The organism is Allobosea sp. Tri-44 (assembly GCF_004123845.1).
Lineage (GTDB): Bacteria > Pseudomonadota > Alphaproteobacteria > Rhizobiales > Beijerinckiaceae > Allobosea.
Genome location: NZ_NBDP01000007.1, coordinates 453,962 through 508,101 on the forward strand (window position 1 = coordinate 453,962; position 54,140 = coordinate 508,101).

General features: G+C 66.4%; 58 protein-coding genes and 1 tRNA gene (2 of these 59 running past the window's edge). 25 read left to right on the forward strand and 34 right to left on the reverse strand.

Features of this window, described 5'->3' with window-relative positions:
- On the reverse strand, positions 1–378 hold the 5' portion of the coding sequence (locus B6S44_RS08625) for a MurR/RpiR family transcriptional regulator (protein WP_129156468.1). Its footprint begins 495 nt before the window's first position; the window shows 378 of its 873 coding nt (coding positions 1–378); it begins with the start codon at positions 376–378; the stop codon falls past the left edge of the window.
- 97 nt (positions 379–475) lie between these two features.
- On the opposite strand from B6S44_RS08625, the gene B6S44_RS08630 reads away from it, so the two are divergent.
- From B6S44_RS08630 to B6S44_RS29620, 7 genes are all read left to right on the forward strand, one after another.
- On the forward strand, positions 476–2,086 hold the full coding sequence (locus tag B6S44_RS08630) for an ABC transporter substrate-binding protein (protein WP_129156469.1): 1,611 nt from the start codon (positions 476–478) through the stop codon (positions 2,084–2,086).
- 30 nt (positions 2,087–2,116) lie between these two features.
- Entirely contained in the window at positions 2,117–3,094 is a 978-nt protein-coding gene (locus tag B6S44_RS08635) for an ABC transporter permease (RefSeq protein WP_129156470.1), read from the forward strand.
- Positions 3,091–3,999: an ABC transporter permease gene (locus tag B6S44_RS08640; protein WP_129156471.1), complete on the forward strand. Its 909-nt coding sequence runs from the start codon at positions 3,091–3,093 to the stop codon at positions 3,997–3,999. The genes B6S44_RS08635 and B6S44_RS08640 overlap by 4 nt, the downstream gene beginning before the upstream one ends.
- Complete coding sequence (locus tag B6S44_RS08645) at positions 3,996–4,979, forward strand: ABC transporter ATP-binding protein (protein ID WP_129156472.1); 984 nt, start codon at positions 3,996–3,998, stop codon at positions 4,977–4,979. The genes B6S44_RS08640 and B6S44_RS08645 overlap by 4 nt, the downstream gene beginning before the upstream one ends.
- Entirely contained in the window at positions 4,976–5,983 is a 1,008-nt protein-coding gene (locus B6S44_RS08650) for an ABC transporter ATP-binding protein (RefSeq protein ID WP_129156473.1), read from the forward strand. Before B6S44_RS08645 ends, B6S44_RS08650 begins: the two co-directional genes overlap by 4 nt.
- Positions 5,980–6,852, forward strand: a complete 873-nt coding sequence (locus B6S44_RS08655) for an alpha/beta hydrolase family protein (RefSeq protein ID WP_129156474.1) — start codon at positions 5,980–5,982, stop codon at positions 6,850–6,852. The genes B6S44_RS08650 and B6S44_RS08655 overlap by 4 nt, the downstream gene beginning before the upstream one ends.
- Positions 6,853–7,034: 182 nt before the next feature.
- Positions 7,035–7,799 carry an invasion associated locus B family protein gene (locus tag B6S44_RS29620; protein WP_206735100.1) on the forward strand — a complete coding sequence of 255 codons (765 nt, stop codon included), beginning with the start codon at positions 7,035–7,037 and terminating at the stop codon, positions 7,797–7,799.
- 433 nt (positions 7,800–8,232) lie between these two features.
- Here B6S44_RS29620 and B6S44_RS08665 read toward each other — a convergent pair whose 3' ends face one another.
- The 3 genes from B6S44_RS08665 to B6S44_RS08675 all read right to left on the reverse strand — a co-directional run bounded on the left by B6S44_RS08665 (position 8,233) and on the right by B6S44_RS08675 (position 10,667).
- On the reverse strand, positions 8,233–9,162 hold the full coding sequence (locus B6S44_RS08665; protein WP_129156475.1) for a dihydrodipicolinate synthase family protein: 930 nt from the start codon (positions 9,160–9,162) through the stop codon (positions 8,233–8,235).
- A 23-nt stretch (positions 9,163–9,185) separates the two neighbouring features.
- A complete protein-coding gene (locus B6S44_RS08670; protein ID WP_129156476.1) occupies positions 9,186–9,872 on the reverse strand; it encodes a fumarylacetoacetate hydrolase family protein in 687 nt (228 codons plus the stop codon).
- A 324-nt stretch (positions 9,873–10,196) separates the two neighbouring features.
- On the reverse strand, positions 10,197–10,667 hold the full coding sequence (locus tag B6S44_RS08675) for an Lrp/AsnC family transcriptional regulator (protein WP_164547550.1): 471 nt from the start codon (positions 10,665–10,667) through the stop codon (positions 10,197–10,199).
- A gap of 204 nt (positions 10,668–10,871) precedes the next feature.
- Here B6S44_RS08675 and B6S44_RS08680 point away from each other — a divergent pair, with 204 nt between their 5' ends.
- Genes B6S44_RS08680 through B6S44_RS08690 form a run of 3 tightly spaced genes read left to right on the forward strand, consistent with a single transcriptional unit; the run spans position 10,872 to position 13,376 of the window.
- Complete coding sequence (locus tag B6S44_RS08680) at positions 10,872–11,858, forward strand: ABC transporter substrate-binding protein (protein WP_129156621.1); 987 nt, start codon at positions 10,872–10,874, stop codon at positions 11,856–11,858.
- Positions 11,859–11,871: 13 nt separating this feature from the next.
- Positions 11,872–12,624 (forward strand): ABC transporter permease, encoded by a 753-nt coding sequence (locus B6S44_RS08685; protein ID WP_129156477.1) that lies wholly within the window; start codon positions 11,872–11,874, stop codon positions 12,622–12,624.
- Positions 12,600–13,376 (forward strand): ABC transporter ATP-binding protein, encoded by a 777-nt coding sequence (locus tag B6S44_RS08690; protein ID WP_129156478.1) that lies wholly within the window; start codon positions 12,600–12,602, stop codon positions 13,374–13,376. The genes B6S44_RS08685 and B6S44_RS08690 overlap by 25 nt, the downstream gene beginning before the upstream one ends.
- Positions 13,377–13,409: 33 nt before the next feature.
- Here B6S44_RS08690 and B6S44_RS08695 read toward each other — a convergent pair whose 3' ends face one another.
- Positions 13,410–14,396 (reverse strand): alpha/beta hydrolase family protein, encoded by a 987-nt coding sequence (locus tag B6S44_RS08695; protein WP_248309500.1) that lies wholly within the window; start codon positions 14,394–14,396, stop codon positions 13,410–13,412.
- A gap of 25 nt (positions 14,397–14,421) precedes the next feature.
- Positions 14,422–14,586, reverse strand: a complete 165-nt coding sequence (locus tag B6S44_RS29285; protein ID WP_164985762.1) for a hypothetical protein — start codon at positions 14,584–14,586, stop codon at positions 14,422–14,424.
- Positions 14,587–14,799: 213 nt separating this feature from the next.
- Between B6S44_RS29285 and B6S44_RS08700 the strand changes: the two genes are divergently transcribed.
- Both B6S44_RS08700 and B6S44_RS08705 read left to right on the forward strand, forming a co-directional pair.
- On the forward strand, positions 14,800–15,993 hold the full coding sequence (locus tag B6S44_RS08700; protein WP_129156480.1) for an O-succinylhomoserine sulfhydrylase: 1,194 nt from the start codon (positions 14,800–14,802) through the stop codon (positions 15,991–15,993).
- A gap of 54 nt (positions 15,994–16,047) precedes the next feature.
- Positions 16,048–16,413, forward strand: a complete 366-nt coding sequence (locus tag B6S44_RS08705; protein WP_129156481.1) for a hypothetical protein — start codon at positions 16,048–16,050, stop codon at positions 16,411–16,413.
- A 9-nt stretch (positions 16,414–16,422) separates the two neighbouring features.
- On the opposite strand, the gene B6S44_RS08710 is transcribed toward B6S44_RS08705, so the two are convergent.
- The 7 genes from B6S44_RS08710 to fabA all read right to left on the reverse strand — a co-directional run bounded on the left by B6S44_RS08710 (position 16,423) and on the right by fabA (position 20,590).
- Complete coding sequence (locus B6S44_RS08710; RefSeq protein WP_126113984.1) at positions 16,423–16,668, reverse strand: DUF2188 domain-containing protein; 246 nt, start codon at positions 16,666–16,668, stop codon at positions 16,423–16,425.
- Positions 16,669–16,772: 104 nt separating this feature from the next.
- Entirely contained in the window at positions 16,773–17,606 is an 834-nt protein-coding gene (gene fabI, locus B6S44_RS08715) for an enoyl-ACP reductase FabI (RefSeq protein ID WP_129156482.1), read from the reverse strand.
- Positions 17,607–17,624: 18 nt separating this feature from the next.
- Positions 17,625–18,032 (reverse strand): type II toxin-antitoxin system VapC family toxin, encoded by a 408-nt coding sequence (locus tag B6S44_RS08720; RefSeq protein ID WP_129156483.1) that lies wholly within the window; start codon positions 18,030–18,032, stop codon positions 17,625–17,627.
- Positions 18,029–18,286: a type II toxin-antitoxin system VapB family antitoxin gene (locus B6S44_RS08725; protein WP_129156484.1), complete on the reverse strand. Its 258-nt coding sequence runs from the start codon at positions 18,284–18,286 to the stop codon at positions 18,029–18,031. Before B6S44_RS08725 ends, B6S44_RS08720 begins: the two co-directional genes overlap by 4 nt.
- 53 nt (positions 18,287–18,339) lie before the next feature.
- Positions 18,340–18,612 carry a DUF3303 domain-containing protein gene (locus tag B6S44_RS08730; RefSeq protein ID WP_129156485.1) on the reverse strand — a complete coding sequence of 91 codons (273 nt, stop codon included), beginning with the start codon at positions 18,610–18,612 and terminating at the stop codon, positions 18,340–18,342.
- A 7-nt stretch (positions 18,613–18,619) separates the two neighbouring features.
- Positions 18,620–19,846: a beta-ketoacyl-ACP synthase I gene (gene fabB, locus B6S44_RS08735; protein WP_129156486.1), complete on the reverse strand. Its 1,227-nt coding sequence runs from the start codon at positions 19,844–19,846 to the stop codon at positions 18,620–18,622.
- Between the two features lie 231 nt (positions 19,847–20,077).
- Positions 20,078–20,590 carry a 3-hydroxyacyl-[acyl-carrier-protein] dehydratase FabA gene (gene fabA, locus B6S44_RS08740; RefSeq protein WP_110490985.1) on the reverse strand — a complete coding sequence of 171 codons (513 nt, stop codon included), beginning with the start codon at positions 20,588–20,590 and terminating at the stop codon, positions 20,078–20,080.
- Between the two features lie 257 nt (positions 20,591–20,847).
- On the opposite strand from fabA, the gene irr reads away from it, so the two are divergent.
- Positions 20,848–21,309 carry a Fur family transcriptional regulator Irr gene (gene irr / locus B6S44_RS08745; RefSeq protein WP_129156487.1) on the forward strand — a complete coding sequence of 154 codons (462 nt, stop codon included), beginning with the start codon at positions 20,848–20,850 and terminating at the stop codon, positions 21,307–21,309.
- A gap of 50 nt (positions 21,310–21,359) precedes the next feature.
- Here irr and B6S44_RS08750 read toward each other — a convergent pair whose 3' ends face one another.
- The gene (locus tag B6S44_RS08750; RefSeq protein ID WP_465246095.1) at positions 21,360–21,896 is read right to left on the reverse strand and encodes an SH3 domain-containing protein; all 537 of its coding nucleotides are present in this window, start codon (positions 21,894–21,896) and stop codon (positions 21,360–21,362) included.
- 240 nt (positions 21,897–22,136) lie between these two features.
- Here B6S44_RS08750 and B6S44_RS08755 point away from each other — a divergent pair, with 240 nt between their 5' ends.
- Positions 22,137–23,132, forward strand: coding sequence for a 2-hydroxyacid dehydrogenase (locus tag B6S44_RS08755; RefSeq protein WP_129156488.1), 996 nt, complete (start codon positions 22,137–22,139; stop codon positions 23,130–23,132).
- A 7-nt stretch (positions 23,133–23,139) separates the two neighbouring features.
- Here B6S44_RS08755 and B6S44_RS08760 read toward each other — a convergent pair whose 3' ends face one another.
- Entirely contained in the window at positions 23,140–23,526 is a 387-nt protein-coding gene (locus tag B6S44_RS08760; protein ID WP_129156489.1) for a winged helix-turn-helix transcriptional regulator, read from the reverse strand.
- 102 nt (positions 23,527–23,628) lie between these two features.
- On the opposite strand from B6S44_RS08760, the gene B6S44_RS08765 reads away from it, so the two are divergent.
- Positions 23,629–24,618: a quinone oxidoreductase family protein gene (locus tag B6S44_RS08765; RefSeq protein ID WP_129156490.1), complete on the forward strand. Its 990-nt coding sequence runs from the start codon at positions 23,629–23,631 to the stop codon at positions 24,616–24,618.
- Between the two features lie 6 nt (positions 24,619–24,624).
- Here the strand turns inward: B6S44_RS08765 and B6S44_RS08770 are convergent, their stop codons facing one another.
- Positions 24,625–25,629: a complex I NDUFA9 subunit family protein gene (locus B6S44_RS08770; RefSeq protein WP_129156491.1), complete on the reverse strand. Its 1,005-nt coding sequence runs from the start codon at positions 25,627–25,629 to the stop codon at positions 24,625–24,627.
- A gap of 182 nt (positions 25,630–25,811) precedes the next feature.
- Here B6S44_RS08770 and B6S44_RS08775 point away from each other — a divergent pair.
- The 3 genes from B6S44_RS08775 to B6S44_RS30190 all read left to right on the forward strand — a co-directional run bounded on the left by B6S44_RS08775 (position 25,812) and on the right by B6S44_RS30190 (position 28,440).
- A tRNA-Leu gene (locus B6S44_RS08775) sits at positions 25,812–25,898 on the forward strand.
- Between the two features lie 485 nt (positions 25,899–26,383).
- Complete coding sequence (locus B6S44_RS08780) at positions 26,384–28,108, forward strand: calcium-binding protein (protein ID WP_129156492.1); 1,725 nt, start codon at positions 26,384–26,386, stop codon at positions 28,106–28,108.
- Positions 28,109–28,149: 41 nt separating this feature from the next.
- Positions 28,150–28,440, forward strand: a complete 291-nt coding sequence (locus B6S44_RS30190) for an SDR family oxidoreductase (RefSeq protein WP_129156493.1) — start codon at positions 28,150–28,152, stop codon at positions 28,438–28,440.
- Here the strand turns inward: B6S44_RS30190 and B6S44_RS08790 are convergent.
- From B6S44_RS08790 to B6S44_RS08815, 6 genes are read right to left on the reverse strand one after another with little or no spacing between them, the layout of a single operon-like run.
- Positions 28,431–29,162: an amino acid ABC transporter ATP-binding protein gene (locus B6S44_RS08790; RefSeq protein ID WP_129156494.1), complete on the reverse strand. Its 732-nt coding sequence runs from the start codon at positions 29,160–29,162 to the stop codon at positions 28,431–28,433. The genes B6S44_RS30190 and B6S44_RS08790 overlap by 10 nt on opposite strands.
- A 7-nt stretch (positions 29,163–29,169) precedes the next feature.
- Complete coding sequence (locus B6S44_RS08795) at positions 29,170–29,880, reverse strand: amino acid ABC transporter permease (protein ID WP_129156495.1); 711 nt, start codon at positions 29,878–29,880, stop codon at positions 29,170–29,172.
- A complete protein-coding gene (locus tag B6S44_RS08800; protein WP_129156496.1) occupies positions 29,880–30,578 on the reverse strand; it encodes an amino acid ABC transporter permease in 699 nt (232 codons plus the stop codon). Before B6S44_RS08800 ends, B6S44_RS08795 begins: the two co-directional genes overlap by 1 nt.
- A gap of 31 nt (positions 30,579–30,609) precedes the next feature.
- On the reverse strand, positions 30,610–31,422 hold the full coding sequence (locus B6S44_RS08805; RefSeq protein WP_129156497.1) for an ABC transporter substrate-binding protein: 813 nt from the start codon (positions 31,420–31,422) through the stop codon (positions 30,610–30,612).
- A 13-nt stretch (positions 31,423–31,435) separates the two neighbouring features.
- Positions 31,436–32,656: an aspartate transaminase gene (locus B6S44_RS08810; RefSeq protein WP_129156498.1), complete on the reverse strand. Its 1,221-nt coding sequence runs from the start codon at positions 32,654–32,656 to the stop codon at positions 31,436–31,438.
- Positions 32,653–33,312, reverse strand: coding sequence for an RraA family protein (locus B6S44_RS08815; RefSeq protein WP_129156499.1), 660 nt, complete (start codon positions 33,310–33,312; stop codon positions 32,653–32,655). The genes B6S44_RS08810 and B6S44_RS08815 overlap by 4 nt, the downstream gene beginning before the upstream one ends.
- Before the next feature lie 134 nt (positions 33,313–33,446).
- Here B6S44_RS08815 and B6S44_RS08820 point away from each other — a divergent pair, with 134 nt between their 5' ends.
- Positions 33,447–34,358 carry a LysR family transcriptional regulator gene (locus B6S44_RS08820; protein WP_129156500.1) on the forward strand — a complete coding sequence of 304 codons (912 nt, stop codon included), beginning with the start codon at positions 33,447–33,449 and terminating at the stop codon, positions 34,356–34,358.
- Positions 34,359–34,449: 91 nt separating this feature from the next.
- Here B6S44_RS08820 and B6S44_RS08825 read toward each other — a convergent pair whose 3' ends face one another.
- The 5 genes from B6S44_RS08825 to B6S44_RS08845 all read right to left on the reverse strand — a co-directional run bounded on the left by B6S44_RS08825 (position 34,450) and on the right by B6S44_RS08845 (position 39,765).
- Entirely contained in the window at positions 34,450–34,929 is a 480-nt protein-coding gene (locus tag B6S44_RS08825; protein WP_129156501.1) for a YHS domain-containing (seleno)protein, read from the reverse strand.
- A 20-nt stretch (positions 34,930–34,949) separates the two neighbouring features.
- Positions 34,950–35,435, reverse strand: a complete 486-nt coding sequence (locus B6S44_RS08830) for a hypothetical protein (RefSeq protein ID WP_129156502.1) — start codon at positions 35,433–35,435, stop codon at positions 34,950–34,952.
- Positions 35,436–35,460: 25 nt separating this feature from the next.
- Positions 35,461–36,846: a tetratricopeptide repeat protein gene (locus tag B6S44_RS08835; protein ID WP_129156503.1), complete on the reverse strand. Its 1,386-nt coding sequence runs from the start codon at positions 36,844–36,846 to the stop codon at positions 35,461–35,463.
- 70 nt (positions 36,847–36,916) lie between these two features.
- A complete protein-coding gene (locus tag B6S44_RS08840) occupies positions 36,917–38,116 on the reverse strand; it encodes an OpgC family protein (protein WP_129156504.1) in 1,200 nt (399 codons plus the stop codon).
- A complete protein-coding gene (locus tag B6S44_RS08845) occupies positions 38,116–39,765 on the reverse strand; it encodes a thiamine pyrophosphate-binding protein (protein WP_248309501.1) in 1,650 nt (549 codons plus the stop codon). The genes B6S44_RS08840 and B6S44_RS08845 overlap by 1 nt, the downstream gene beginning before the upstream one ends.
- 178 nt (positions 39,766–39,943) lie before the next feature.
- On the opposite strand from B6S44_RS08845, the gene B6S44_RS08850 reads away from it, so the two are divergent.
- On the forward strand, positions 39,944–40,513 hold the full coding sequence (locus B6S44_RS08850) for a sigma-70 family RNA polymerase sigma factor (protein WP_206735102.1): 570 nt from the start codon (positions 39,944–39,946) through the stop codon (positions 40,511–40,513).
- Between the two features lie 82 nt (positions 40,514–40,595).
- The gene (locus B6S44_RS08855; RefSeq protein WP_129156505.1) at positions 40,596–41,237 is read left to right on the forward strand and encodes an NrsF family protein; all 642 of its coding nucleotides are present in this window, start codon (positions 40,596–40,598) and stop codon (positions 41,235–41,237) included.
- A 35-nt stretch (positions 41,238–41,272) separates the two neighbouring features.
- On the opposite strand, the gene B6S44_RS08860 is transcribed toward B6S44_RS08855, so the two are convergent.
- Positions 41,273–42,583, reverse strand: a complete 1,311-nt coding sequence (locus B6S44_RS08860; protein ID WP_129156506.1) for an aspartate aminotransferase family protein — start codon at positions 42,581–42,583, stop codon at positions 41,273–41,275.
- A gap of 120 nt (positions 42,584–42,703) precedes the next feature.
- Between B6S44_RS08860 and B6S44_RS08865 the strand changes: the two genes are divergently transcribed.
- The 3 genes from B6S44_RS08865 to hpaH all read left to right on the forward strand — a co-directional run bounded on the left by B6S44_RS08865 (position 42,704) and on the right by hpaH (position 45,374).
- Complete coding sequence (locus B6S44_RS08865) at positions 42,704–43,546, forward strand: LysR substrate-binding domain-containing protein (RefSeq protein WP_129156507.1); 843 nt, start codon at positions 42,704–42,706, stop codon at positions 43,544–43,546.
- 157 nt (positions 43,547–43,703) lie between these two features.
- Positions 43,704–44,567 (forward strand): fumarylacetoacetate hydrolase family protein, encoded by an 864-nt coding sequence (locus B6S44_RS08870; protein ID WP_248309515.1) that lies wholly within the window; start codon positions 43,704–43,706, stop codon positions 44,565–44,567.
- A gap of 3 nt (positions 44,568–44,570) precedes the next feature.
- The gene (gene hpaH / locus B6S44_RS08875; protein ID WP_129156509.1) at positions 44,571–45,374 is read left to right on the forward strand and encodes a 2-oxo-hept-4-ene-1,7-dioate hydratase; all 804 of its coding nucleotides are present in this window, start codon (positions 44,571–44,573) and stop codon (positions 45,372–45,374) included.
- A gap of 43 nt (positions 45,375–45,417) precedes the next feature.
- On the opposite strand, the gene B6S44_RS08880 is transcribed toward hpaH, so the two are convergent.
- The 4 genes from B6S44_RS08880 to B6S44_RS08895 form a co-directional block, all read right to left on the reverse strand.
- A complete protein-coding gene (locus B6S44_RS08880) occupies positions 45,418–46,203 on the reverse strand; it encodes an ATP-binding cassette domain-containing protein (protein ID WP_129156510.1) in 786 nt (261 codons plus the stop codon).
- Complete coding sequence (fhuB, locus tag B6S44_RS08885; protein ID WP_248309502.1) at positions 46,196–48,193, reverse strand: Fe(3+)-hydroxamate ABC transporter permease FhuB; 1,998 nt, start codon at positions 48,191–48,193, stop codon at positions 46,196–46,198. The genes B6S44_RS08880 and fhuB overlap by 8 nt, the downstream gene beginning before the upstream one ends.
- Positions 48,186–49,064 carry an ABC transporter substrate-binding protein gene (locus B6S44_RS08890; RefSeq protein ID WP_129156511.1) on the reverse strand — a complete coding sequence of 293 codons (879 nt, stop codon included), beginning with the start codon at positions 49,062–49,064 and terminating at the stop codon, positions 48,186–48,188. Before B6S44_RS08890 ends, fhuB begins: the two co-directional genes overlap by 8 nt.
- Positions 49,065–49,142: 78 nt before the next feature.
- Complete coding sequence (locus B6S44_RS08895) at positions 49,143–51,341, reverse strand: TonB-dependent siderophore receptor (RefSeq protein WP_129156512.1); 2,199 nt, start codon at positions 51,339–51,341, stop codon at positions 49,143–49,145.
- Between the two features lie 244 nt (positions 51,342–51,585).
- Here B6S44_RS08895 and B6S44_RS08900 point away from each other — a divergent pair, with 244 nt between their 5' ends.
- The gene (locus B6S44_RS08900) at positions 51,586–52,473 is read left to right on the forward strand and encodes a helix-turn-helix domain-containing protein (RefSeq protein ID WP_129156513.1); all 888 of its coding nucleotides are present in this window, start codon (positions 51,586–51,588) and stop codon (positions 52,471–52,473) included.
- 86 nt (positions 52,474–52,559) lie between these two features.
- On the opposite strand, the gene B6S44_RS08905 is transcribed toward B6S44_RS08900, so the two are convergent.
- Together B6S44_RS08905 and B6S44_RS08910 are read right to left on the reverse strand one after the other, a co-directional pair.
- The gene (locus B6S44_RS08905; RefSeq protein ID WP_129156514.1) at positions 52,560–53,717 is read right to left on the reverse strand and encodes a DSD1 family PLP-dependent enzyme; all 1,158 of its coding nucleotides are present in this window, start codon (positions 53,715–53,717) and stop codon (positions 52,560–52,562) included.
- On the reverse strand, positions 53,714–54,140 hold the end of the coding sequence (locus tag B6S44_RS08910) for a hydantoinase B/oxoprolinase family protein (RefSeq protein ID WP_206735103.1). 1,316 nt of this gene lie beyond the right edge of the window; only the last 427 of its 1,743 coding nucleotides appear in the window; the start codon falls outside the window, past its right edge; the stop codon is at positions 53,714–53,716. Before B6S44_RS08910 ends, B6S44_RS08905 begins: the two co-directional genes overlap by 4 nt.

The following is a 54,140-nucleotide window of genomic DNA, read 5'->3' on the forward strand; positions in this document are numbered from 1 at the left end:
CTCCTCCAGCGTCGCGATCGCCTCGTCGAGATTGGCGGCCTCGCCCTTCAGCGTCGTCGTCATGGTGGCGAAGACCGAGCCGGCCGTGGCGCGCGCGCCGGCGAGGCCCTCGACCGGTCCCATCGCGACCTTCAGCGCCGTTGACAGCGCGGCGCGGAAATCGCCGTAGTTGCGGTAGCCCAGCGCCCGGACGAAGCGGGTCACGGTCGCGGTCGAGGTCCCGCTCTTTTCGGCCAACCCCTCGATCGTGACGGTCGCGGAATCGAGCGGGCTCTGCAGCACGAAGTCCGCCACCTTGCGATGCCCCTCGCTCAGCGACGGGTAGACCTGGGCGATGCGATTGGCGAGGTCCGTCGTCGGCTTCAGGGCGCGTGACATGGCTCTCCCACAGATTGACGTCGGATCATTTTCATGTTTGCTAACGCGTGAAAATAAAGCTGTCAAAACGACCAGCTACGGGAACGGAGACGGACCGATGCGTCAGCGTGCGCTCATCACCATTCTGCTCGGCGCCAGCATGCTCAGTGCGCCGGCCATGGCCCAGAGCCTGCGCATCGCGCTCGCCTCCGAGCCGACCGCCGTCGACCCGCATTATCACGACCTCACCCCCAACAACGCGCTCGCCCAGCACATCTTCGACAATCTCGTGCGGCAGGACGAGACGCAGGTGCTGCAGCCGGGTCTCGCCACCTCCTGGGAGAATGACGGCAAGAACCGCTGGACCTTCAAGCTGCGCCAGGGCGTGAAATTCACCAATGGCCAGCCCTTCGGCGCGCAGGACGTGGTCTTCACCTTCTGCCGCACGCTGAAGAACGAGACCAAGGTCTCCGACTCCTTTGCCGACATCACCGGCAATTTCGCCAAGGTCGAGACGCCCGACGCCAGCACGCTGATCATCGAGACCAAGGAGCCGGAGCCGCTGCTGCCGACCCTGCTCTCGGGCCTGCCGATCCTCTCCGCCTCGATCGTGCAGCACGACGCCATCAGCTACGATATCGCCAAGAACTGCGGCGTCACCGGGCCCTGGCCGGCGGTCAACAACTTCAATGACGGCTCGATGGCGATCGGCACCGGGCCGTACAAGCTGAAGTCCTATGTGCGGGGCTCGTCGATCGAGCTCGAACGCAACCCCGACCATTGGGGCGGTCAGCAGCCCTGGGCCAGCGTGCGCTTTCTGCCGGTGACCAATGCTGGCCCGCGCCTCGCCGGCCTGCTCGCCGGCGATTACGACGTGATCGAGAACCCGGCCGCACGCGATCTTGGCCGCATCAAGGGCGACAAGCGCTTCGGCCATGTCATCACGCCCTCGACCCGGGTGATCTACTTCCAGCTCGATGTCGCCCGTGACCAGAGTCCCTTCGTCAAGGCACCGGACGGCAAGAACCCGCTGAAGGACGTGCGCGTGCGCAAGGCGATGTCGCTCGCCATCGACCGCGAGGCGATCGTCAAGCGCATCATGGATGGCGCCGCCGAGCCGGCTTACCAATACCTGCCGACCGGCATGTCCGGCACCCTGGCGAATCCAGCCAAGCTCGCCTACGACCCGGCTGCGGCCAAGACGCTGCTGGCCGAGGCCGGCTATCCCAACGGCTTCCAGCTCACTTTGTCCTCGACCAATGACCGCTACATCAACGACAGCCAGATCACCCAGGCCGTCGCCCAGTACCTGACCCAGGTCGGCATCAAGACCGAGGTCGACGCGATGACGCGGGCGATCTACTTCCCGCGCCGCGCCAAGAAGGAATTCAGCGTCGCGCTCGGCGGCTGGGGCTCCGCCACCGGCGAGGCCGCCTCCTTCCTGCGCCAATGGCCGCCGACCCCGAACGAGACCAAGACGCTCGGCGGCTCGAACTATGGCGGCTACAAGAATGACGAGTTCGACAAGGTCATCCGCGCCGCGGTGACGACGCTCGACGACAAGAAGCGCGCCGAACTGCTGCAGCAGGCGATGACGCTGGTCCTCGCCGACGGCGCCTTCATCCCGCTCCATTTCGAAAGCGGCATCTGGGCCTTCAAGTCCGAGCTCGCGGTCGCCGGCCGCGCCGACCAGTTCATGCTCGCCATGTCGGTGAAGCCAGCGAAGTAAGCCGGCGATCACCTCTTCGAGGTTCGGCGCATGACCGCCTATGTCCTGCAGCGGCTGATCCAGAGCGTGCTCGTGCTGCTCGCGGTCTCGGTCGTGGTCTTCTTCGCCGTCTACGGCATCGGCGATCCCGTAGAGCTGCTGGTCTCGCCCTCGGTCAGTGAGGCCGAGCGCCAGGCGCTGATCCGGCGGCTCGGGCTCGACCTGCCGGTCTGGCAGCAATACCTCACCTTCATGGGCAATGCCCTGAAGGGCGATCTCGGCCGCTCCTTCGTGCATGGCGTCCCGGCGCTGCAGCTCATCCTGGCGCGGCTGCCGGCGACCTTCGAGCTGGTGCTGCTGGCGATGACGCTGGCGCTCACCGTCGGCATCCCGCTCGGGCTGATGGTCGGCCTCAATCCGGATAGCCGGCGCGCCCGCATCGTCATGGCCGGAACCGTGCTCGGCTTCTCGCTGCCGAGTTTCTGGAAAGGCATGATGCTGATCCTGCTCTTCGCCGTGCTGCTCGGCTGGCTGCCGACCGCAGGGCGTGGTGAAACGGTCTCGATCCTGGGTCTCCAGACCAGCCTGCTGACGCTGGACGGGCTGCATCACATCGCCCTGCCCGCGCTCAACCTCGCGATCCCGAACCTTGCGCTGATCGTGCGCCTGGTCGCCGCCGGCACCGCCGAGACGATGACGCAGGACTACGTCAAATACGCCCGCGCCAAGGGGGTGCGGCCGCGGCGCATCGTCAACCGGCATGTGCTGCGCAACATCCTGATCCCGGTCGTCACCGTGGTCGGCGTCGAGTTCGGCAGCCTCGTCGCCTTCTCGACCATCACCGAGACCGTCTTCGCCTGGCCGGGCATGGGCAAGCTCCTGATCGACTCGGTCTACCAGCTCGATCGTCCGGTGGTCGTCGCCTATGTCCTCCTGGCGACGCTGCTCTTCGTCACCGTCAACTTCCTGGTCGACGTGCTCTATGCCGCGCTCGACCCGCGGGTGAAGCTCGCCGGAGAACAGGCATGAGCCTAAATGCTGCCCGCCTCGCCGGCCCCGCGCAGGCCGACACACCCTTGCGCGAGAAGGTGCTGCGCCGCCTGCGCAACCGCCCGACGACGCGCGGCGCCGTGATCCTGCTCGGCATCATGGTGGCGCTCGCTCTGCTCGCCCCAGTGATCGCGCCGCAGAACCCGCATGATCTCGGCTCGCTCAGCGTGATGGACAACCGGCTGGCGCCGGGCGAGCAGGGCATGACGGGCTTCAGCTATTGGCTCGGCAGCGATGCGCAGGGCCGCGACATGCTCAGCGCCATCCTCTATGGACTGCGCACCAGCCTGCTCGTCGGCCTTGCCTCCACGGTCGGGGCGCTCTCGATCGGCATTCTCGCCGGGCTCGCCGCGGCGCAGTTCGGCGGCGCGGTCGATGCCGTGCTGATGCGCATCGTCGATTTCATGCTCGGCTTCCCCTCGATCCTGGTCGCGCTGGTGCTGCTCGCCTCGATCGGGCGCGGCGTCGACAAGGTCATCCTCGCCATCGTCCTGGTGCAATGGGCGCAGTACGCCCGTTTGATGCGGGCGGCGGCGCTGGTCGAACGACGCAAGGAATATATCGAGGCGGCCGTCAATTTCGGCCTGCCGACCCGCCACATCATGCTGGCGCACCTGCTGCCGAACTCGGTCGGCGCCGTGCTCGTGGTCGCCTCGATCAGCATCGCCTCGGCGATCACGCTGGAAGCGACGCTCTCCTTCCTCGGCGTCGGCGTGCCGGTGACCCAGCCCTCGCTCGGCCTGCTGATCGCCAACGGCTTCGAGTTCCTGCTCTCCGGCGAATACTGGATCGCCGTCTTCCCCGGGATCGCGCTGGTGCTCCTGATCATGTCACTCAACCTCGTCGGCGACCGCCTGCGCCGCAGCTTCAACGTGCGCGCATGAGCGAAGCCCCTCTCCTTTCCGTCCGCGGCCTCAAGACCGTATTCCATGCGCAGGACGGCGCCTGGCCGGCCGTCGACGGCGTCGATTTCAGCGTCGCCAAGGGCGAGGTGCTCGGCCTCGTCGGCGAATCCGGCTCGGGCAAGTCGGTCACCGGCTTCTCGCTGGTGCAGTTGATCGACCCGCCAGGCGAGGTCGTCGCAGGTGAAATCCTATTCGACGGCACCGATTTGCGCGCCGCTTCCGAGGAGCGCCTGCGTCAATTGCGCGGCGACCGGATCGCGATGATCTTCCAGGACCCGCTGATGACGCTGAACCCGGTGCTCACCATCGGCGAGCAGATGAGCGAGGCGATCCTCGAGCATCGCGACTGCAGCCGCGCGGAAGCGCTCGCCAAGGCGGCGAAGGCGCTGGCGCGGGTCGGCATCTCCTCACCCGAGACCCGGCTGAAGCAGTTTCCGCATGAATTCTCCGGCGGCATGCGCCAGCGCGTCGCCATCGCGACCGCGCTCCTCAACGACCCCGACCTGATCATCGCCGACGAGCCGACCACGGCGCTCGATGTCACCATCCAGGCGCAGATCCTCTACGAGGTCCAAAAACTCTCGCGCGAGACCGGTGCCGCGGTGATCTGGATCACGCATGACCTCGCCGTAGTCGCCGAGCTCGCCGACCGCGTGGCGGTGATGTATGCCGGCCGCATCGTCGAGATCGGCGAGGTCGAGACCGTGCTCGACCGGCCGCGCCACCCCTATACGCTCGGCCTGCTCAACTCCTCGGCCACCATGGTCGAAGTCGGCGAGCGCCTGCACCAGATCGACGGTATCGCGCCGCGCATCGATTCACGCCCTTCCGGCTGCCCGTTCCGGCCGCGCTGCGAGCGGGCTTTGCCAGTCTGCGCCGACAGCGATCCGCAGCCGCAGGCCTATGACGGCCGCACCTTGCGTTGCCACAGCCCCGTCCCAGACCGGGTGGCGGCATGAGCGAGACCCTGTTCGAACTGCGCGGCGTGCGCAAATACTTCCGCGGCAAGGCCAATATGGCCGAGCGCATCCTGACGGCCGTCGGCCGGCATGCGCCGCCTGCGACACTGAAGGCGGTCGATGGCGTCGATCTCAGCGTCAGGAAGGGCGAGGTGCTCGGTCTCGTCGGCGAATCCGGCTGCGGAAAGTCGACGCTGGCACGCATCGCCACCGGCATTCTGCCACCGACCGAAGGCGAGGTCTTCTACAAGGGCCGCTCGGCCGCGGCGCTGAAGAGCAAGGACCGACTCGATTATCTGCTCAAGGTGCAGATGATCTTCCAGGACCCTTACGCCTCGCTCGATCCGCGCATGCGGGTGAGCCGCATTGTCGGCGAGGCGCTTGCGGTCCACAAGCTCGTGCCGAAGGCGGAGCTCGACGGCGCGGTCGACCGGGCGCTAACCGAGGTCGGTCTCGATCTCGCCTATCGCGAGCGCTACCCGCACCAGTTCTCCGGCGGCCAGCGCCAGCGCATCGGCATCGCCCGGGCGCTGGCGGTGAAGCCCGACTTCCTGGTCTGCGACGAGCCGGTCTCGGCACTCGACGTCTCGATCCAGGCACAGGTGATCAACCTGTTCATGGATGTGCGTGCGCGGCACGGGCTGACCTATCTCTTCGTCAGCCATGATCTCGGCCTCGTCCGCCATATCAGTGATCGCGTCGCGATCATGTATCTCGGCCGCATCGTCGAGATCGGCAGCGCGACCGCGATCTTCGCCGAGCCGGCGCACCCCTATAGCGCAGCCCTGATCAAGGCGATCCCCTCGGCGGCACGACGCAAGAGCAGCTTCCAGCCGCTCAAGGGCGAACTACCCTCGCCGCTGGCGCCGCCCTCCGGCTGCCCCTTCCACCCGCGCTGCGAGCACGCCATGCCGGTCTGCCGCGAGGTCCGCCCGGAGCTCACGGAGATCGCACCCGGCCGCAGCGCTGCCTGCCACCTGCACAGCATCGCGAAAGCCGCATGACCACGCTCACACTCGATCCGCCGCAGGGGCGCAGCACCCTGCCCTTCATCGACGCCCGCCATCCCGAGCGGCCGCTGGAGGTCAATTTCTATCGGCCGGCACGGCATCGCCCGGAAGACGAAATCGTCTTCGTCCAGCACGGCATGCTGCGCAATGGCGACGATTATCGCGACTTCTGGATCGACGCCGCCGAAAAGCACAACCTGCTGATCGTCGCGCCCACTTTCGGCAACGCGCATTTTCCGCAGGCGGAAGGCTATAACAACGGCCTCCTCGTCAGCGAGGACGGCGCTGTCGCCCCGCAGGGCGACTGGCTCTATGCCGTGCCGACCCGCGTGCTGGCGGCGCTGCGCAAGGCCGGCACGACGAGGCGCGACAAGGTCCGGCTGTTCGGCCATTCGGCCGGCGGCCAGTTCGTCCACCGGCTGCTGGCGACGCAGGCTGAAACGCCGTTCGAGACCGCCTTCGCCGCCAATTCCGGCTGGTACACGCTGCCGACGCTGGAGCGGCGCTTCCCGGAAGGGCTCGGCGGCCTCGGCCTCGGCGAAGCGGAGCTGGCGCGCTGGCTCGCCTGGCCGATGGTGATCTTCGCCGGCGACCGGGACATCGTCACCAGCGATCCGAACCTGCCGGCGCAAGCAGAGGCGCTGGCACAGGGACCGATGCGTTATGCCCGCGCGCGTTTCATGCTCGACTTCGCCAAGGCGGAAGCGGCCAGGCGCGGCGTGCCCTGCAACTGGTCGCTGATCACCGTGCCCGGCATCGGCCATGACGGCGCGGCGATGTCGCGGGCTGCAGCAGCCTGGTGGTACGAGGGCCGCATCCCGTCGGTGGAGGTGTTGAGGACCGAAGCGGCCTACGTGGCCTGAAGCATCAGGCCGAGGATCGCCCTATATTTGGAATTACTATAGTATAAAACTAATGCCGAACGATGCATGCCACGCTCTTGGCAAGCACACTCCGGTGGACACTTTCTGACTTTTTGATAGAAGCTGAAGCACCGGCTTGCCCAAACTGGCCTATGCTTCAGCTTCTATCGAAATTCGATATCATGACCCAATCCAGCACGTCTCTCTCCGCCGCGCTCCTCGCCGGCGGCCTCGCCCTCGCACTGCTCGCCACGCCAGCGCTTGCGCAGCGCGAGCCGCCCGCGACCGAACAGGCCGAGGAAGCCGAACCACAAGCAGAACCGGCGCCGCGCGCACCGGCGGCCCGCCCTGCCCCTGCGACACGCCCAGCACCTGCGGCCCGCCCAGCGACAGCGAATCCGCCCGCCCGCCCAGCCAGTCCACCGACACGCCCTGCCACGGCACAAGCACCGGCTGCAGCCCCGACTGTCAGCCAGCCGACGGCCCAGGCCGCGCGCCTGCCGAACGGCGCCACGGCAGTGAACGAGGTCTATGGCGACTGGACGGTCGACTGCCGCATCAATGACGGCCAGAAACTCTGCGTGCTGACCCAGTCGCAAGGCGACAGCCGCACGAACCAGCGCGTCTTTGCGGTCGAACTGCGCGCACCGAAGGATGGCCGCGCCGAGGGCACGATCCTGATGCCGTTCTGGCTCAAGCTCGAGAACGGCGCGGTGCTCAAGCTCGACGACAGGGATCTCGGCCAGGGCCTGCGCTTCTCGACCTGCTCGCCCGCAGGCTGCCTGCTGCCGGTCTCATTCCCGACCGTCGCCACCGACGCGATGAAGGGCGGCAAGACGCTGACGGCGGCCGCGCTCAACCTGTCGAACAACGACGTGGTCTCGTTCAATATCGCGCTGAACGGTTTCGGCCCCGCGCTCGACCGGCTGGTGCAACTGGCGAACTGACGAAAAAGCCGTCGCGGCGCTATGCGCCGCGACGGCTTGCGATCTGCTAGGGCGTGGTGTGGCTATCGCCCCGAGCCATTAGAGCAGTTCATGAACGCCATGTGTGCGGCCGTGCCGACCTTGGCCGACCGCCAGGCTTTGCGACCGGGGCGAGCCGGATCGTCAATGACCCGCCCGCCATTGCTGAGCGCGCAGTTGCAGGAGCGCTGATCCCTCATGGTGCGGCACTCCGGATGGACGCCGCCTTGCGCAGACACTGGCTCCAACGAACCAAGAACAATCAGCGCGGCACCGCCGAGCAGAAGAGCAAGACGCATATCAAATCCCCCAAGCCGCAGCTCAGGGTTGCATGGCTTGGAAGCCCGCGTCCATAGCCCGCGAGAGCCGCACACCGAATGCGCGGCTTCGCGATCAGTCAACCGGCTGCTACCCCTCAGATCTTGGCGCGCGGGTCGTGCTTCGCCAGGCGGCCGAGCAGGTAATCGACCTCAGCCTTGGCAGCGGCGGTCAGGCCCGGGCCGGGCTTGCGCTGCGCATCGCTGGCGAGGATGCCGCGCTTCATCATCACATATTTGCGCACGGCGAGGCCGACGCCCTGCTGCTGCTCATAGCGCAGCAGCGGCAGATGCGCGTCGAAGATGTCGTGGGCATCGTCGCGGCGGCCGGCCTTGTTGGCCTTGACCACGTCGATCAGCAGTTCCGGGAAGGCGTAGCCGGTGTTGGCGCCGTCGGCGCCGCGCTCGATCTCGAAATCGAGGAAGAGCCCGCCATTGCCGGTCAGGATCGCGACGCGCCGCAGCGAGCCCTCGGCCTCGAACTTGCGCAGGGTCGAGATCTTCTCAAGGCCCGGCCAGTCCTCGTGCTTCAGCATCACGCAGGACGGGTTGTCCTGGATGATCTTGCGGATGACAGCGGGGGTCATCACCACCGAGAGCGTCAGCGGATAATCCTGGATGACGAAGGGGATGTCGGAGCCGATCGCCTCGACCGCCTGCGCGTAATAGCCGGTGATCTGGTCGTCGGTGCGCAGGTTCGTCGGCGGGGCAATCATCACGCCGCCGGCGCCGAGCTCCATGACCTGCCGGGCCAGCGAGCGCATCGCCGCAAAGCCCGGCGCCGAGACCCCGACGATGATCGGCTTGCCGCCCATCTTCGCAACCGCGCGCTTGACCAGGCCGAGCGATTCCTCCGGCTCGAGCTTGGGCGCCTCGCCCATGATGCCGAGCACGGTGACGCCGTCCGAGCCGATGCTGGCATAAAAGTCGAAGAGCCGGTCGGCCGAGCTCCAGTCGACGCTGCCGTCCGGGTTGAACGGGGTCGGCGCGATCGGAAAGACGCCGGAGGCTTCGGTGGTCAGACGCATGGTAGTCTCCTTAAGCCGGCCAGTCAGACGATCCTGGTGCGGACAGTGCCGACACCCGCGATCGTGCCTTCGAGCAGGTCGCCCTTGACAACGGCCGCGACGCCTTCGGGCGTGCCGGTCATGATCAGGTCACCCGGCGCCAGCGTGACGAAGCCGGAGAGATACGAGATCGTCTCCGGCACGTTCCAGATCATCTTGGCGAGATCGGAGCTCTGGCGCACCGCACCGTTGACCTTGAGCTCGATCAGGCCCTTGTCGGGATGGCCGGCCTTGGCCGCCGGAACGATCTCACCGATCGGTGCCGACGAGTCGAAGCCCTTGCCCATGTCCCAGGGCTTGCCGGCTTTCTTGGCGGCGCCCTGCAGGTCGCGGCGGGTCATGTCGAAGCCGGCGGCATAGCCGAAGACATGGGAGAGCGCTTCGGCTTCGGCGATGTCCTTGCCGCCCTTCCCGATCGCGACGACGAGCTCCATCTCATGGTGCAGATCGGCGGTCTTGGGCGGATAGGGCATTTCGGCGCTGCCGGTCAGCACGGCGTCGGACGGCTTGGTGAAGAAGAACGGCTCCTCGCGATCGGGATCGCCACCCATCTCGCGAGTGTGCTCGGCGTAATTGCGGCCGACGCAGAAGATGCGGCGCACCGGGAAGAGCCCGCCGCCGGCCACCGGAATGACGGCGACCTTCGGCGGATCGATGACATAGCTGGACATGGCTGCGCCCCGTTCGAGAAATGCGGGAGCGTTCATGCGGGAGCACGCCCGCCGGGGCAAGTGCCTGGCATGCGATGACGGGGCTGCGCAGCGGTCGCGACGCAAGCGCGGGATCCCTCTGCGGAAGGTCGATCGCCTGGCTCCCTACCTTCCCCCTTGTGGGGAAGGGTATGGGGATGGGGGTAGTGCCGCCTGGTGATTGCCGGCAGAATGGAACTGGCAGCGGGGGCAGCGCGATCCAGCCCAGCCGATCGTTCCGGCTTTGCGACCCCCACCCCTGCCCCTCCCCACAAGGGGGAGGGGTTCCCGCGCTCTATTCGTCGATCACGACGCCTTCGGCAGGTCCGGCACCTTGTAGGCCGTCGTCGCCTTGATCCGCTCCATGGCGAAGCGCGAGGTGACGTTCTTGAGCGGGATCGTCTCTATCAGCTTCTTGTAGAAGGTGTCATAGGCGGCCATGTCGGCGACAACGACGCGCAGCATGTAATCGACATCGCCGGCCATGCGGTAGAACTCGATCACCTCCGGCATCGCCGCGACGCTCTGGGCGAACTTCTCCAGCCAGGGTCCGGAATGGTCGGCCGTCTCGATCTGAACGAAGACGGTGAGCCCCAGCCCGATCTTCTCGGGCGCCACCAGCGCGACACGCTTGATGATCACACCGGTCTGCTCGAGGCGCTGAATCCGCTTCCAGCACGGGGTCTGCGACAGCCCGACCCGATCGGCGAGCTCCGCGATCGAGATGTTGGAGTCTGCCTGCAACACAGTCAGAATCTTGCGATCAATGGCGTCCATCTCTCGATCCATAATGATGGAGAAAATTCCTTTTGCCAGAATTAGGCAATGTAGAATTTTCTTCTTTTTGAAGGGCTCAGCTTGTATTTAGATAGAAAATCCTTTTATCAAACGTCAATAGGCTAGATATCACGCGCCATCTGGGGAAATACGATTATGGATCGCCGCCAGTTCCTGCTTGCCGGCTCTTCGCTCGCCGCTGCGATGCCCTTGGTCGCCGCGTCCTTCACGGGGGCCCGCGGTCAGGAGACCGTCCCCGCCCGGATCGGCTACATCCCCGTCATCGGCACCGCCCCGATCTTCGTCGCCAATGGCGAGGGCTGGCTGAAGCAGGCTGGCATCACGCCAACGTTCACGGTGTTCGAATCCGGCCCGAACATGATCCAGGCGCTCGCCTCGGGCACGATCGACCTTTACGTCGCCGGCGTCGCCCCGCTCGCCGTCGCCCGTTCGCGCGGCGTCGACATCCGCGTCGTCGCCTCAACCGCGACCGGCGAGAACGTCTTCGTCGCCGCCCCCGCTCTGGCGAAGTTCTTCACGGAGGGAACGAGCGCAGCCGCCGCCTTCAAGGCGCACAAGGCCGCGACCGGCAAGCCGGCGCGTCTCGCCACCCAGCCGGCCGGCTCCGTTCCTAATACCGTGCTGCAATACTGGCTCTGGGAGGTCGCCAAGGCTGACAAGGCCGATGTCGAGGTGGTGCCGATGGGCATCGACGCGACGCAGCAGGCGGTGCTCGCCGGCGCCGTCGAGGGCGCGATCGTGCGCGAGCCCGCCCTCACAATCGTCCAGACCCGCAATCCCGGCATCAAGCTGATCGCCGGCGGCGAGGACGTCTTCCCCGGCCAGCCCGGCACCGTCGTCGCCGTCTCCGGCGCCTTCCTGACCAAGAACAACGCCGCCGTGCAGGGGCTGGTGTCCGGCCTCGTCAAGGCCGCCGAGGTGCTGATCAAGACGCCCGCCAAGGCCGCGCCCCATGTCGGCGCCGCGCTCGGCAAGGGCATCGTCGATCCCGCTCTGATCGAGAAAGCGCTGGTCTCGCCGGCGACCAGGTTCGAGATCGACCCGCGCAAAATCATCGAGCCAGCGCGTGCCATGCAGTCCTATCAGGTCAAGCTCGGCTCGCTCGAGAAGGAACTTCCGTTCGACGGCCTGTTCGAGACGCAGTATTACGAGCGCGCCATCAAGGGCTGACGGGGCTATCCATTTGCGTTCACTGCGGGCTCCGGCCCTCGCCCTGACGGGCCTCATCGCCTTCCTCTTGCTGTGGGAGGCGATTCCCTATTTCGGCCTGGTCAACCCGGCCTTCCTGCCGGGCCCCAGCGCCCTGCCGAGCGCCTTCCTGCGCGAGGTGAAGTCCGGTGCCTGGCTCACGGCCATCATGGGCTCGCTCGGCCACTACTTCATCGGTCTCATCACCGGCGCCGGCCTCGGCATTGCGCTCGGCGTGCTGACTGGCATGTCGAGGATCGCCGAGGAGACGACCGCCTGGGTGGTGCGGCTGCTGCGGCCAATCCCCGGCCTCGCCTGGGTGCCGTTCGCGATCATCTGGTTCGGCGTCAATCCGCAGGCAGCAGTGTTCATCATTGCGATCGGTGTGTTCTGGATCGTCTTCTTCGCGGCACAGGGCGCGATCCGCGGCGTCGACCGCGACCTGATCGAGGTCGCCGACGCCTTCGGCTTCCGCTCGCCGGTCCAGCGGTTGGTCAAGATCCTGCTGCCGGCGGCGATGCCCGGCATCCTCGTCGGCGTGCGCACCGCGCTCGGCCAGGCCTGGATGGCGGTGGTCGCGGCAGAGATCTTCGGCGTCGCCGGCGTCGGCCAGCGCATGATGCAGGCTTCCAGCCTGCTCGCGACCGATCTCGTCGTCATCTACATGCTGACCATGGCGGCGCTCTACGGCCTGCTCGACACGCTGTTCGTCGCCTTCCAGGGATGGGTGCTGCGTTGGAAAGCGTGATCGACATCAAGGAGCTGTCGCTCACCTTCACCCGCGACAGCGAGGCAACCGAGGTCCTGCGCAAGCTGAATCTGTCGGTGGCGCGCGGCGAGTTCCTCGCCATCGTCGGCCCGTCGGGCGTCGGCAAGTCGACGCTGTTGCGCGTCATTGCCGGTCTCGCCCGCCCGAGCGGCGGCGAAGTCGTGATCAACGCGAAAGACAATACCCGCCGGCCGGTCGCGCTGGTCTTCCAGGATTCGCGGCTGCTGCCCTGGCGGAAAGTGATCTCGAATGTCGGCTTCGGTCTCGAAGGCCAGACGCCGCGCGCCGGGCGCCTCGCCAAGGCACAGGAGACGCTCGACCTCGTCGGCCTCGGGCCATTGACGCAGCGCTGGCCGCACCAGCTCTCCGGCGGCCAGCGCCAGCGCGTCTCGCTGGCGCGGGCACTCGCGGTCGAGCCCGAGATCCTCTTGATGGACGAGCCGTTCTCGGCGCTCGATGCGCTGACCCGCGAGACGCTGCAGGACGAACTGATCCGCGTCTGGCAGCGTACCGGCAAGACGGTGCTGTTCGTCACCCACGATATCGACGAAGCCGCCTATCTCGCCGACCGGGTCGTGGTGCTCTCGGGCGCACCGGGCCAGATCATCGCCGAGCACCGGATTTCGGCAGCCCATCCGCGTCGGCGCGGGGCGGAAGCCGAGGCGGAGATCGTGCGCGCGGTCCGCGTCAACCTCGGCGCGGACATCGTTAGCGACGGTGCGGCGATCTGACCCGCGGAGATCGATTTCATCGCCGTGCCAGCGTCAATCGTCAGGCTGCGCGCTCAATCCCGCCAGCGCCGCCCTGATGGTGTCGATCTTCTCCCCGCGAGCGATCAGCGCGGCAGCGCGTCGGCCATGACGCGCGAGAGCGTGGTGGCTCTTGTCTGCGGCTGAAAGGATGATGTGCTGCGGATCGTAGCCGGCCGCCTGCAATCGGCGCACATAAGTCAGCTGGGTTGCGTAGGGGACGATGCGATCCTGCTGGTCCGACAGAACGAGGATCAGCGGCTTGGGATCACGCCGAATGCCGACGAGGTGATCGATGGGATTGTATAGCGCGTTGCTGGCGCTTTGGACCGTGCGCCGCTTGTTCCAGTAGTCCGTCACCTCGCGCACCGACAGCAACGCCGACGACAGCACCACGGCCGACACATCCCGGCGCCGGTTGAGCAGAGACGCGGCGATGTGGCCGCCTCCGGATTGCCCGGCCAGAATGAACGTCGATACGCGATAGCGCCGTTTGATCGCATCGAGCGCACCATCCACCAGCATGACCTCGCGCAGTTCGCGACGCTGACTGTGATCGCCGGACGAGCCGAACATGCCGGGACGAGCGATAAAAATCGCAGGGCTGCCCGCCTGCGCCGACCAGCGCGCCATGTCGCGCCCGATCAGCTCCGGCGATTGGCGCTCATATCCCGATCCGACGAAACGAACGCCCTCTTTCGTTTTCAGGAGCACGTCGCCAGTGAAATACACCAGGACTGTGGGGTTATCGGCGGCGCTCAGCCCCTGCGAATAGGTGCGCAGGCAATCGCCCTTGCCGCCGACCTCGATCCAGAATCCCCCGGGAATACCGGCACAATGGTCGAGCGAACTGAACGAGCCGTGCAGGGCTTCATAAGGCGCAAAGCGATCAGCCGCGCGCGGCACCGCAAGCTCCTTCGGCGCGGCCGGCGCAGCGGGAGGCAGCTCCAACCTTTCAGCAAAGGCGCTCGGCGCAACAGCTGTCGCGATGGCGACGATCAACCAGCGAAGTAGCTGCTTCATAACCCTAGCTTCGGATGATCGCTCGAAAACCTAAACCAACGACGAGCGACAGCGCCGTCGCGGCCACCCAGATCAATGCCGCCGCCGCAATGATGGCGGTGACCAGATTGATCAGGACCTGATCCTTCACGCCGAACAGCGAGCACCACCACGAAATAAATCGCTTCACTCATGGCCTCCGGACTGAGGACAGCAGCACTGACGGATGGAACCCGCCGCTTGCCAGGACAGCAGTTGTGACCGCATCAGATATCAATCAAAAGTTGCCAATGCGTTGGCATCACCCTCCGTTCCCCATAAGGAAAATTCGTTCGCCTTTACGAACGCAATTGACGGTGATATTCCCCTTGTCCGTTATATAGAACGGAACGGGCGGTTTCTCATGGCGAACGAAGTGACTGGCGCAGCCGCGCTGCACCCCGAGACCCGACTGGTCCATGCCGGCACGCTGCGCTCGCAGTTCGGCGAGACCTCCGAGGCGCTGTTCCTGACGCAGGGCCATGTCTACGACAGCGCCGAGCAGTGCGAGGCGCGCTTCCTCAACAAGGATCCGGGCTTCCAGTACGCGCGTTTCTCCAATCCCAGCGTCACCATGCTGGAGCAGCGCATGGCCGCCTTCGAGGGCGCCGAAGCCTGCCGGGCGACTGCGACCGGCATGGCTGCCGTCACCGCGGCGCTGTCGAGCCTGGTTCGGGCCGGCGACCATGTTGTCGCGGCGCGCGCCCTGTTCGGCTCCTGTCGCTACATCGTCGAGGACCATCTGCCACGCTACGGCGTTGAGTCGACGCTGGTCGACGGCACCGACCTTGCCGCCTGGCGCGCCGCCATCCGGCCGAACACCAAGGCCTTCTTCCTGGAGAGCCCGGCCAACCCGACGCTGGAGGTGATCGACATCGCCGCCGTCTCCGCGATCGCCAAGGACGCGGGCGCCAAGCTGATCGTCGACAATGTCTTCGCGACGCCGCTGTTCCAGCGCCCGCTCGAGCTCGGCGCCGATCTCGTCGCCTATTCCGCCACCAAGCACATCGACGGCCAGGGACGCTGCCTCGGCGGGCTCGTGCTCGGCTCGAAGGAGCTGATCGAGGGCGATATCCAGACCTTCCTGCGCCAGACCGGCCCGGCCATGTCGCCCTTCAATGCCTGGGTGATGCTGAAGGCACTGGAGACGCTGCCCCTGCGCGTCCGCCGCCAGGCCGAGAGCGCGACTGTGGTCGCTGCGTGGCTGAAGGGCCGCAAGGACTTGCCGCATGTCGCCTTCATCGGCGACCCTGACCATCCGCAGGCCGAGATCATCGCGAAGCAGATGAGCGGCCCCTCGACGCTGATCGCCTTCGAGGTCGCGGGCGGCAAGGATGCCGCCTTCCGCTTCCTCAACAAGCTCAAGCTGATCCGCATCTCCAACAATCTCGGCGACGCCAAGAGCCTGATCGTGCATCCGGCGACGACGACGCATCAGCGCTTCACGCCGGAGGTCCGCGCCAGCATGGGTGTCAGCGATGGGCTGATCCGCCTCTCGATCGGTCTGGAGCATGCCGAGGATCTGATCGCCGATCTCCAGCAGGCGCTGGCGGCGTGATCTGAACCAGAACCGCGACTGTGCGTTTGAACCTCGGCAACAACCGAGGTTCACATGCTCCGCAAAACCGCCTGCGCGACTGCGCTGCTCGCTTTCCTGGCCGCCCCGGCGCTCGCCCAGGACACCTCACCGGCTTCTTCTGCGCCAGTCGAGAAACCGGCCTCTCCGGAGCTAGCCGCCTGCAAATCGACCGCGATGGCGGCGCTAACGGCGCGCGAGCCGGAGATCAAGGACATCTTCATCGATGAGGACGGGCTGACGATCGCGGTCGCGGAGACGAAGGTCGAGACGACGCCGATCACGCGCATCCTCATGGGCGAGGCCTATCTGAAGACCGATAAATCCGACAAGCCGCGCCGCTTCCTCTGCCTCATCGGCGAGAAAGGCAAAGTGCTGCTGACCTTCTTCACCCAGAGGTGAGGAGCAGCCTCAGCCGCCATCGACGATCCGGGTATTGGGCCGGTCACGGCCATCGGCCAGCTCTTCGTGCCACTCGCCCTTCGCATCCTGATAGACGATGCCATCGGTGACGCCCGGCCGCTTCTGGCGGGCGGCAGCCTTATTGGCCGCCTTGAGCGCCGCATCATGCGAGCGGAAGGTCTCGGATAGGGCGTCGCCGACCTTATAGGCCCAGCCGCCATCGTGCTGGACGATCTCGTATTTGACCATGACCATGAGCGTCCTCCATGGCTCACTGATCGAACCGACGGCATGCGCCCCGGGTTCCACCGGTGGGGAGGATAGCTCCGCCGCGTGGTCGGCGGAAGGCCTTGACTGACTCAGTCGCCGTTGCCGGTATCGGCAGCGCGCAGGCCTTCCAGCACCGGCATCGAGGTGATGTGATAGCCGGCATCGATATGGTGGACTTCGCCGGTCACCCCGCCCGAGAGGTCGGAGAGGTAATAGAGCGCCGAGCCGCCGATCTGCTCCAGCGTCACCGATTTGCGCAGCGGCGAGTTGGCGCGCTGCCAGGAATACATGGCGCGCGCATCGGAGATGCCGGCGCCGGCGAGGGTGCGCACCGGGCCAGGCGAGAGCGCATTCACCCGGATGCCCTTGGGTCCATAATCGGCGGCGAGGTAACGCATGCTCGCTTCCAGCGCCGCCTTGGCGACACCCATGACATTGTAGTTCGGCATCACGCGGGTCGAGCCGCTATAGGTCAGCGTGATCATGCTGCCGCCCTGCGGCATCCGCTCGGCGGCACGCTTGGCTGCCTCGGTGAAGGAGAAGCACGAGATCACCATGGTCCGCGAAAAATTCTCGCGGGTGGTGTCGGCATAGAGGCCCTTGAGCTCGTTCTTGTCCGAGAAGCCGATGGCGTGGATCAGGAAATCGAGCGTGTTGCGCTCCGGATCGCCGCCCCAGGCCTCGTCGATCGCGGCGAAGGTGGCGTCGAGCGTCGAGACGTCCTCGACATCGCAGGGAAGCACCAGTTTCGAGCCGATGCTCTCGGCGAGCGGCTTGACGCGTTTGCCGAGCGCATCGCCCTGATAGGTGAAGGCCATCTGCGCGCCATGCGCATGCAGGGTCCGGGCAATGCCCCAGGCGATCGAGTTCTGGTTGGCGACGCCCATGACGAGGCCGCGCTTGTTGTGCATCAGGGGGAGCATTGCTGGTCTTTCAACTCATCATTCGGCAAGGGCCGCTCGGAGATCGGTTCGACCGAAATCTTGGCCGACGAACAGGATGGCTGCATTGCGCAGCGTCGTGGAGGCATAAGCGAAGCAGTCGCCCATGTTCAATGCCGCGGGGTGCCGGCCCTTGCCGAAGCGGGCGAAAGCCGCCAGTGCCGCATCGGCATGAGCATCGCCAATGTCCTCGATAACGATCCTTGCGCGCCCGACGAGCTCGCGAACTTCGCCCAAGGCTTCAGCTACGGTGTAGTTGGCGAGCCGGGCGATCGCGAGCGCCGTTTCGTAGATGGCGATAGGCGAAGTGAAGAAGGCCGCGTCGCTTTCGAGGCAGTCGAGCACGCGGTCAGCCGCGGGCTCGCCAGCCATCACAGCGGTCAGGGCGGAAGCATCGACGAAGATCATTCGTCGCCCGACAGCCAGTCGAAGAAGGCCTTGTCGGCTTTCAATCCCGTCTTGCCATGAGCTGCGACACGCTCCTGGATATCGCGGATGCGTTCGCGGAGCGGCCGCTGATCGGCCTGCGCCTCGAACTGCTCGACGCGCGCCAGCTTTTCCTCCGCGGCGCTTCGGACAGTGTCAGTCAGCGTCGCGCCGGTTTTAGCCGCAAGCGCACGCACAATGCGATCGGTTTCAGGGTCGCGAATATGGAACGCCATCTGGATGCTCCGTCTAGACGAGGGATATAGTCGTCTAGACGATCTCTGTCACGTCAGAGATGCTTCTTCACCGCCGCCGCCGTATCCTTCGAGGCCGCGAGCGGCACGATCTCGAAGCGGGCGAGATCGCCCCAGGCCAGCACCCATTCCTGCAGCTTGGTGACGTCGTCGCACTGCATCACCTGGAAGCAGCGCGCGAAATCGGCCGAGATCCAGCTGTCGATATAAGTCAGGCCGTCCGGCATCATCCGGCCGCGCTCATGGAAGCGGGCGTAGATTTCCTTCACCCGCGCCTGGTCAAAATGCTCGATCACCATGAAAAGCATGGCGGCCTCAGGCCTCCAGCCGCTTCATCACGATCGTGGCGTTGGTGCCACCAAAGCCGAACGAGTTGGAGAGCACACAGCCCAGGCCGGCATTGTCGATGCGCTTACGCACGATCGGCATGTCGGCGAAGGCCGGGTCGAGCTCCTCAATATGGGCGCTCTCGGCGACGAAGTCGTTGTTCAGCATCAGCAGCGAGTAGATCGCCTCCTGCACGCCGGTCGCGCCGAGCGAATGGCCGGTCAGCGACTTGGTCGCCGAGATCGGCGGGCTCTTGTCGCCGGCGCCGAAAACCGTGCGGATCGCCTCGATCTCCTTGGCGTCGCCGACCGGGGTCGAGGTACCATGCGGGTTGATGTAGTCGACCTTGGCCTTCACGCCCTGCAGCGCCATCCGCATGCAGCGCTCGGCGCCCTCGCCCGAGGGCGCGACCATGTCGTAGCCGTCCGACGTCGCGCCATAACCGACGACCTCGCCATAGATGCGAGCGCCGCGGGCCTTGGCGTGCTCCAGTTCCTCGAGCACGACGACACCGGCACCGCCAGCGATGACGAAGCCGTCGCGCTTCGCGTCATACGCGCGCGAGGCCACCGCGGGCGTGTCGTTGAAATCGGACGACATCGCGCCCATCGCGTCGAACAGCACGGAGAGCGTCCAGTCGAGTTCCTCGCAGCCGCCGGCGAAGATCACGTCCTGCTTGCCCCACTGGATCAGCTCGTAGGCGTTGCCGATGCAATGGTTCGAGGTCGCGCAAGCCGAGGAGATCGAATAATTGACGCCCTTGATCTTGAACCAGGTCGCGAGCGTCGCCGAAGCGGTTGAGGACATGCCCTTGGGCACCGCGAACGGGCCGACCTTCTTGGACGAGCCGCTCTCGCGGGCCTTGTCATAGGCGTCGATCAGGGCGCGGGTCGAGGGGCCGCCCGAGCCCATGATGATGCCGGTGCGCTCATGGCTGATTTCTTTTTCTTCCAGCCCGGCGTCGCGGATGGCCTGCTCCATCGCAACCTGATTCCAGGCCGAGCCACCACCATGGAAGCGCATGGCGCGGCGGTCGAGCACGGTCGCGGGATCGAGCGAAGGTACGCCGGCGACCCGGCTGCGGAAGCCGTGCTCGGCGAAATCCGGGACATAGGAGATGCCGGACTTGGCCTCGCGCAGCGAGGCCAGCACTTCCTGCGTATTGTTGCCGATGGACGAGACGATGCCCATCCCGGTGACCACAACGCGTCTCATGCTGCTTCTCCGGCTCTTTGGTGACAGGCCGGGAGGCCAGCCCCGGCCCCTCGTTCAGTCGATACCTGCGCAAATGGACCGCGCGGACGGCGAACGCAAGACACCTCGATCACGATGATTCCGGACAGGAACGGTCCAAAATCGCAAACGCCATCGATTCTAATATTTTAGAGCGGGGTCCCTGCGGAAAAGCGGCTCCCACTTTTCCGCATCCCGCTCCGGCTGGTTTGCTCAGGCCGCTTCGGGCTTGAACAGGCCGACGCGCATGTCCGAGACGGTATAGATACGCTTGCCGTCGGCTTCGAGCCAGCCATCGGCAATGCCGAGCACGAGCTTGGACTTGAAGACGCGCTTGAAGTCGACGCCGTAGACGACGCGCTTGACGGAGGGCAGCACCTGGTCGGCGAACTTGACCTCGCCCACGCCGAGCGCCCGGCCCCGGCCCGGCAGGCCGAGCCAGCCGAGGAAGAAACCGGTGAGCTGCCAGAGCGCGTCGAGCCCGAGGCAGCCCGGCATGACCGGATCGCCTTTGAAATGGCAATCGAAGAACCAGAGGTCCGGGCGAATGTCGAACTCGGCACGGACGAGGCCCTTGCCGTGCGGACCGCCATCCTCGCTGATTTCGGCGATACGATCGAACATCAGCATCGGCGGCAGCGGCAGCTGCGCATTGCCCGGCCCGAAGAGTTCACCGCGCCCGCAAGCGAGGATTTCCTCGTAGCTGAATGACGATTGCCGCTCCATATCCGACTTCACTCCATTGCGGCCGCCATGCATTCGGCTGCCAACCCCCGATGCAACGTGCCTAACACAGCGTCGCTGCGGAACGGAAGGGCGCAAGGCCGGCGCGGCCGTGGATGATCAGCCGGCGACACTGTGTTAGTCTCTCGCAGGTCCTAGCGGCGGCGCCGCGATGCTTGCGGCCAGGGGGTCAAAGCCTTACATCGAATCTAAGCTGGCGCTTTCCCATTCCGGGGAGGCATGAGGAGTTGACGCAAGGCATGGACCGCCTGACGCAGGACGAGGGCATTGGAGCGGATGCGCGGCAGGGCTGCCCCTTCCACGATGTGCGCCAGAAGCTGCGCCGGGTAGGCCTGAGACCGACCCGTCAACGCGTCTCGCTCGGCTGGCTGCTCTTCGCCAAGGGGGATCGGCATGTCAGCGCCGAGATCCTCTACGAGGAAGCGATGAAGGCGCGCGTGCCGGTCTCGCTTGCGACCGTCTACAACACGCTGCACCAGTTCACCGAGGCTGGCCTGCTGCGCGAGCTCGCGATCGACGGCGCCAAGACCTTCTTCGACACCGACAACAGCGACCACCACCATTTCGTCGTCGACGGCGAGGACAAGGTGATCGACATCCCGGCTTCGGCGGTCGATGTCGCCGCGCTGCCGCCCGCGCCCGAAGGCTACGAGATCAGCCGGGTCGATGTCGTCGTCAGGTTGCGCAAGATCGCCGACTGAGGCCTAGTCCGAAGCGGATACGACCGTTCGGCGCTTCCCGGATCGAAGCGCTATTGCACGGTCTCGTTGGGATAGACCCCCCAGAGCCTGTCCTGCCGGATATACCCCGACATCTTGCTGACCGTGACGCGGCACCAGGCGTTCTGGCAGGATTGCACATTGGCGATGACGCCGGGCTCGAGGGTCGCGACCACGGCCCCGCCCTCGTTCGCGGCATCGCGCAGGGAAAAGGGTTCGCTCTTGTTCTTCGACCAGGGCGAGACCAGCACGGTGCGCCGCCCCGAGAGCAGGCTGTGCAGAACCCAGCCTTCGGTGCCGTCGGCGTCGCGCACGCGCCGCCAGGTCTCGAATTCAGCCGTGATCTCGACGGGCAGGCCGGCGCGCTGGAAGACCCAGCTGGTGCGATGCTCCTTCGACGGGCCTTCGCGCAGATTGACCCGGTCTGACTTCAGGCTGACATAACGCGGCAGCGGCAGGCCGGAGACGGGGCCGGCGGCGACCTCCTGCGCCATGCTCCGCGTCGCCAGCAGGGTCAGTCCCATTGCGAGCAGAAGGCCGGCGGCGCCGCGCATCGTCTTAACCGTCATCAAACCCACTCCTCGACCTGCCCGGCGCCGACTAAGCGCCAATGGGTCAGGTTGTGTTCCGCCGCAACGCTGCTAGACAACGAAACGGCTGCCGTCCGTCGAAACTGTCCGACTCAATTCCTGAAGCGCCTCGGTTAATGGGGGGTTGAGGCGGAATGGCGACGAAGCAGCCACGGTGTCGCGCCTAGCCGGCGCACGCCAGCAATATCGGAGCCTGAGGGGCCTGTTAGGGAGCCGTCCATGTCGAAGAAGAAGCCCCTGGTCGTCGTCACGCGCAAGCTGCCGGCCGTGGTCGAGACGCGGATGCGGGAGCTCTTCGACGCCAGGCTCAATCTCGACGACACGCCGATGAGCCAGGCCGCTTTGGTCGAGGCGATGAAGACCGCCGACGTGCTGGTCCCGACCGTGACCGACAAGATCGATGCCGGCTTGATCGCCCAGGCTGGCGAGCAGCTGCGCCTGATCGCCAATTTCGGCAATGGCGTCGACAATATCGACGTCGCCAGCGCCGTACAGCGCGGCATCACCGTGACCAATACGCCGGGCGTTCTGACCGACGACACCGCCGACATGACGATGGCGCTGATCCTCGCCGTTGCCAGGCGCATCGCCGAGGGCGCGCGCATCATCACCGATGACGAATGGGCCGGCTGGTCGCCGAACTGGATGCTCGGCCGCCGCATCACCGGCAAGCGTCTCGGCATCGTCGGCATGGGCCGGATCGGCCAGGCGCTGGCCAAGCGCGCCGCCGCCTTCGGCCTGTCGATCCACTATCACAACCGCCGCCGGCTCGATTCGCGCATCGAAGAGGCGCTCGACGCGACCTACTGGGATTCGCTCGACCAGATGCTGGCGCGGATGGATGTGGTCTCGGTCAACTGCCCGCATACGCCGGCGACCTATCATTTGCTCTCGGCGCGCCGCCTCAAGCTGATGAAGCCCGACGCCATCCTGGTGAACACGGCGCGCGGCGAGATCGTCGACGAGACGGCGCTGTCACGCATGCTGGAGGCCGGCGAACTCGCCGGCGCCGGCCTCGACGTGTTCGAGCACGAGCCGGCGGTCAATCCGCGCCTGCTCAAGCTCGCGCGCAATCATCGCGTCGTCGTGCTGCCGCATATGGGCTCGGCCACGCATGAGGGCCGCGCCGACATGGGCGAGAAGGTCATCGTCAACATCAAGACCTTCATGGACGGGCACAAGCCTCCGGACCGCGTCCTGCCCAGCATGCTTTGAGACGGCTTCAGGCCGCCTCGGAACGCTCGCCCGGGCGGTAACGGCACTCGGACAGGCTGTCGAGCTCGCCGAGATCGGCGGCATGGCGGCGGCCCCAGTCGCACAGCGTTGCAATCACCGGGGCGAGGCTCTGGCCAAGCGGTGTCGCCGCATAGTCGACGCGCGCCGGCACCTGCCGGAAGATCTCGCGGCTGACGAGGCCGTGCTCTTCCATCTCGCGCAATTGCTGAATCAGCACCTTCTGGGTGATTGGCGGAATGCGCTTCTGCAGCTCCGACAGGCGCTTGGGGCCGTCGAAGAGCTGGTAGAGGATCACGGCCTTCCAGCGGCCGGAGATCACCTTGAGCGCCCGCTCGACCGGCAGCATCGGCAAGCGCTTCATCGGGTCGGCCATGCTCACCTCTTGGTCTGCAGCGAACAAATCGGTGTGTAGCCACCGCTCGCTACCCTAGCCCAGAACGCGCCTCACGTTCAGCCCCTTCGCGTGAGGCCTGCCATGAAAGCCATCCAGTACAGCCGCTTCGGCGGCCCCGACGTGCTCGAGACCGTCGAGATCGACCAGCCCTCGCCTGGCCCCGGCGAGGTGCTGATCGCGGTCGGCGCCGTCGGCGTCAATTTCTTCGAGGTGTTGATGCGGCAGGACCGCTATGTCGTGACACCGCCCCTGCCCTTCAGTCCCGGTGTCGAGATTGCCGGCACCATCGCGGCACTAGGGGAAGGCGTCACAACGTTTTCGGTCGGCGAGCGCGTCGCCGCAGCCCTTTATCTCGCAGACCGTCAGAGCGGTGGCTACGCCGACTATGTCGCGGTCAGCGCGGATGTCCTCGTGCGCCTGCCGGAGACACTGCCGTTTGCGGCCGCTACCGCGCTGCAGGTGCAGGGCCTGACCGCGCTGCATCTGCTGCGCAGCAATCCGGCCGCCGGGCGCAACGTCCTGGTCAGCGCCGCGGCTGGCGGCGTCGGCAGCCTTTTGGTCCAGTTGGCGAAGCGGGCCGGGGCGAAGCGCGTGATCGCTATGGCGAGCTCGAACGAGAAACTCGCGCTGGCACAGGACATCGGCGCCGATGCGGGCATCGACTACACACGGCCCGATTGGCCGGAACAGGTCCGTGCCCTAACCGACGGCGCAGGGCCGGACCTGATCTTCGATGCGTCCGGCGGCGACATCCCGGCGCAATGCCTTGCCTTGCTCGCGCCATTTGGACGTCTCGTGCTTTACGGCCCGCTCTCGATAGCCGATTTCCGGCCGGATGCAGAGGCGTTGAAGGCCCTGATCTTTGGCAATCGCGCGATCGCCGGCTTCTCGCTCCTGCCGCATCTCGCACCGGAGCGCCTCGTGCACGACCTCGGCGAGCTGTTCGCGTTGGTTACCGCTGGCGAATTGAAGCTCCTGCCCGGCAGCAGCTTCCCGCTGGCGCAGGCGAGTGCCGCTCATGCCGCGCTGGAAAGCCGGCAGAGCGCCGGCAAGCTGGTGCTGGTGCCGTAATTGGGCTCAGCCGCCGGCGCGGGCGGTGTCGAACTGGCCCGACTTGCGGAAGCGCCAGAGATAGGCGGGCACCTCGGCCTCGGCCGAGACCGGCGCAATGCCGAGCCCGCGCAGGGTCCGGCCTTCCTTCTCGGCAGTCGCGGATACGACATTGTCGCTCTCGAGCAGATGGACCTGGTCGCGCGTCAGAATGAGCTCTTTCGGCAAAAGGCCGAGCGTCAGCATGTCCGCGATCTCGAGAACCTGGCCCTGCAGGCGGGCGAGCCCGAAAGGCATCGGCGCGATCAGGCGCCTGCGGCCGGTGACCTCGCAGACATAGTCGATCAGCTCCCGCAGGGTCTTCGCCTCCGGACCGCCGAGCTCATAGACCTTGCCGCCATCGAGCTTGCCGTCGACGGCACGCGCGACCGCCTCGGCGACGTCGCCGACGAAGACCGGCTGGAATTTGGTCTCGGCACCGGCGAGCGGCAGTACCGGCAGCATGCGCACCAGCGAGGCGAAGCGATTGAAGAAAGTGTCCTCCGGCCCAAACATCACCGAGGGGCGCAACAGGATTGCCTGCTTGACCAGAGCGTGAACCGCCGCCTCGCCCTCGGCCTTGCTGCGGGCATAGGCTGATTTCGAATCAGCGCTGGCGCCGAGCGCGGAGACCTGGACCAGCCGGTCGACGCCGAAAGTCGCGCAGGCCTGCGCGACGGTGCGTGCGCCCTGCGCCTGCACCGACGAGAAATTCTGCCGGCCCTTCTCCTGCAGGATGCCGACGAGGTTGATCACCGCATTGGCGCCCTTCACAGCGGCCGCGACCGAATCGGGGTAGCGCAGATTGGCCTGCACCGCAGTGATCTGGCCGACGGTGCCGAGCGGCTGCAGGAAACCGGAGAGATCCGGGCGCCGAACCGCAGCGCGAACACGATAGCCGCGCCGCGCCAGCGCCCGCACGACATGCCGCCCGAGGAAGCCGGAGCCGCCGAAGACCGTGACGAGTTGCGAAGCGGGAGGCAGGACCGTCATGATGACGCGAAGCTCCGTTTGGAAGCGCTGAAAACTGGGATCGCTGCGCCTGTCCTAGTGCATCGCAACGCAGCTGTGAAGGCAGCGAGGCGTTGCCGGAGGACGGGCAGATGCGGTGTTGTCAATAAAGCCGGCTTCGCCCGTTGACAGCTGCGTTCGGCCCCCGTAAACGAACCGCCGTTGCCCAGGTGGCGGAATTGGTAGACGCACCAGCTTCAGGTGCTGGCGCTCGCAAGGGCGTGGAGGTTCGAGTCCTCTCCTGGGCACCACTATTTTTCTACCATGCTGAGAACCTTAGGGTTTTTACCCAAAATCCCGCACCACACCACGTGGCGCGGGATTTTGTGTTTTTAGGCTGTGCTTCTTGGCCCGGTGTTTGCCACTCCTCTTTCGGTGCTGGCATGAGCGTCTGAGCGCCAGCGGTCGCACGTCCGTGAGGCCGCGCCCGCTCCCCGGCACGCCTGAGGCTTTGCACACCTTTGCGAACCTGTTGCCGAAGGACGCCTTGTCGAAGGGCTGGCCGCCAAGGCAAATCTGGCCGCAGACGATTTCTTGATTTGGCGGCAGGCTCTCGCCGAGGCTGACGCTTTGCGCGAATGCAATCCGCGTCAGATCGTACGCGTGGTGTTGGCCGGTCGAAGCCCAGAGCCGTTTTCAATCTGACGGAAGGGCCTGCGGCAACGCTCGGCTTGCTTCCGCGCCGCAGGCCGGCAATCTATACTGACCCGTTTTCAAGCGAGAGCAGGTCCCGGCAATGGTTCAAGTCAGAGGACGGCCCGACACCCCCCTGTCGCTGGATCAGGCTTGGCTCAATGATGCGATTTCGCGCGCATCAAGTGCGATTTCGTCCGGCTCTACGATGTCGTTTTTCGACCGCTTCTCACAAATTTCCTACAATCGAAGCACTATCTTCGCGGCTGATGGGGTCTTCACCGAGGTGGGGTGGACTCGGGCGCCCAATCCGCGCGGCGGCCCGGCCTTCGAGACGGTCTATTCGATTGGCGCGTCCTATGGAACGACAGTCCTATATTCGCTCAATATTGCCATATCGGTCAACCTTCTGCCCTTTCCAGCCGTCTATCCTGCCATCTCCCAGATCCTGCTCGGGGATGACACGGTAACCGGCACCAATTTCGACGATTACATTCCCGGCTATGCTGGCAATGACCTGATCGCACCGGGTCTGGGCTCAGACCTCGTCCATGGTGGTCCGGGCCTTGATCGGATCTCCTATGCGGACGCAGTTGCGGGCATCAGCGTGTCACTGGCGCAGGGATATACCTTCGATGGAGGCGGCCTAATCGACCGTTTCATCGAGATTGAAGGCGCGGTTGGCTCGGCCTTCGCCGATCTGATCGGCGGTGATGACGGGGCCAACATCCTGGAGGGTGGCGCAGGAGACGACCAGATCTTCGGGTGGCAGGGTGACGATGTCCTGATCGGTGGAACGGGTGTCGATCTTTTGGACGGTGGGGACGGCGTCGATACCGTTAGCTACGAGACCGCGTCCATGGGAGCTGTGGTGCGCTTCGATCTCGGTATCGGAGCGGGTACCGATGCCGACGGCGACACGTTCATATCGATCGAACGTGTCCGTGGCTCGAACTTCGCTGACTTGCTGATCGGAGGAGACGCCGACGATTCTTTTTCAGGCTTGGGCGGCGACGATATGCTCGTTGGGGCGGGCGGCAATGACTGTCTCGCCGGCGGTGAAGGTTCCGACACGCTCTATGGCGGGGACGGCGACGATGTCCTGTATTCCGACTTCGGTGCGAGGGAGACGCTCTTCGGAGGAGCCGGCAACGACCGAATCTCGGCAGACCTTTTCGTTGTCGAGACCTATGTGAGGGGTGGCCTTGGCAACGACAAGATTCTGTTGAGCTTGGGTAACGACACGGTCTATGGCGACGAAGTCTTGCCCGATGGCAGTTCTGTCGGAGCCGGTGACGACCAGATCGATACAGGCGAGGGCACGAATACGGTCTACGCGGGGGGCGGTGCCGACGCGATCTTATGCGGCGGCGGTCACAACATCGTTTATGGCGGCGATGGCGACGACACCATCACCGTGTACCAGGGCACGTTCAGCACCCCCGGCGCATTCGTCAACGTGCTGCTCGGCGATGCCGGGAATGACAGGATCACCGGCAATGCTGCCTCAGATTATATCGAAGGAGGCGCCGGCAATGACACTCTGGCCGCCGGCCAGGAATATCCAATCACCGGCGTCGTGACCGACCGGTTCGTGTTCCGATCCGGCAGTGGAAATGACGCGATCCTGGATTTCCAGCCGGGCAGTGACCAAGTCGCGATTCCCGTGGACATCAACGGCACCGGTTGGACAACCGAGGCGGATATCCTGGCAGCGCTCCACGACGTCAACGGCGTCGCAACTCTCGACCTCGCAGGTGGTAACAGCATCACCTTCACCGGCCTGCACAGTACGGCCTTCACAATCGCAGATTTTATCATCTTATGACTGCGAGAGTAGTTGGCGAGCCTTGAGCCGCTCTCCCGGGCGTGGGCATCCTAGCGACCGCAAGAGCGCATCGTCGCGATCCCGGACACCCCGAGCGGCTGGATACGCGGCCAGGCCGAGCCGGCCGAAGAAGAAGCGGGTTTCCGGGCCGCACTCGGGGAAGCTGGAGGCCGTCTCTCGGCACGCCAGAAGAGATCGCCGCGACAGTCGCTTTCCTGGTCTCACGCGGAGCAAGCTCTATCACAGGCTCGGTCATCAGGGCCGATGGCGGCGACCATCGCCCGCAATTGAGCGCGGCTTGCTCGCGACAAGGTGTTCGATGCTATCGCTGATGCCCGACCATACGCAGGAAGGCAGTGAGCCGCGGATAGGTCGCGCTGTCGCTGAGTTCCGCCGGCCTGCCGCGCTCGACGACCCTCCCCGCCTCCATGAACCAGATCTCGTCGGCGACCTCGCGGGCGAAGCCGATTTCATGGGTGACGCAAATCATGGTCATGCCGCCGGCAGCGAGCCGCTTCATCGCCGCCAGCACCTCGCCGACCATCTCCGGATCGAGCGCCGAGGTCGGTTCATCGAACAGCATCACTTCCGGGTCCATCGCCAGCGAGCGGGCGATGGCGACGCGCTGGCGCTGGCCGCCGGAGAGCAGGCCAGGCATCTCGTTCGCTTTCTCGGTCAGCCCGACGCGGGCGAGTTCATCCATGGCGCGCTCGCGGGCCGCGGCCTTCGACAGGCCGCGCAATCTGGTCAGGCCGAGCGTGATGTTGCCGAGCGCGGTGAGATGCGGGAACAGGTTATAGGCCTGGAAGACGAAGCCGACGCGCTGGCGCAGGCGGTTGATGTCGAGCCCGCGCGCTGCGACATCCGCGCCATCGACGCAGACGCGCCCGCTTTGGATCTTCTCCAGCCGCGTCACGGTGCGGATCAGGGTCGACTTGCCCGAACCCGAGGGGCCGACCAGGACCTTGACCTCGCCGCGCCGGACCTCGCCGGAGACATCGGCCAGCACCTGCAGCGCCCCGAACCATTTGTCGACGTTCTCAAAGCGGATCATGGCTGCCTCATGCCGCGATGGTGACGCCGGGCGTGCCGCCGCGGTCGCCCGAGATACGCCGCTCGATCAGGCGGGCCAGCGATGTCAGCGCGAAGCAGAGCGCGAAATAGGTCAGCGCCAGGATGCCGTAGACCTCGAAGGGCTGGGTCAGCAGGACGTTGTTGACCTGAGCCGCGGCGAAGGTGAGCTCATGGGCGCTGATGACATAGCCGAGCGAGGTCTCCTTGATGGTCGAGACGAACTGGCTGACCATGCTCGGCAGCATGTTGTGCAGCGCCTGCGGCAGCACGACCTTTATCGTCGTCGGCCAGTAGCGCAGGCCGAGCGAGGTCGCCGCCTCGACCTGGCCCTTGGGCAGGCCCTCGATACCGGCGCGGATGATCTCGGAGAGATAGGCTGCTTCATAGATAACGAGCGCGATCACCAGCGTCTCGACCCCGCCCACCGCCCGGCCGATCACCAGCGGCGAGAAGAAATAGGTCCAGAAGATGAACATGATCAGCGGCAGGCCGCGCACCGTGTGCACGATCGCGGTGGCCGGCAGGCGCAGCCAGCGATAGGGGCTGAGGCGCGCCAGCGCCAGCGCGATGGCGAAGGGGAAGCACAGCGCCAGCGAAATCGAGGCCATGAACAGCGTCATGGCGAGCCCGCCGATCGGCCCGTGCGGATACTGCCCGACGAGGAAGAGCAGCCAGTTGTTCTGCAGGATCTCGAGCATCAGCGCGTCTCGAGCTTGAGGCGATGGCCGGACCAGCTGCCCAGCGCCATGATGCCGAAGGAGATGGCGAGATAGATCGCGGTCGCGACCGCGAAGGCCTCGAAGGTCTTGAAGGTGTAGCTCTCGACCTCGCGCGTCCGGTAGGTCAGCTCGCCTACGCCGATCGCCATGGCGAGGCTGGTGTTCTTGAACAGCAGCAGGGTCTGGTTGATCAGTGGCGGCACGGCGATGCGCAGTGCCTGCGGCAGTACGACATAGCCCATGGCGCCGAGATAGCCGAAGCCGATCGAGCGGGCCGACTCGTACTGCGCCTTGGGGATCGAGCGGATGCCGCTGCGGATGTCCTCGGCGACATAGGCGGCGGCAGCAAGGCCAAGCGCGATCGCCGCCAGCAGGAATTCGCCGTGATGGGCGTTGATCCATTGCCGCGCCGGTCGCGGCAGCAGCGACGGCACGCCGAAATACCAGACGAAGATCTGGACCAATAGCGGCACATTGCGATGGTATTCGATATAGAGTGCGACGAACCAGCCGAGCGGCGGGAACGGGATCATCCGGACGAGCGTTAGGATGATCCCCATCGTCATGGCGAGGCACCAGGCCGCGACCGTCAGCGCCAGCGTGGTGGCAAGACCGATCAGGAACCAGTCGAGATATTTCCCGTTCAGCACGCTGCCGAGATCGAAGACATAGCCCATCCGACCACGCCCCCTGGCGCTCGCCGCGCGATCAGCTCTTGATCTCTTCGACCTTGTAGTCGCGCTTGATGTTGAAGGCGGTGCCTTCGCCGAGCCATTTGCCGAAGATCGTGTCGAGCTCGCCGGAGCTCGCGAGCTTGCTGAGCACGCCGTTGACCTGTTCCTTGAAGGCGGTCTCGCCCTTGCGCAGGCCAAGGCCCCAGGGCTCGACGAAGAGCGACTTCTCGATCACCAGCATCGGCACCTTCGACTGCTTGGCGAGCTTCACCAGGATGAGCTCGGAGCCGCAGAAGGCATCGACCTTGTCCTGCGCCAACGCCAGGAAGGCCGAGGAGGTGTCCTGGAAGGTCACTGTCTCGGCGGTCGGGATCAGCCGGCGCACGCCCTGCTCGGAGGACGAGCCCTTGATCGCGGTCACCTTCTTGCCGGCCAGGCCCTCCAGCGTGGTGATGCCGGAGTCCTTGGTGGTCAACAGCTTCTGCTGGCTGACGAAGTAGGAATGGGAGAAGTCGATCTGCTGGGCGCGCTCGGGCGTATAGCCGAGATTGGCGGCGAGAATGTCGACCCGGCCCTGCAGTAGCTCCGGGATGCGGGCCTCGACCGCGATGCCCTTGAGCTCCAGCGAAACGCCGAGCGCGTCGGCGACCTTCTGGCAGATGTCGACGTCGTAACCGACGATCTGGCGGGTCTGCGGATGTTGGAAGGAAAACGGCTCGGCGGTGCCGAGCGTGCCGCAGATCAGCTTGCCGCGTGTCTTGATGTCGGCGAGCTGGTCGGCCTGAGCGGCACTAGAGAGACCGGCGGCGAGAACGGCCGTCAGGCCGAGAACCGAGAAAAGCTTCATCGTCATCCCCTTTTTATGATCGTTGCAGTGCTTCGCTCGCCCGTCTGATGCGGGCACAGGCCTCCTCGATCGCGGCAAGCGAGGTCGCGATCGACAGGCGCAGATAGGGCGAGAGCCCATAGGCCGAGCCGTCGAGGACGGCGACGCCGGCCTCCTCGAGGAAATAGAGGGCGACATCGAGATCGCTCTCGAGCACCCGCCCGTCCGGCCGGCGCCGGCCGATCAGCCCGGCGCAGCTCGGATAGACGTAGAAGGCGCCGTCGGGCTTCAGGCAGCTCATGCCGTCGATCGCGTCGAGCAGTTCGACCGCGCGATCGCGCCGCTGGCGGTAGGCTGCGCGCGCTTCGCCGACGAAGCTCTGGTCGCCTTCGAGCGCCGCGGCTGCAGCCGCCATGCACATCGAGGCAGCGCCGGAGGTCGTCTGCGACTGGATGACGTTGATCGCCTTGACCAGCCCCTTCGGCCCGGCGCCATAGCCGATCCGGAAGCCGGTCATCGCATAGGTCTTGGAGACGCTGTTGACGAGCAAGGTGCGCTCGCGCAGTTCCGGCGCGATCGCGACCGGGCAGACCGGCTCGCCGCCATCGAAGCGGATATGCTCGTAGATATCGTCGGTCATCAGCGCCACCTGCGGATGGCGCTTCAGGACATCAGTCAGCGCTGTCATCTCGGCGGCGGAGTAGAAGGCGCCGGTCGGATTCGACGGCGTGTTCAGAAGCAGCCAGCGCGTGCGCGGCGTGATCGCGTCTTCGAGCGCCTCTGCGGTGAGCTTGAAGCCGGCGTTCTCGCCGCAGGCGACGATGACGGGCGTGCCGTCGCAGGCTAGCACCATGTCGGGATAGGACACCCAATAGGGCGCCGGCACGATGACCTCGTCGCCCTCACCGACCGTCGCGGCGAGGGCGTTGAAGATCACCTGCTTGGCGCCGCTGCCGACGACGATCTCGTCGGCGGTGTAGGTCACGCCATTCTCGCGCGCGAACTTGGCGATGATCGCCTTGCGCAGGCGCGGCGTGCCGTTGACCGGCGCATAGCGCGTCTCGCCGGCCGCCATCGCCGCAGTCGTTGCCTCCCGGATATGGGCGGGCGTGTCGAAATCCGGCTCACCGGTGGTGAGATCGATGATGTCACGGCCCTGTGCCTTCAGCTCCTGGGCGCGCAGGCGCGCCATCATGCTGGGCGAAGGCTTGATCCGGCCGACGCGCGCGGACAGTGGGATGGCCGATACCGTCACGACGCAGCCTTTCCGGCACCCATGTAGAACGTGTCGATCCGGCCCTCGGCGATAGCGGCGAGCGCATTCGCCTCGCGCTCCTCCTGCTGACGCACGAGATCGAGCAGCTCGGCCGCATCGGTTCGGTCGAAGGCGACGATGCCGTCGGCGTCGCCGACCACGACATCGCCCGGCATCACCACCATGCCGTCGATCGAAACCGGCACGTTGATCTCGCCCGGCCCGCTCTTGTAAGGGCCGCGATGCGTCACGCCGCGGGCATAGCAGGGGAAATCGGACTGCAGGAACGCATCGACGTCGCGGATCGCGCCGTCGATGACGAAGCCGGCCACGCCCATGGCGCGAGCCCGGCTCATCATGATCTCGCCGACCAGCGCCTGGGTCAGGTCGCCGCCGCCATCGACGACCAGAACGTCGCCGGCGCGCAGCAGCTCATAGGCGCGGTGCAGGGTCTGGTTGTCTCCGGGCCGCGTCTTGACCGTCACCGCCGTGCCGACGAGCACGCCGGAGCGATGATAGGGCCGCAACGCCTTCGTCCCGTGCAGCCGGTTCATCACATCGGAGATGAGCGAGACCGCGGCGCTGCGGAACCCGTCGAGGACCGCGCCGGGAACGGCGGGAGAGCTCGGATTGGTGCGATGACCGATCAACGGCATGGAAGATTCTGTCCCGGATGACGTCCTTGCAAAAATTATGTGACATGGCGACGATGACAGAAAGCGAATATAATTCTCGATAGGCATCGCTTTTATTCATAGCAAAGCCATTGCTGGGCGCGGGGGCACGCATCATGAGATCGGCCAGCCTCAAGCAGATAGAGGCATTCTACTGGACCGCCCGGCTCGGCGGCTTCACCGAGGCCGCGCACCATCTCAACCTCGCGCAATCGACGGTGTCGAAGCGGATCATCGAGCTCGAAAGCGTCGTCTCAGGCCCGCTCTTCGACCGCTCCAACCACGCCTTGCGCCTGACCCGGGCCGGAGAAGCGAGCCTGCCGATCGCGGCCGAGCTGCTGGCGCTGGAGCCGCGCTTCCGCGAGGCGGCGGGCGGGGCCGCGACCTTCTCGGGCCCGTTCCGGTTCGGCGCGACGGAGCTCGTCGCCCTGACCTGGCTGCCCAAGCTCATCGTCGCGATGAAGCGCGACTATCCCAATGTGATCCCCGTGCCGGAGGTCGCGGCCAGCGTCGACCTGTTCGGCAAGCTCGCCGCCAACGAGCTCGATCTCGTCATCGCGCTCGATCCGCCGCAACGTGCGGATTTCGCCAGCTTGCCGCTCGACACGGTCCAGCTCGAATGGGTGTCGGCGCCGGGCTTCGGTCCTGAACTGGATACGATTCCGCTTGGCGAAATGGCGCGCTACCCGATCCTGAGCCAGACCCAGGGTTCCGGCCTGCAGAAGCTGGTGCTCGACTGGGCGGTCGCCAACGGGCTCCAGATCAACCGCGTCGTCCAGTGCAACAGCCTGAACGTGCTGGCCGGCCTCGCCGCTGCCGGCTTGGGTGTCACCTTCCTGACCGCCAGCTATTTCGGGCCGGAGATCGCCCGCGGCCGGCTGCGCGTCATCAGGACCGAGCCGCCGATCCCGCCGTTGCGCTACTACGCCGTGCACCGCAAGGGCGATGTCTCGCCGCTGGCCGAACGCGTCGCCGCCATCGCCCAGCAATCCTGCGATTTCACCGCCCGCAGCCTGCCGCGAGACTAGCGGTCGATCGTGCCGCGCTCGGGTTCGTCAGCTCGAGCCGGCCTGCACCCGCAATTGGCACATGGCGAACGACGGCGGACGCTCGTGCTACCTAGCGAATATCCGCATTGCCCAGGCGCGGCCAATTGTCGTTGGCGCGGGCGATGTAGGTCTTCGGTTTGCCGGCCCAAGTCTTGCGGACGCCGAGGTCGTAGTTGAGGTAGAGCCGGCCATCGACGATCGACCAGGCTTCCGGCTCGATCTTGACCAGGTAGCCGCGCGAGGTGCCGTAGGCGCAGAAGCCGCCATAGGCCGGCAGATAGCGCGCCGGCTGCGCCTCGAACGACGCCTTGTTCTCGGCGCTGGCGAAGCGCCAGGTGGCGCCAGCATGACTGACCGAGAACTCCGCCTTGCCGAGCCGTGGCCCGCCGTCGCGGAAATAGGCGACCGGATCGAAGCCGCGGATCGCGACGCCATCGGGCGAGCCGAGCGTGTTGATGGGGCTGGGGGCCTCGGCATGGGCATCATGTGCGATGACCGTCGCCGCGAAGGTCGCGGCGATTGTCAGGATGAGGCTGCGCCTGTCGAACATGGCGTTTCTCCCTGTGATGATCAGGCCGAGCGCGCTTCGAGCGCTTCGAAGACGTAAGCGGCGAGGTAGCCGTAGATGGCGTGGCCGATGAGGCTCATCAGCGAGAGCCGCGGCACGTCGCTGAGCAGGAAATGCTGGCCGGCGAGCGGAGCGAAGAAGCCGAGCGCGATGAAATAGGTGATCACGCCCCAGATCCAGCCATCGGCCGACATGCCGAAGCTCTTCACCCAGCGGGTCAGCACCCAGTAGCCGAGCGGATAGAACAGGAAGCCGGTGAGGAAATGCAGCAGCTTGGCCACCGGCGTCGACAGCGCCAGTCCGAACTGATGCGAAAACAGCGACTTGACCAGCTCCGGCGGCTCCAGCGGGTACTCGGCGAACCAGGCGGTCGGCACGGCCGAGAACAGCTCCCAGAAACCGAGCGCCGCGAAGCCGCCGAGCATGAGGTTGAGCACAGTGCGGGCGGATGGCAGCGCGAGGCCGCGGGACATGGTGGCGCTGGTCATGACGGTGGGCTCCCGTGATTTCGGTTCAATGGACGATGGCGAGCGGGGTGGACGCGACGGCGAGCGCGGCGATGAGACCGCCTGCGGACTTCCCGAGCGCTGCGAGCCTTCGGCTGGCGAAGCGGTTGTGGCCGCCACGCCTTGCCAGCCGTTGCCGCAGCACGATCGCAGCACGGTCGTGATTGCCGGAGCGGATCAGGCTCTCGACATAGGCCTGCTCGAACAGGTCGCGCTGGGCGTGGCTGCCGCCGATGGCCAGGAGATGATCGCGAGCGGTGCCGAGATGGCGAGCCGCCTCGGTATGATCCCCCTCGCTGAATGCGATCAGGCCCAAAGCGGCGAGCGCGCCGGCATAGGCGGCCTCGGCGCGCTCTTCACTTGGGTGGAAACGCGCGTCGAGGACGAGGCTGCGGGCGATCGCCTCTGCGCCATCGGGACGGCCTGCGCCGAGCAGCGAGAGCGCATAATGGAGGTCGGCGAAGACGAGGCGGCCGTCCCGGGCGTGGCCCTCCGCCTTGGCGGCGAGCTCCTCCCAGCGCGCACCGACATTGACGCCGGCATAGGTCAGCCGCGCGAGCAGCGAGGCGCCATTGGCGATGTCGCGATAGTCGTCGGTCTGCTCGGCCCGGATCTCCTTGTCGTAGAGGCGCAGCACCTCGGTGGTCTCGCCGCGCTCGAGATGGAACAGCGCGAGATGCCAGAAGATGTGGAAGCGCAGATTGTTGGCATGAGCGAAGGTGCGGCTGTCGCCGAGCCAGGCGATGCCCTCGTCGACACGGCCCGTCATCTCCAGGACGTGAGCGACGGCATGGCGGCCCCAGGCGTCGCGCGGGCTCAGGGACACGGCTAGGCGGCCGACCCGTTCGGCCTCGGCATAGAGGCCACGCTCCTCCAGGGCGAAGGCGTAGCAGCCATGGACATAGCCGGCGAGCGGGTGGTGTTCGCCGAAGCCAGGCGCGGTGCGGTGCAAGGTCGCCAGCATCTCGCGCTGGTCGCCGAGCATGAAGCGGATGCCATGCGAGAGCTTCAGCGCCAGCACGTCGTGAGGGTGCTTCTTCAGGATCGCTTCGAGCTGTTCGGCCGCTCGCCGCGGCGCCTCGCCAAGCCAAAGCGCAAGCGCCTCGATGACCATGCGCTCGCGCGGCGTCACCGGCCGCTGCGCGACGGCAGCGCGCGCCCTTGCAAGGCAGTCGCATGCGGGGCCGAGCAACTCGGCCCGGGCGAGCGACATCAGCATCAGCCCCTTGGCCGCATGGGCCAGCGCGAAATCGGAATCGGCGGCAAGCGTGCGGGCAAGGTGATCCGGCGCCGCGGCGGCATGCGCCAGCACCGCTTCGAGCGTGTCGTTCCAGGCGAGCCTGGCGGCATCGTTCGCGACGGTGACGCGGTCGCCGGAAAGGTCGTGGTACATGGCAGGCTCCTTTGCAGCGCCTGTGACGAGCGCTCATCGGGGAGTTCGCAGGCGGGCGATCAAACGGCGATCAACTCGCTTCACGGACGCGTGTAGGCATTGGCGGACCGGCGCTGGCCGGCTCTGACAGCGGCTTGGCTTCGGGCTTCGGTGCCGGCCCGGCCCAGGGCGCGCGCTTGAACCAGCCGACCACCACCGCCGTGGCGAGGATCAGGGCAAAGCCGGCGAGGTTGAGCGCCGCGACCACCGGTTCGCTGTGTCCAGCCAGCTCGGCGATGCTGCTGGCGAGCCGGGCGAGGATGACGCTGGCGAGGAAGGCGGCGAGCGATTGCCGGCCGATCAGGACGAGGAGATGACCCGGGCCCTTGTCCAGCCGGTCGCGCACCGGCTCGATCAGGCTGAGCACGAGATAGGCCAAAGCGAGGAAGTGCAGCGGACGCAGGAGATGCAGATTGCTCTTCTCGCTCGCGGGCAGGACGAGATCGCGCAGCGCCTGCGCCGCTGGCCAGTGCTCCAGGATGCCCCAGAAGGACAGCGGCACGGAGAGCACCAGGATCGCTGCGCAGGCCAGCGTCAGCCGTGGGTCGCAAAGGCGCGGCGCCGGCAGCCAGCCCATGCCCAAGAAGAAGCCGATGAAGAAGATGAGCTGCCAGGCAAAGGGATTGAGGAACCAGCCGGCGCCGTTCCAGGGATTGCCGGTCAGGTTGAGATCGCTGGTCCAAGTCAGCGCATAGAGCAATCCGGAGAGCGCGAAGGGCAGCGCCGGGTGCAGGCGGCGCAGCGCCATCATAACCGGCACCAGCGCCAGGATGACGAGATACATCGGCAGGATGTCGAGATAGTCCGGCTGCCAGGTCAGGGTGACGAGACCGACGATCGCCCCGGCGGGATCGGCGATGAGCGGCCCGAACTGCTTGGGGAGCTCGGCCATCCCGAAGGCATGGTCGAGCAGGCCAGCGAGCGCGATAACGGCCAGCACGAGGCCGAGCTGGGCCCAGTAGACCTGCCAGATCCGGTAGGCGATGCGCGCGCTCCCGAGCAGCAGGCCGCGGCGGATGAAGACGCTGCCGAAGGCGAGCGCGCTGGCGAAACCCGAACAGAAGACGAAGAGCTCCGCCCCGGAGGAGAAGCCGAAACGGGCCGGGATGAAGGCGTTCCAGCTGTTCTGCGGCAGATGCGCGACAAAGATGATCAGCATGGTCAGCCCGCGGAAGACATCGAGCCGTTCGTCGCGAGGCCGCTTCTCGGACGTCCGGTGAGCCACACTCATCAGAACGCCCCCTCGTAATCGGCGGCATCGATTCGGCAGGCGAGCACGGTGAAGCCTTCGCGCCGGAAGGCGGCCTGCGCCTCGCGCCGCAAGCCTTCGCGATCACTGACCGTGACGCCATGCCCCCCCATCGCCCGAGCGACCGCAGCGAAATCGGTCGCGCCGAAATCGACTCCGGCACGCTTCAGGCCGAGCTGGCGCTGCTTCAGCGCGATCAGCCCGAGGCTTTCATCGACCAGGACGATGATCACGACCGGGAGCTTCAGGTCGCGCAGCGTGGCGAGTTCGCCGAGCACCATTTCGAGCCCGGCATCGCCGACGAAGCAGAGCACCGGCTTGCCCGAACCCAGAGCGGCTCCAGTCGCAAGCGGCAGCGCACAGCCCATGGTGCACAGCCCGGTCGATTGCAGCAGCTGGCGCGGCCCGTCGCAGCGCCAGATCTGGCTGAGCAGGATGCGGTGCGCGCCGGAATCGGCGGTTGCGACCGTTCCAGCCGGAGCGGCTTCGCGCAGGGTCTCGAAGACGGCATGCGGCCCCCACGCGGACGGCGCGGCGAAGGCGGCACGAAAGCGCCAGCGGAGTTCCGCCGGCTCGCCCTCCGGCCATGTTACCTTGGCGGCGTGATCATCGGTCAACGCATCCAGGATCGTGCCAACATCGCCTTCGAGCCGCAGCGTCGCCGCATGCATGCCGTGCGGCATGTCCTCGGCGACAATATCAATGACGCATGTCCCGGCCGGCCAGGGATTGCGCCAGCCCTGCCGCATCTCGATCGGGTCGTAGCCGGCGAGCACGATCAGGTCGGCGGCGTCGATCAGCGGCCGGACGATCGCATCGGCTTTCGGCGACAATCCGACGCCGCCGATGACGCGCGCGTCATCCTCCGGCACGAGCCCTTTGGCCTTGTAGGTCGTCAGCAGGGGCGCGCCGATCTGCTGGAGACAGCGATCGAGTGCGGCGGCGCCACCCTGGTTGACGAGGTCGAGCCCAGCGATGACCAGCGGCCTCTGCGCCTGTACGAGCAAACCCCGGGCGAAGCTCAGATCGGCGGGGACAGCAGGCTGCATAACCGGTGTCACCGGCGGGGCTCGCCAGGACGTGCGCGCTTCGGCGACCGAGATCGGCAGGTCGATATGCACCGGACCAGGGCGACCGCGCCGGGCGAGCGCGACGGCCTTTTCGGCGACCAGATCCTCGGTGCCGGATGCGGCGCGGAAGCTCGCCTTGACCAGAGGGCGCAGCACGGCCTGATGGTCGAAGACCTGGTGTGTAAAACTCTCGGCCAGGGCCTGATCGACGCAGCCGGTGACGAAGATCAGCGGCACGCGGTCCTGCCGGGCGTTGGCGACGACGTTGACCGCATTGGCGACGCCCGGTCCCAACGTCGCGACCAGGACGGGCAGCGCGCCGGTCGCATGCCAGAGCCCCTCGGCCATGAAGCCGGCGGCGTTCTCGTGCTTGGCGAGCTCGAAGCGGATGCCGGCCCGCTCCAGCGCATCGACGAGGGCCAGCACTTCGCCGCCGGGAATGCCGAAGGCGTGGGTCGCACCGGCGGCCCGCAGCCGCGCCGCCAGCAAATCCGCGCCCGTCACCATCGGCTGTGGGCTATCGCTTGCCGTTGTCTCGCTGCGCTCGAGGTCCTGCCGCATACACTCTCTCCGCCCGCCGCTGCGGCGGCTTGCAGACGAGATCGCAATCGGAAGGGTTTTGGTTACAGGCTCTTTGGATACGGGCCCGGCCAAAGCGCCGAAAGGCAGCGCCGGCTTGTGAGCCGGCCCGCGCCATGGCACGCATTGGCGAGTTCGCGCCATTCTGGAAAAGCAAGCCTTGTCGCTGGACGACCTCGAAACCGAGCTTCGGCCCATCTTCCTCGCCGCGCTCGCCGGCGATGCCGCGGCCTACAAGGTCTTCCTCGATGCGATCAGTGCCCGTCTGCGCGGCTATCTGCGCCGGCTGCTGGCGCGCACCGGCCGCAGCGAGCCGAGCGAGGCCGAGGACGTGCTGCAGGAGACGCTGCTGGCGCTGCATCTCTCCCGCCATACCTATGAGCCGTCGAGCCCGGTGACGGCCTGGGCCCATGCGATCGCGCGCTACAAGCTTATCGACCATCTGCGCCGGACCGGCCGCCACGCCGGGAATCTGCCGCTCGATGACGAGGTCTATCAGCTCGCAGCGCCGGAAAGCGGTGCTGCCGATGCAAGGCTCGATCTCGAGCGCGCCATGCAGGCGCTGCCGGTTCGAACGCGCCGCCTGGTCGAGCAGGTCAAGCTCCAGGGCGCAAGCATCGCCGAGGCCGCGGGCGTCGAGGGCATGACCGAGACGGCCGCCAAGGTCGCGATCCATCGCGGCCTTCAGGCGATGGCCAAGTTCCTGTCGCGGCGCGGGCGCTCGCCATGACCGACTCGAAGACACGCTGCAGCGTAACCTTTCGCCGGCTTGTGGCGAATTCCCTTGAGCCAGCCCCTGGGCGGAATTGGACATGAAGACCGACGAGTTGATCTCCCTCATGGCCGCAAGCCACCAGCCGGTGGACACCGGCCGGCTGCGCCACGCGACCTGGCTCGCGGCGGCGGTGGCGCTCAGCGTCACCGCGATGGTGCTCGTCAACACGCTCGGCGTACGTCCGGATCTGGCGGCTGCGATCATGACGATGCCGGTCATCGCCAAGCTGCTCTTCGGCGGCAGCATCGCCATGATCTCCCTCATCCTGTTCCAGCAGAGCTTGCGGCCCGGGCTACAGCCGCGGCGCTTATTGCCTCTGGCCGCGATTCCGGTCGCGCTCATCGCGGGCTTTGCCCTGCTCACATTGGCGCAGGCGCCAGCCGAGCAATGGAACACACTGATTTTCGGCCGCTATTGGCGTAGTTGCCTCTTCAACGTGCCGCTCTATGCGCTGCTGCCACTAGCCGTCCTCTTGCTGTTGGCCCGCCGCGGCGCGCCAATCGACGGGCGCTTGACCGGCGCCTCCGCCGGGCTTGCGTCCGGCGGACTGGCTGCGGTTGCCTACGCCCTGCACTGCCCCGACGACACGATTCCGTTCCTGGCGATCTGGTATACGCTCGCCGTTGCGCTGGTTGCTGGCATAAGCACCCTGGCACTTCCCCGACTTTTGCGCTGGTGATCCGGGATGTCTGCTCTGGCCTCGGCCCGCCAGGCTCATTGTGCTCTGGCGGCGGTCTCGATCGCGTCCGACATGATTGCGAGGCCGTGGTCGATCTCGGCGTCCGAAACCGTCAGCGGCGGCGCGATGCGGAAGACGCCGCCCATGCCGGGAAGTTTGACGATGTTCATGCTCAGGCCGCGGTGCATGGCTTCTTCCATGATCCGCGCCCCGAGCTCGAAGCCCGGCGCCTTGGTCTGCCGGTCGCTCACGACCTCGAGCCCGAGCAGCAGCCCTCGCCCGCGTACGTCACCGACGCATTCGTATTTCTGCTGGAGGGCGAGCAGCCCCTGCTTCAGCCGCTCGCCGCGCTCGCGCGCCTGGGCAACGAGGCCGTCGCGCTCGACCACATCGAGAACCGTGACGCCGACCGCCGCCGTCAGCGGGTCCGAGACATGCGTGGTATAGAACAGGAAGCCGCGCTCGAAAGCCTTCTGCTCGATCGCCTCCGTCGTCATCACCGCCGCGAGCGGCAGGCCGGAGCCGAGGGTCTTGGACAGCGTCAGGATGTCCGGCGTCACGCCGTCACGCTGGAAGGCGAACATGTGCCCGGTCCGACCGACACCGGTCTGCGCCTCGTCGAGAACAAGCAGCATGCCGCGCTCCTCGCATTTGCGCTTCAGCGCAGCGAGGTAGCCGGGCGGCAGCTCGAGAATGCCGCCGCTCGACAGGATCGGCTCGGCGATGAAGGCGGCGAGGTTCCCCGTTGACTGCCGGTCGATCAGCTCGAATGCATCGTCGAGCTCGGCCTGCCAGTCATTGCTGCCGTCAGGGTGCTTGAAGCGCGGGCGGTAGGAATTCGGTGCAGGGATGACGAAGGACCCCGCCGCGGCAGGCCCATAGCCGCGTCGGCCGGCGCTGTAAGTCGCCGAGGCCGCCGCACCGGTCATGCCATGCCAGCTCTGGGCGAAGGCGACGACCTCGTGGCCGCCGGTCACCAGCTTCGCCATGCGGATGGCGGCCTCGTTCGACTCGGCTCCCGTGGTCAGCAACTGCACGCGGTCGAGCCCGGGCGCGAGCGCAGCCAGCCGTTCGGCCAAAGCCGCGACCGGGCGCGAGAGCATGCCACTGAACAGATGCGCCACCGAGGCCATCTGCCGGTTGACCGTCGAGACGATGTCGGGATGGGTATGGCCGAGCACAGCGCTCATCTGGCCGGAGGTGAAGTCAAGAATGCCGCGACCATCCGCATCGTAGACGAAGGAGCCCTCGGCCCGTTCGACGATGATCGACTCGAAGCTGGGCCCATAGCGCGTCAGATGCTTGTCGGCGACGGCCCAGAAGGCGGGATCGGCATTGAGCGACATCACATTCCCCTTTTCGGCGAGCCTGCCAGCAAGCATCGTTCCAGAGCGCTAACTGCCCTTGCCACAGCAGGCAAATTGATACTTCTTCAATCCGGTATCGATTGATTTGATGGCGCACCGATGCTCGACCTCGTATTGCTCAGGAACTTCGCCGTCATAGCGCGCACCGGCTCGATCAGCCTCGCCTCGCTCCAGATCGGGCGCACGCAGTCGGCGCTGAGCATGCAGATGCAGCGCCTCGAAGAGCTGGTCGGCCATTCGCTGCTGCATCGAAGCGGCTCCGGCGTGCACCTGACCACGGCGGGCCACAAATTCCTGGAGCAGGCCGAAGCCCTGCTTGCCGTCCATGATGAAGTTCTCGCCGAGATGCGCGGGACGGGTCTCAAGGGCGCGTTGAACCTGGGCTGCCCCGAGGATTATTCGATCGCCTTCCTGCCGGACCTGCTGCGCGGCTTCTGCGCTCTGCACCCGGATGTCGAACTGCGCATGGTTTGCGCGCCGACATCGGAGCTGCGACCGCTGCTGCATCGCCGCCAGATCGAGATGGCGCTCGTCTCGCTCGCCGACGCCAGCAGCAAGGAGGTCATTCGGCAGGAACGCTTCGTCTGGGTCGCCAACGAGGCGCAGCCCGCGATACTCCACAGCACCAGCCTGCCTTTGGCATTGTCCGCGCCGATGACACTCGATCACCGGGCTGCCTGCGACGCGATGGAAGCGGTCGGCCGGCGCTACCGGATCGCCTGTGCCAGCAACAGCCTTGCCGGGCTGATCGCAATCGCCCGCTCCGGACATGCCATCAGCGTCCTGACCGAGACGGCCGTGCCGGCCGATCTCCATGTCGTACAGATTGGGCTACCGCCGCTGCCCTCGATCGGCATCGCAGTGGAGTTCGCCGATCAGCGACCATCGGCGGCTTCGAAAGCCTTGGGCGAGCACATCAAGGCCGAGTTGCCAAGGCTTTGAGCCCGCCGATTGACAGCGCGCCACCAAAACTGATTAACATGATAATTAATTGATATGGCGCAGCGCTCGTGGGCTTCGATCCAGAAGCCCTGAGAGCGGGCGCCATGCGTGAATTCAGCGGCTCATCGCCTCGCCAACCATGAGGACGCGATCCTTGATCCCGAAGTTCGTCAGTTTCCGTCACGGCACTGAAGCGCGCTATGGCCTGATCGTTGCGAACGGCGTCGTCGACCTGTCTGCCCGGTATCGGACGCAATGGCCGACGCTGCAGCACGTCGTCGTCGACCAGGCTTTTGACATCCTGGCGGAGAAGGGCGCGGCGCTGGCTCCAGATCTGCCGCTCGAAGGCCTTCGCTACGAGATTCCGACCCTCGCGCCCGAGAAGATCATCTGCGTCGGGGTGAACTTTCCCGACCGCAACGCCGAGTACAAGGATGGGCAGGAAGCGCCTCCGAATCCGTCGCTGTTTCCGCGGTTCCTGCGCTCGTTCACAGCCCATGAGCAGCCGCTGATCAGGCCGCCGGAGAGCGAGCAGCTCGACTATGAGGGCGAGATCGCGATCGTGATCGGCAAGGCGGGACGCCGCATCGCCGAGCGCGACGCACTCGGTCACATCGCGGCGCTGACGCTGTCGAACGAAGGAACACTCCGCGACTGGGTGCGCCACGCCAAGTTCAACGTCACCCAGGGCAAGAACTTCGATCGCTCCGGCTCGATCGGTCCCTGGTTGGTGCCCTTCACCGACGAGGCGCAGATCGCCGACATCGCCTTGACCACCAAGGTCAATGGCGAATTGCGCCAAAGCGACCGGACCAGCCGCATGATCTTCTCGTTCAGGAAGATCATCAGCTACATCTCGACCTTCACCACGCTCGTCCCGGGCGACATTCTGATCACCGGCACACCGACCGGCGCAGGCGCCCGCTTCGACCCGCCGATCTGGCTGAAGCCCGGCGATGTCGTCGAGGTCGAGGCAGAGGGCATCGGCCTGCTCCGAAACACCATCTCCGACGAGGCCTGAGCGATGCTGTCCGCCGACGAGATCTCCGCTGCCGCCCTCAGCCTCGACGAGGCCGAGAGGACACGCCAGCAGACCGGCCTGATGTCGCTGCGCTTTCCGCAGATGACGATGGATGACGCCTATGCGGTCCAGGCCGCCTGGGTCGAGCGCAAGCGCGCTGCCGGCCGCACGATCATCGGCTGGAAGATCGGCCTGACCTCGAAGGCAATGCAGTACGCGCTCGAAATCGACACGCCCGATTCCGGCGTGCTCTTCGACGATATGCGCTTCGACGACGGCAGCAACGTCCCCAAGGACCGCTTCATCCAGCCGCGCATCGAGGCCGAGATCGCCTTCGTCATGAAGGCTGACCTGAACGGGCCGGATGTCACGGTCTTCGATGTCCTGAACGCGACGGACTACGTCGTTCCGGCGCTCGAGATTCTCGACACGCGGATCCTGCGCGTCGACCCGCAGACGAAGAAGGCCCGCACCATCGTCGATACGATCTCGGACAATGCCGCCAATGCCGGCATCGTCACCGGTGGGCGCGCGAAGCGCCCCGATCAGGTCGATCTGCGCTGGGTCGGCGCCATCGTCTCGCGCAACGGCCAGGTCGAGGAGACCGGCCTCGGAGCCGGCGTGCTCAACCATCCGGCGCGCGGCATCGCCTGGCTGGCGAACCGGCTCGCGAGCTATGGCGGTCAGATCAAGGCGGGGCAGATCGTGCTGGCGGGATCCTTCATCCGCCCCGTCGAAGCCCGCCATGGCGACACGATCACGGCCGATTACGGCCCGCTCGGCACCGTGAGCTGCTTCTTCGAGTGAGCGCGCGCTGCGGCTCGGCGGGCAGAAGGGCCTGAGCCCAGGGTCACACGAAAGCGAGCGGCCGGCCGCCGTCTGGATGGGGCATCACGCCGACCTCGATGCCATAGATCGCACGCAGGATATCGGGCCGTACGATCTCCTCGGGCGTGCCCCGCGCCACCAGCCGGCCGGAGTGGAGCGCGACGATCTCGTCACAGAAGCGGGCGGCCATGTTGACGTCGTGCAGCACGACAACGATGCCGAGACCCGCCTGATGCGAGAACTGCCGCACCAGCGTCAGCACCTCGACCTGATGGGAGAGATCGAGTGCCGCGATCGGCTCGTCGAGCAGGAGGCATTGCGCATCCTGCGCGACGAGCATCGCCAGCCAGGCGCGCTGACGCTCGCCGCCCGAGAGGCTGTCGGCCAGGCGATCGGCGAAGGGCTCGATATCGGTCAGCGCCATTGCCTGCGCGACCTTGTCGCGGTCGCGCTGCCCGAAGCGGCCAAGTGCGCCGTGCCAGGGATAGCGGCCGAGCGCGACCAACTCCTTCACCAGCATCCCGGCCGCAGGCGGCGTCTGCTGCGGCAGGTAGGCGAGCTTGCGGGCGAAGGCGCGATTGTCCCAGCTCTCGATCGGGCGGCCGGCGAAGCGCAAGGTCCCGCGCGATGGCCGCTGCTGGCGCGCCAACAGCTTCAGCAACGTCGACTTGCCCGAGCCGTTATGGCCGAGGATGCCGATCACCTTGCCTGCATCGAGATCGAGCGTCAGCGGCTCGAGCAGAACGCGGTCGCCGACCGAGAAGCCGACGCCCTCAAGCGCGAAAAGCGGCTCGGTCTCGTCAGCCATGCCGGTTCCCTGTGCGGTTCAAGAGCCAGATCAGATAGGGCCCGCCGATCAGCGCCGCAAACAGCCCGGTCGGCACCTGATAAGGGAAAGCGACCAGCCGCGCGAGCCAGTCGGCGAGGATCATCACGCCGCAACCGATCAGAGCCGAGGCGGCAAGTTGGTCGCGGCCGCGCGCAAAGCCCGCGAGACGCGCCAAGTGCGGCGCGATCAGCCCGACCAGGCTGAGCGGCCCGGTCAGCAACGACGCGACCGCCGTCGCCAGGGCCGCAACGGCGGCGAGAATGAGGCGGCTGCGTTCGACACCAAGGCCGAGGCCGCGGCTGGTCGCCTCGCCGAGCGGCATCAGATCGAGCCAGCGTACCGCGAGGAAGAGCGGCGCGATCAGGACGAGACAGCCGATCAGGCCAATCCAGACCTCGATCTCGCCGGCGCGATTGGTCGAGCCTGACAGCCAGGTCAGCAGCACATAAGCGCGAAGGTCGCCTTTCGCGAGCGCGGTCGAGACCAGCGCCATGCAGAGCGCACCCATGGCGATGCCGGCCAGCAGCAGGCGTTGCGAGCCGATGCCGGGACGGCCCGCCAGCACCAGCATGACGAGGAGCACGGTGAGCGAGCCGCCGGCGATGCCGGCGAGCATGGAGAACGGGCTGAACGGCAGCAACGCAAGCGCGAGTGTCAGCCCGACCCCGCCACCAGCGCTGACGCCGAGCACTTCCGGCCCGGCCAGTGGATTGGCGGTGAGGCGCTGCATCAGGCAGCCGGCGGCGCCCAGCAAGGCGCCGGCCGCGCCGGCGGCAACGAGGCGCGGCCCGCGGAAGGGCAGCAGGTCGATGAAGAGCGCACCGGTCGCCAGCCCCCAGCCCTGCGGCCCGCGTCCAAAGACAAGGCCGAGCATGGCGACGATCGCTATCGCCGCCGCGAGGATGGCGAGCGCCGGTAATGGCCATGCGATGCGGCGCGTCAGGGCCATCGCATCGACGATCTGCGCCGGCGAGGCGGGAGGCACGCGGCGCATCAGCCAGAGCAGCAGCGGCCCGCCGAACAAAGCGGTGGCGGCGCCGGTCGGAGCAAAGTCGTTGAAACCGGAACCCAGCAACTGCACCGCACTGTCGGTGATCGAGAGCAGGAGCGCGCCCAGCGCCGGCGCCGCCAGCAGCAGCTGGCGTTGCGTGCGCGCGCCGAATTCGCGTGCCAGTGTCGGCGCGGCGAGGCCGACGAAGCCGATGATGCCGACCTCGGCGGTGACGCTGGCCGCGAGCCAGACCGCGACGCCGAGGACGGCGAAGCGTACGGCGTGCAGAGCAAGGCCAAGACCCCGGGCGACATCGTCGCCGAGACTGAGCAGGTCGAGCGGGCGCAGCAGCAGTGCTGCGGCAATGCCGCCCAGCAGCAGGCGCGGACCGAGCGACAGCGCGGCATCCCAGCTCTGCTGATTGAGCGAGCCGGCGCCCCAGATGAAAAGCGAGAGCACGTAATCGCCCTTGGCGAGGATGACGGTCGCGCTGAGCGCTGCCGCGATCAGCGAGACGACCATGCCGGAAAGGATCACCGTCATCGGATCGAGCCCGCGCCGCCAGCTGAGGCTGAGCACCAGCGTGACTGCAGCAACGGCACCCGCCAGCGCGACACCTTCGCGCGAAAAGGCGATCAGGATCGGGGCGTAGGCGGTCGCGGCGGTCAAAGCGAGCTGCGCGCCGGAGACGACACCAAGCGTCGAGGCGTCCGCGACGGGGTTACGCAGGACGCGCTGCAGCAAGACGCCAGCGAGGCCGAGCGCCGCGCCGCAGATCAGGGCGGTGACGCTGCGTGGCACCAGGCTGTGCCAAAGGAGGATGGCTTGAAGCGACCGGGCGAGCTCGCCCGAAGTCGGCAGCGGCGGGCGTGTCGCTACCACAGCGGCAAAGAGCACTGCAGCCACCAGTGCGGCGAGGAACCAGAGGCCGAGATCGCGATGCGGCAGCCGTCGCAGCGGCAGGGCAGCGTCAGCCACGGCTCGCCTCCGCCGCCAGCAGTGCTTTGGTCAGGAGCCGGGCGAACCGCCGCGCTGCCGGCAGGCCGCCATAGGGATTGATCGAGGCGAGCCGTAGCAATCGGCCCTCGCGCAGATTGGGCAAGGCATTCCAGAAGGCGCTCCTCGCGAGCACCTCCAATGCTCCGGGCGGGACCGGCGGGATCAAGGCGATCCAGGCGTCCGGCACACGCACCAGCGCCTCGAGGCCGATCGGCGCCATGGCGGAATAGCTGGTATCGTCGGTCCAAGCATTGGCGAGGCCGAGCCGCTTCAGCACCTCGCCGAACATGCTGTCGGCGCCGAAGACGCGGAAATGCCTGGCATCGCCGAGGTTGACGGGGATCACCGGGCGCGCCGCATACGGCTTCAGGCGTTCGCGCAGGAGAGCGAACTCGGCTTCGGTCTCGGCGAGATAGCGCTCGGCGACGCCAACAATGCCGAGACGCTCGCCGATATTGCGCATCATCACTGCCGCCGGCTCGAAGGGTGGCCGGCCCGGCGCATAGATCGAGAAACGTTCCACCGGCGCGATCCGCAGCAGCCGCGGCTCCGAGCTGGCATAGAAGCTCGACGAATAGATCAGCTCCGGCCGGGAAAGCAGCAACAGCTCGAAATTGACCGTGCCGCGCAGGCCGAGATCGGTGACCGTTCCCGGCACCTGCGGCTCGACTGCGACCTCGCGGAACTGCAGGAGCTCCGGGGCGCCGACGGGGGCTATGCCGAGCGCGAGCAGGGTCTCCAGTACCGACCAGTCGACGGTCGCGATGCGAAGACCCGCCGCCTGCGCCGGTCGCGACAGGGCTGCCGCCGCCAGGATGGCAAGCGTGGAGCGTCGGGTCGGGAACGCCATCGGGTCGGTCATATCAACGGTCTATCACAGGCGAAGGCCGCAGCAGGCGCTGCAGCCTTCGTACCGGGTGCGATGCCTCTACCAGCGATAATTGGCCGAGACGGTGACGGTGCGGGCATCGCCATAACCGCAACCGGACTGGCCGTTGCAGCTCTTCACATAGGCCTTGTCGAACAGGTTGGTGACGTTGAGCGCCATACCCCAATTGCCGATCTGGTAGCGGATCGCGGCATCGACCAAGGTCGCCGACGGCACCTTCAGCGTGTTCTCGGGATTGGCATAGGAGCTGCCGACATAGCGCACGCCGGCACCGAGCCCGACGCCTTTCAAGAAGCCTTCGGGCACGGTGTAGTCGAGCCAAGCCGAGGCGGTGACCTCGGGCACGACGACCGGCGTCCTGCCGACCAGCAGCGGGCGCGTGTCCTTGGTCGTCTTCAGGTCGAAGGCGGTGAAGGAGGCGAGCACCTTCAGGTCCTTGGTGATATTGGCCTTGGCCTCGAACTCGACGCCGCGCGAGGTGACCTCGCCGAGCTGCTGCTGGGCGAACGGGTTGAGCGTGGTCGGCGCCGGATTCAGCACGTTCTGCTTGGTGATCTGGAAGACCGAGGCGGTGAACAGCGCGTCCATGAAGGTCGGCTTGTACTTCACGCCGGCCTCGAACTGCCGGCCTTCTTCCGGACGGAAGGGCTGGCCGGGACCGCCGAGCAGATTGGGCACGGCGTCGAAGACCGGGGTAAAGAAGGTCGCGGCGCTGACATAGGGGGTGAGCCCGTTGGCGAACTCGTAGCCGAGGCCGGCGCGGCCGCTCCAGGAGGCCTCCTTCTTCTCGTAGGTCGGCGAGAACAGCAGGCCGGCGGGGCTGACCGACTTCTTGTCGACATAGTCGTAGCGGCCGTTCAGCGTCAGCAGGAAGCCGCCGCCGAAGCGGATCTGGTCCTGGGCGTAGAAGCCGATCTGATGGTGCTTCAGGTTCTGGTTGAGGTAGACGCCGGTGGGGCCCTGTTGTGCCCCATAGGCGGGATTGGTGACGCTGATCGTGTTCGCGCCGCCCGAAGCCTGGGTGTGGTCGATGTTGAAGTACTTATAGTCGATGCCGAAGAGCAGCGAGTGCTCGAGCGGCCCGGTGACGACCTTGCCGTCGATGCGGTTGTCGACGGTGAAGGTGTTGACCCGCGTCCGCTCCTGGAAACCGATGCGGTAGAGCTGGTAGTCGGGCCCGAGCGGCTGCAGACGATCGCCGAAGGGCGCATCAGGGCCGGCATAGCCGAAGCCGTAAGGGCCGAGCTGCGAGCCCGTCATCACGCCGTAGCGCAGGTTCTGGGTGAAGTTCCAGTTATTGGCGAACTGGTGCTGGAACTCATAGCCGAGCAGCGTCTCGGTGCGCTGCTGATCGTCGATCGCTGGCTCGCCGAGGAAGGCCTTGCGCCGGATCTTGCCGAAGGGCGCGTTCACCACCGTGCCGACATAGGGCAGGAAGCCGCCGCCGACATGGATCTGGTCGAGCGCCGAATAGACGCCATAGGCGGTGATGCGGGTGGCGCCGGTCGGCTGATAGGTGATCTGCGGCATGATCGTGCCGCGGAAATCCTTGGCGACATCGGTATACTGGTCGCCGCCGGAGAGCTTGCCGGTCAGGCGCGTGCTCCAGACCCCCTGCTTGTCGCTGAGGCCGACGTCGATGCCGAGATAGGCGTTGCCGAAATTGTTGATGCCGGCCTCGACATAACCGAAATTCCTGGCCGTAGGGCGCTTGCTGACGAGATTGACGATGCCGCCGGGTGTGGAGCCGCCATAGAGCACCGAGGCCGGGCCTTTCAGCACCTCGACGCGTTCGAGCAGGAACGGGCTGATCTGGAAGCCGCCGAAGCCGTAGCCATAGAGCTGCTGCCCGTCCATGAAGACGCCGGTCTGCGTCGCCTGGAAGCCGCGGATGAAGATCCAGTCGGTGTCGGGATCGGGACCGAAGGCCTGGGCGGCGACACCGGCGGTGTAACGCAACGCCTCGTCGACCTTGAGAGCCTTCCGATCGTCGATCTCGTCGCGGCCGAGCACCGAGACCGATTGCGGGATCGCGGTGATCGGTGTGTTCGCTTTCGAGCCGGCGGTCGAGCGCGTCGCGACATAGCCGTTCACCGGCCCGGTGGCACTGCCCTCGCCCTCAACCGTGATCGTGTCGAGCTGGACTGTCTGAGCAGGTTGCCCCTGAGCCCATGCCGCCCCGGCACAAAGCAGAGCGATGGATGCAGTCGAGCCAAGAAGAATCTTAGTCTTCATCATTCGGGAGTAGCACATTCTCAATCTCAGCCCCAACAATTGCCACTACTTCAGAATTGATCAAATTTAGAACTGTTCAAAAGCGGCGCTCAGCTTTCCGTTGGGCAATATCAGTATCGCGCGATACGGGATTGATCGTTCCTGCCATGCATTGAACGTTCTTGGGCGCGCGTCTACAATTGCGCTGATCACGTTGCATTTTGAACACGCGCCGAAGCACGATCATCCGGCACTGCGGAGGCTAAAGATGGGTTTCCAGCCGCGCATGCGTTCGGTCCGCGAAGGCATCAGCGTCATCGGCTCGCTGAAATACCGGGTCTGGAATGGCGTCGTCGCCGATCTCTGGCAGGCCGAATGCCAAGCCGGCGCCAGTGGCGAATACGTCTCCGAGCATCCACGGCTGTTCGTGGTGCTCGACAAGGTCGGCGGCAATTTCGAGACACGGCTCAATCCGCATGAGCCCGGAATCTCCAGCCGGGCCCGCGCCAACGCCATCAGCTTCATGCCGGCGGGCCTGCCAGTCTGGGGACGGACGCAGCAGCGCATGCGCATCCGCCATCTCGACCTGCATTTCGACGCCGCCACCGTCAGCGAGCGGCTCGGGGAAGCCTTGTCACCCGAGCTGCTGGCGCAGCCGCGAATCGCCTTCTCGAACCCTCGCATCCTGACATTGGCGCGATTGATCGCCGGCGAGTGCACAGAACCGGATGCGCGGCACGACCTCTATGGCGACAGCCTGATCCTCGCAGTCCTGATCGATCTCTTCGGCGTGCGCGCCAACGCTCCACGACAGCGCACGCCGCTAAGCAGCTGGCAGCTCAAGGCGGTGACCGATTACATCGGCGAGCATGCGGCGGGCACGATCCGGCTGCAGGACCTCGCCGAGCTCGTCGGCATGTCGCAATCGCATTTCAGCCACGCCTTCAAGGCCTCGACCGGTCTGCCGCCGCATCAATGGCAGCTCAAGGCGCGGATCGAGCGTGGCCAGCGCCTGCTCGCGGCGGGCGACCGGCCCTTGACCGAGATCGCGGCGGATGCCGGCTTCTCCGACCAGGCGCATTTCACCCGCGTCTTCCGCCGCATGGTCGGCGAAACGCCAGCCGCCTGGCGCCGCGGCGCGGCGGAGCAGCCGTGAGCAAGCCAGGCCGCCAAGCGCGCCGCCGCCCCTCCGGACGGGCGGTTCAGGGCGACGCGGCACGCACGCCTAGCGATCGTCGCAAGCTAGTCGGCTCTCCCGCGCGCCTCGACCGGCCATTGCGCCACGAGGTCGGCGCCGCGCACGACGTGCAGGACATCGTGCAGGTTGATCGTCGGATCACAATGCGGAACCGTGCATTCGACGACCGTGCCGATCGGCAACGTGCCCTGCCCCTCTGCCGGCAGGATGCGGCCGAATTCGTCGCCGCACCATTCGATCCGCCCGACCAGTTCGCCGTTCAGGAAGACGCGCGGCGGCGGACCATCGAGCGCAAAACTCTTGCTGCCGCCATCGGTGATCGCGAAGCCCAATGAGCTATGGCCGATCACGGTGACCGCGATGCGCAGCGCCGGCTGGAATTCCGGCCCGCCGCGACCGTGCATATCGACGGTATTGTAGGCCTCGTCCATGAAGACGTAGGAGCCGGCCTGGATCTCGGTCAGCAGGCGGTCCTCGCCGTCGAGGAGATGGCTACCGGTGCCGCCGCCCGAGACGATCTCCGGCGCCAGCCCGGCCTCGCGCAGAGCTTCCAGCATGGATGCGAGCAGCCGGCCCGTCTCCTGGTTGGCAATGCGGCGCGCAGCGAAATCGTCGATGTGCTGGACGCGGCCCTGATAGGCCTGAATGCCGCGATAGCGCAGGCCGGCCAGCCCCGAAACAAGCCTCGCCAGTTCGACCGCCTCGGCCGGAGTCGCAACACCGCTGCGCTTCAGCCCGACATCGAGATCGACGAAGACGTCGAAGACGGTGCCGTGCCGCCGCGCCGCCTCGGCATAAGCGGTCGCGAGATCGGCCCGGTCGACCACGACCCCGATCCGTCCACCGGCCGCTGCAGCGCGCGCCAGGGCATCAATCTTCGCCGGACTGGCGATCGGGGCGCTGAGCAGCAGGTCGCGGACACCGCCCTCGAACAGCGCCAGCAGTTCGCCGGGCTTGGCACAGCAATTGCCGAGCGCTCCCGCCGCCATCTGCCGACGCGTTATCTCGGCGCATTTGTGCGATTTTGCATGAGGTCTGAGATTCAGCCCCGCCTTGCGGCAGGTTTCCGCCATCAGCGCAATATTGTGCTCGCACAGGTCAAGATCGAGCACGGCTGCCGGCGTCTCCAGCCGGGCGCGACTACCGGGCCCGCCGACGAGCTTCTGGTTGAGCGCGGCCGCTCCGAACAAGGCCTTGCTCATGTCCTTGCCTCCGCAAGCGCCGCGCGGTGATGGGCCGTGGCGTCGCGATCGATGCTCACGCCATCCGCAGCGAAGATCACGCCATAATCGCGGGCGGCGCCCTCTGGCGTGACCTTGCCCTCGCGCAGATCGTCCTCGATGCGGATGGGATCGCGTTGCAGCGCATCGCCATAGCCGCCGCCACCGGCACCGATCAGGCGAAAGACATCGCCGGCGCGGGCGGTGAAGCTCTCCATCGGCATGGTCGGCAGGCCCTGCTCCGTACCATCGGCGCGTATCAGGATGTGGGCCGATGGCGCGCCGGGGCTGCCGCCCTCGAAGCCGAAGGGCGGGTGGTCCCGCCGGTCGCCGCGCAGCACGAAGCGGACCGGCGCCAGGAAGCGGAATTCGCGGATGAGCGAGAGCCCGCCGCGGAACTCGCCT

Excerpts from the sequence above, each read along its gene's own strand:
- B6S44_RS08670 (WP_129156476.1), bottom strand. The coding sequence starts at position 9,872 with ATGTCCAGCTATGTCATCGATCCGCCGAAGGTCGCCGTCATTCCGGTG.
- B6S44_RS08765 (WP_129156490.1), top strand. The coding sequence starts at position 23,629 with ATGAAAGCCATCCAGTACAGCCGCTTCGGCGGCCCCGACGTGCTCGAG.
- B6S44_RS08720 (WP_129156483.1), bottom strand. The coding sequence starts at position 18,032 with ATGATCTTCGTCGATGCTTCCGCCCTGACCGCTGTGATGGCTGGCGAG.
- B6S44_RS08700 (WP_129156480.1), top strand. The coding sequence starts at position 14,800 with ATGGCGAACGAAGTGACTGGCGCAGCCGCGCTGCACCCCGAGACCCGA.
- B6S44_RS08650 (WP_129156473.1), top strand. The coding sequence starts at position 4,976 with ATGAGCGAGACCCTGTTCGAACTGCGCGGCGTGCGCAAATACTTCCGC.
- B6S44_RS08905 (WP_129156514.1), bottom strand. The coding sequence starts at position 53,717 with ATGAGCAAGGCCTTGTTCGGAGCGGCCGCGCTCAACCAGAAGCTCGTC.
- B6S44_RS08665 (WP_129156475.1), bottom strand. The coding sequence starts at position 9,162 with ATGCGTCTGACCACCGAAGCCTCCGGCGTCTTTCCGATCGCGCCGACC.
- B6S44_RS08680 (WP_129156621.1), top strand. The coding sequence starts at position 10,872 with ATGCCCTTGGTCGCCGCGTCCTTCACGGGGGCCCGCGGTCAGGAGACC.
- B6S44_RS08770 (WP_129156491.1), bottom strand. The coding sequence starts at position 25,629 with ATGACGGTCCTGCCTCCCGCTTCGCAACTCGTCACGGTCTTCGGCGGC.
- B6S44_RS08840 (WP_129156504.1), bottom strand. The coding sequence starts at position 38,116 with ATGAGTGTGGCTCACCGGACGTCCGAGAAGCGGCCTCGCGACGAACGG.
- irr (WP_129156487.1), top strand. The coding sequence starts at position 20,848 with ATGGACCGCCTGACGCAGGACGAGGGCATTGGAGCGGATGCGCGGCAG.
- B6S44_RS08645 (WP_129156472.1), top strand. The coding sequence starts at position 3,996 with ATGAGCGAAGCCCCTCTCCTTTCCGTCCGCGGCCTCAAGACCGTATTC.
- B6S44_RS08880 (WP_129156510.1), bottom strand. The coding sequence starts at position 46,203 with ATGGCTGACGAGACCGAGCCGCTTTTCGCGCTTGAGGGCGTCGGCTTC.
- B6S44_RS08725 (WP_129156484.1), bottom strand. The coding sequence starts at position 18,286 with ATGGCGTTCCATATTCGCGACCCTGAAACCGATCGCATTGTGCGTGCG.
- hpaH (WP_129156509.1), top strand. The coding sequence starts at position 44,571 with ATGCTGTCCGCCGACGAGATCTCCGCTGCCGCCCTCAGCCTCGACGAG.
- B6S44_RS08820 (WP_129156500.1), top strand. The coding sequence starts at position 33,447 with ATGAGATCGGCCAGCCTCAAGCAGATAGAGGCATTCTACTGGACCGCC.
- B6S44_RS08855 (WP_129156505.1), top strand. The coding sequence starts at position 40,596 with ATGAAGACCGACGAGTTGATCTCCCTCATGGCCGCAAGCCACCAGCCG.
- B6S44_RS08815 (WP_129156499.1), bottom strand. The coding sequence starts at position 33,312 with ATGCCGTTGATCGGTCATCGCACCAATCCGAGCTCTCCCGCCGTTCCC.
- B6S44_RS08705 (WP_129156481.1), top strand. The coding sequence starts at position 16,048 with ATGCTCCGCAAAACCGCCTGCGCGACTGCGCTGCTCGCTTTCCTGGCC.
- B6S44_RS08655 (WP_129156474.1), top strand. The coding sequence starts at position 5,980 with ATGACCACGCTCACACTCGATCCGCCGCAGGGGCGCAGCACCCTGCCC.
- B6S44_RS08830 (WP_129156502.1), bottom strand. The coding sequence starts at position 35,435 with ATGACCAGCGCCACCATGTCCCGCGGCCTCGCGCTGCCATCCGCCCGC.
- fabB (WP_129156486.1), bottom strand. The coding sequence starts at position 19,846 with ATGAGACGCGTTGTGGTCACCGGGATGGGCATCGTCTCGTCCATCGGC.
- B6S44_RS29620 (WP_206735100.1), top strand. The coding sequence starts at position 7,035 with ATGACCCAATCCAGCACGTCTCTCTCCGCCGCGCTCCTCGCCGGCGGC.
- B6S44_RS08730 (WP_129156485.1), bottom strand. The coding sequence starts at position 18,612 with ATGCTTTTCATGGTGATCGAGCATTTTGACCAGGCGCGGGTGAAGGAA.
- B6S44_RS08795 (WP_129156495.1), bottom strand. The coding sequence starts at position 29,880 with ATGCTCGAGATCCTGCAGAACAACTGGCTGCTCTTCCTCGTCGGGCAG.
- B6S44_RS08635 (WP_129156470.1), top strand. The coding sequence starts at position 2,117 with ATGACCGCCTATGTCCTGCAGCGGCTGATCCAGAGCGTGCTCGTGCTG.
- B6S44_RS08710 (WP_126113984.1), bottom strand. The coding sequence starts at position 16,668 with ATGGTCATGGTCAAATACGAGATCGTCCAGCACGATGGCGGCTGGGCC.
- B6S44_RS08890 (WP_129156511.1), bottom strand. The coding sequence starts at position 49,064 with ATGGCGTTCCCGACCCGACGCTCCACGCTTGCCATCCTGGCGGCGGCA.
- B6S44_RS08750 (WP_465246095.1), bottom strand. The coding sequence starts at position 21,896 with ATGACGGTTAAGACGATGCGCGGCGCCGCCGGCCTTCTGCTCGCAATG.
- B6S44_RS08790 (WP_129156494.1), bottom strand. The coding sequence starts at position 29,162 with ATGATCCGCTTTGAGAACGTCGACAAATGGTTCGGGGCGCTGCAGGTG.
- fabI (WP_129156482.1), bottom strand. The coding sequence starts at position 17,606 with ATGCTCCCCCTGATGCACAACAAGCGCGGCCTCGTCATGGGCGTCGCC.
- B6S44_RS08895 (WP_129156512.1), bottom strand. The coding sequence starts at position 51,341 with ATGATGAAGACTAAGATTCTTCTTGGCTCGACTGCATCCATCGCTCTG.
- B6S44_RS08780 (WP_129156492.1), top strand. The coding sequence starts at position 26,384 with ATGGTTCAAGTCAGAGGACGGCCCGACACCCCCCTGTCGCTGGATCAG.
- B6S44_RS08900 (WP_129156513.1), top strand. The coding sequence starts at position 51,586 with ATGGGTTTCCAGCCGCGCATGCGTTCGGTCCGCGAAGGCATCAGCGTC.
- fabA (WP_110490985.1), bottom strand. The coding sequence starts at position 20,590 with ATGGAGCGGCAATCGTCATTCAGCTACGAGGAAATCCTCGCTTGCGGG.
- B6S44_RS08825 (WP_129156501.1), bottom strand. The coding sequence starts at position 34,929 with ATGTTCGACAGGCGCAGCCTCATCCTGACAATCGCCGCGACCTTCGCG.
- B6S44_RS08630 (WP_129156469.1), top strand. The coding sequence starts at position 476 with ATGCGTCAGCGTGCGCTCATCACCATTCTGCTCGGCGCCAGCATGCTC.
- B6S44_RS08805 (WP_129156497.1), bottom strand. The coding sequence starts at position 31,422 with ATGAAGCTTTTCTCGGTTCTCGGCCTGACGGCCGTTCTCGCCGCCGGT.
- B6S44_RS08640 (WP_129156471.1), top strand. The coding sequence starts at position 3,091 with ATGAGCCTAAATGCTGCCCGCCTCGCCGGCCCCGCGCAGGCCGACACA.
- B6S44_RS08675 (WP_164547550.1), bottom strand. The coding sequence starts at position 10,667 with ATGGACGCCATTGATCGCAAGATTCTGACTGTGTTGCAGGCAGACTCC.
- B6S44_RS08800 (WP_129156496.1), bottom strand. The coding sequence starts at position 30,578 with ATGGGCTATGTCTTCGATCTCGGCAGCGTGCTGAACGGGAAATATCTC.
- B6S44_RS08865 (WP_129156507.1), top strand. The coding sequence starts at position 42,704 with ATGCTCGACCTCGTATTGCTCAGGAACTTCGCCGTCATAGCGCGCACC.
- B6S44_RS08760 (WP_129156489.1), bottom strand. The coding sequence starts at position 23,526 with ATGGCCGACCCGATGAAGCGCTTGCCGATGCTGCCGGTCGAGCGGGCG.
- B6S44_RS08755 (WP_129156488.1), top strand. The coding sequence starts at position 22,137 with ATGTCGAAGAAGAAGCCCCTGGTCGTCGTCACGCGCAAGCTGCCGGCC.
- B6S44_RS08690 (WP_129156478.1), top strand. The coding sequence starts at position 12,600 with ATGGGTGCTGCGTTGGAAAGCGTGATCGACATCAAGGAGCTGTCGCTC.
- B6S44_RS08835 (WP_129156503.1), bottom strand. The coding sequence starts at position 36,846 with ATGTACCACGACCTTTCCGGCGACCGCGTCACCGTCGCGAACGATGCC.
- B6S44_RS08845 (WP_248309501.1), bottom strand. The coding sequence starts at position 39,765 with ATGCGGCAGGACCTCGAGCGCAGCGAGACAACGGCAAGCGATAGCCCA.
- B6S44_RS08860 (WP_129156506.1), bottom strand. The coding sequence starts at position 42,583 with ATGTCGCTCAATGCCGATCCCGCCTTCTGGGCCGTCGCCGACAAGCAT.